The organism is Stenotrophomonas sp. STEN038 (assembly GCF_056759895.1).
Map to the genome: position 1 here is coordinate 1 of NZ_JBRRDW010000001.1, position 55,182 is coordinate 55,182.

Below are 55,182 nucleotides of genomic sequence, written 5' to 3' on the forward strand. Positions count from 1 at the left end.
CCTTCGGCAGATCAATGGCCGGCGTGACCACCGGCGTCTTCTTCTTGCGTGGCATACATGCTCCTTGGCAGCATCATGGTATGCCTCTCACACAAAATTTCTGACACCCTCCTTTGGCCTCGAGTCTGTGGAGCTTCACCTGCATCGCGTACGCAGGCGTGAGATAGCTGGTGGTTTCCCGGCTATCGAATCCCATGTTCGGACGTGTTGGACGCGCTCTCGGGAGAACCTAGTGGCACTCGTGCCGTCCTTCACGGCTATCCGCCTGTTCGACAACTCGGTGGAGCGAAGCACCAACTCCGAGACTCCGGCTCCCAGACTCATCATGGACATTCGACGTCCCAACTGGATTCTGCCCCTCCCTCAAACTCTGGCGTCCACCCCGGATTGGGCAAAACCCATTCTTGAATCCGCCATCGCCCACTACGGACTTCCGGCCAGAACACCGGAAACAACCAACTGACCTAACTGGACATCCCAACGCGGCACGTCGCGGCACCAGCCCTGACCGCCCCGGACATCACCACTCTCTACGGGTCCGCACCGGACGGTGCATCAGGCAAAAGCGCCTCTCGCTCTTCCTCCCCCCTTCCCTTCAACCGCCGCGCCCTCTCCGGAGGGTGTGCTGTCGCGGATGGACAGCAACGACCTGCGCTGCACGGGGCTGCACGCACCGACCCGGACTGCCCGGGCCGAACTGGGCCTTGCTGGACTGTGCGGCGCGGTGCCGACCTGACCGGACGCCCCGTGACGTAGCTGGACGCCTCGAACCGAGCTGTTGACCTGGACGGACGGGTCTTTGCTCTTCCCTACTGCTTTTCCTGATGCCCTCCCTGGTAAGTAGGCGCAAAGCCTGCGATGCACGCGGCCGCACGGTCCGGGGCGGCTCTTGCCTGCACCGTACAGGCCGGGTTGGATCGTCACGACGCGGCGCGGTCCCGAGCGGATCCGGACAGGCCGGCTCGGTCCGGGGCGGACTTGGTCCGGTCCGGTGAGGGCAGTGTCGTTCTGACTCGTCCGGTTTGGACGTAACGGCGCTGCGACGCGGCAGCACGGTCCGGTGCGGACATGCCTGTGCAGCTCCAGTCCGGTGCGGACCGGTCAGCGCGGTGCGGTGCTTCCTGGTCGTTTCGACGCGAGCCGTACTGGACTGCTCACTGCCGTACTTGGCTTGATCCTGATCTCTGCCGCTCTTGCCTATCTGCTCCCCCTGGTCAGAAGGGCATAACGGCACTCCGACACGGCGGCGGGGACCATGCCGGACTGCCTACAGTTACAGGGAATGGGTTGGTGCCTTATGGGGTCCATGCACAAACCGGGGTCTTTGTCCCGGATGGATATTTTTCATATCCGTCTCGGGTGGCTTGGGTTCTGCCCGCTGTAGCCCTGTCTTGGCATTGCCGCATTGGTGAGCGCCAACTTTGGGATAGATCCCCTACTGGTCAGATGGGTCATCCCCTTCTTCAGCCGTATAGGTGCCCTGTGTCCTTCAACCGCGAGAACGTCACTTGGATCAGCCGCGATGGGACCTGGTCCATTGGTTTCTACAGCTGCTACCAGCGTCCTGATGGCGATGACCCGGAATGGGATGTGGACTACAACCACAACCGCTTCGACTGGGTCAGCACGGGACACCCCGATGAGGACGCGGCGCGGGCTGCGTGGGACGGGGCCAATCCCGGTGGTGGTGAGGTTGTGGGCGCGGCTGGGCCGGAGACTGATCGGCTGGATGCGATAGCTGCCCAGTTCCTCGCGGTGGTTCCTACCTACAGGGGGTTTCGCTGACCTCAGGCGCTGGCACCGCTGTTTTTACTCTATGCACTTATGCGAGGAATTGAGATGGGACGTTTCGTGAAGGGTTCGTTGGTTGTCCACGCTCTGGCGGCGTTGGCGTTGAGTGGGGCTGTTGCCCTGGACGCTGTGGCGGGCGATGAGGTTGGTTGGGGGCCGGGTGATCCCGTGGCGAAGACCCGCCTGGTCGTGGAGCAGGTGGAAGATGGGCAGTCCTCGGATGTGACTTACGGAGGGGCTTCGCGCAAGCATCCCTGGGAGCTGGTTCTCCGGCGCAAATCGCCGGGGGGTGCTGCCGATCCCGTGGAGGGTGCGCGCGAGGTCCGGTCTGGGCGCGATCGCTCAATGCACCCGGACAGGAAACGGGGATAGTGTCGCTGGTCGTCGACCTGGCGGATGCCGGCTCTCTGGTAACTGGTTCACTACTCTGTGCCGGGGGACTGTTCTGAATGCAGTCAAAGAGCGTTTTCAGGTGCGTCACGAAGATGGCCCGACGCATGGCCCGCCTGCAGCCGAGCGCCTGCGCGCCCGCACTCCACTACTTCGCCGCGGTGTAAGATCCGGAGCGGATTGCCCGGCGAGACTGCCCGCATGCCCACGCCGTCGACGTTCGTTCGCGCCCTGCGATCCCATGGCATCAAGCCGTCTGGGGGCGCTATGAGGATATTTGGCTGGGACCGTTCAGCCGGAGTTGAAACTGCACCGCAGCGAGGCGCGCAGCGTGCGAAGTTGCAGCAGGAAGCGATCGCCAGCGGGCTCGGGAGGATCCCCATGCTCGACGTGGCACTGGGGTCGGCGCGTTCGACCATAGATTCCCGCTGGCTGGACTGCTCCAGTTTCGTGTCCCTGTGCAAACGGAACCGCGCCGGCGCGCTGGAGGCGGTGGTGCATGCTGAGGTGGCGCTGCGGGTACCGGTCGACTTTGAGCCCGGCGAGCCGTACAGCTGGCCACGCCCAGAGGGGGCCGCAGTGGTCGTGACCCTGAGGCTACTCGACCTGCGGCTGGCCGCAATCGAGGCCGGAGATATTGAGCTCATGCTCGAAGACCTGGCCGAAAGGCTGTCCATGGAGCTGCTCGACCACATGGAAGGCCTGTCGGACGCGTTGTTTGATGTATCCCGCGACGACGATTCCGGCAGCTATAGCCGCTATGAGGGGCTGCTGCGGGCGGAACTGCAGCGCGCCGATCATCAGCCTGCGGCTGTACGCCTGATGCGTGAGGTTGCCGACTCTCTGGACCGACAGTGTGGCGCCGGCGCGCGCCCTAACGGTCTGGAGGCGTTGGAGTTCGATGATCCGCTGGATGTACGGTTGGTGTTCGCGGATGACGCCTTTGTCGCCGCCCATGCGGCGGTGCTGAGCGCCCGCAAATCGGCGGCGAAGCCCACGCGAGTGAGGGCGCCGGCCGGTAATCTGCACTATCTGCTGATGTCCGAGGATCCCACCTGGCGTGTGCTGCCAGACGGGGCTATCGTTGCCCCGCGCGAGCAGGCGTACAAACTGCTCCGCGCCGCTCGTGCCGAGCCGGCCGAACACTGGGACGACGATGACCCGGTCGATTGGGAAACTTCCCAGCTGACCGCCAAAATTACTGAGTCCACCGATCCCCTATTCTGGCTGTTCCTGATCGACGACTGCACGCGGGTGTTCGCGGTGGAGCCGGTCTTGCGGACCAGGCCGGACTGCGAGGAGATGCTGGGTTTCCTAAACGCCGCGTGGCAGGGGAAAAATGGGCTGTTGCAGGGGCGGCCAGCTCGGCTCGCGTTGCCTGCCGCCTATCTGGCACCGGCGGCACGGGAGGCGCTCGGGGAGGTCGTACGACAAATGGGAGTTGAGCTGACCGCTCCGTCCAGCGGTTTTGCAGCGCCGTCGGCGGTGCCGCGCAACTGGTTGGTCAACGCCCGCTCTATGGCGCGATGCGGAGAATTCTCGGGTGACAGCCACTACCCGGAAGGGTTCGTGAAGTTGTGGGCAGACGCTCAACTGCTGGCCGAGCACGCGCACTCGCACTTCAACGCGGCCGCGGCAGACGGGAGCAGCAGCACGGACTACGAGTTCAGCGGTGGCACCTTCCCCAACATGAAGACACTTCGGGTCCAGGAATACCTAGATGCGGTCCGAGGAGGCGATGTGGTGGAGCGCCTAACCGCTTGGCGTGAGCGGATTGACCCCCAGTTCCGATATGACCTGCTGCTGGCGGCCCTCCGTCAGCGCCGCATCAGTGAGCAGGGGGAGCAGCTGGAGTCTGAACGGGGTACTCGCCTACCTCGGTAGCAGGGCCTCCCGTGCCCAGCTGCCCTATCTGGCTCGTCTAAATGCACTCATTGAGTGTATTTGCTTCGGGTTTATCTAAGATTCCGCCGGCTGCGGCGTGGACCTGGCCAACTTTCCCGGCGGCGGCAGGGTGGGATGCTGTGGCACACATCGAAGTGCCCTTCCCTTCCAGATAGTTGTCTCGCAGATCCATGACGTCACCTAAAACCTCCGGCCGCGCGCCGAAGCCAGCTTCTCGCCCACAACCGCGGGGCTTCGACATCCACCAACACCGCAAGTGGCACGACGACTGGGTCATCGATGAGCGCCAGCGCATCGCCCAGCACGTGTCGGGGGTCATCTACGACTTCCGCCCTGGGGCAAGTCCGGCAGTGAACCCGCCATACAGCGCGACCTGCGGCCGGGGCGAGTGGCATGGGGTTCTTCGTGGTGACACCACCAGCAAGATGAGCCGTAACCCGCACCGCGCCGAGCGTATCTGCCTTGAGGCCTGCGTTCGGTTTGGCGACCTCGCCTGGGATCTGTGTCAGGACTGCAGCACGCACACGGGCGGGTCTGACTACTACATGGTCACCAACCAGCTGTGGGAGGAGGCGCATCCGCAGATCGTCGGCATGCTCTGCATGAGCTGCCTTGAAGCGCGAATCGGCCGCAAGCTCGTGCTCGAGGACTTCGCCAACGTACCGGTCAACCTCATGAACGCGAAGGTTCTTGCAATCCGAAAGCAGCAGGTGAGCGAGATGCCCGCCGCTTGAGCCCCACCGTCGCCGTCCGGCATGGATTTTGCAGCCGTAGAAACGGCTACGTCCGCAGCCACGGCTGGAGCTTTGGCCCGAAGCCCATTCGTCCACAACCAGAAGAACCCAACCCCATGTACATCCTCGGAATCGCCACTGGCCTCCTGCTCGCCGCGCTCATTCATTTCGTAGTGGCCTCACGGCTCAAGAAGGACGTGGCACGCGACCTGCTGACGATCGACGTCATGGGCGTTGTCGTCCACCATTCGGCCGGCATCCATAAGCGGATCGATGAGAACCGCGAGCTGATCGAGCACCTGCAGATGCATGTCCCCGGCTACCTGGTCGAGTTCCCCTGGGTGGCCGACTGGCTCCGGTCGCAGGATGAGTTCCTCGTTGCCATGGCAAATGCGGCCAAGATGCCAATTCCTGCGAAGGGTCAGGGGTTGAGTAATGTCCGCCCCATCGCCCTGCCAAATCTCACCAGCGAAGTGGCGTGCAAGGCGTTGATGGACAAGCAGCGGTCGATCTGTGGTGCGTGTGCCGACCGCGTGATGTCCAAGTAAGACCATCTGGCCAATGTCGCTATCTTGCGCCCGGCCAAAGTTGCCAAATAGCCGAGAAATCAGCGACGCCTGGTGCTTGTCAAAGGGGCGCGGTCACCCCCCCGCTCCTGTCATAACTGCGACCGCAGAGCTGCGGGATCGGCTAACTTTTGCGGCTCGTCCAAAATGGCATTCTGAGGTCACATCTCCAGCCGAGCACTACCCATGACCGCCACCGCCGCCACCTCCCACAACACCGCGACCGAATCGCAGATCAATGCCATCGACGTCGTCTGGGTTCGCTTCCGCGGCGGCCGCATCGTTCCGGTCAATGCCGAGACGGGTGAGTTCCAGATGGTGGTCAAAGATCGCAGCGAGGAAGAAGACGAGCTCGACCAAGATGGCATTTGGTGCCGCAGCATGTCGCTCTCTTATGCCGTCTGCGGCGATGAGCAGTTCTTCCGCTATGGCATGTACGAGGCGTGCCGCAGCGTTGGCAATGGGCGCCACTACGTCGCCGGCATGATCCCGCGTTGGAATGAAGCGGACGTGTCCGAGGCGGAGGCGGCGCGCGCATGGCCCGTAATGGACTACAACGTCGGCCACTACGAGCGGCTGACGATGGACCAGATCAAGGCAATGGATCCGGCTGAGCTGGCCAAGGCCATGGACGTGAGCGAGGCCGTGCTGACCGATCTGGTTGGTGCCGCAGGTAGCAACTATCGCTTTGTCGGTCCGGCGTATCTGCAGGCACAGCAGCCCCTCCTCGACAGCAGCAACACCGCCGCCTGACCAATCGGCAGCACCTCAACCATGCATCCTGGGCCGGCAAACCTTGCGTCTCGCATGCACCGGCATCCTGAAACCACCTTCACCACCCGAGCCATAGCCAATGACCGACGCCGCCACCAAAGCCATCCTCGAAAACACCAGCACCACGTTCAAATTCACGCCGGTCACGGGGCGCTCCGCTACCTGGGTTCGCTTGGGCAACGGGCGCATCCTCTCGGTGGATACGGCCACTGGCAAATTCATTGCCCTGGTCGACACAAACGCCAATGAGGACGCTGGTGTCAATGAGGACGGCATGTGGGACATGGCGAAGGTCTTGTCCTATGCGCTGTCTGGTGATGAGGCAGAGTTCAACGATGCCATCGAAGAAGTAATGTTCACCACCGGGCACCGCAGCCTGGCCGGCGGCATCCACCGCGTGGAAGCCACCTTCCCGCACTGGGAGAGCCGCGACCAGTTCACCTGGTGCGAGCTGCTCACCTTGAATGACCTCAATGAGTTGGGGGAGGTAGAAGTATCTGAAGGCCTGGGCATCGCCATCAGCGAAGTTCCCAATGCGCTTGAATCAGCGCGGGGCGTGTACGGCGACGAATGCATCATTGAACTGTCCAATGGACGTGAGATCCGTGGCCCGGCCCACCCGGCAGAATGCAGCTACGTGCGCATCACCGTGCCGGGCATCGTGCCGCTGGAGCTGGCCTACTGGATCAGTGATGAGTGGCGTGATGCGCCGGCTGAGGTGATGGGTGCGCTGTTGGGGGCTGCTCGCGCGGGCGGCTGATCTAACGCCGGCGTCTGGCCCGGCGCGCACTTCCAAGGCCTGGGCCGACCGCCCGGGCCTTTTTTATGCCTGGACATATGCTCGGCAACCATAGTTTTCCGGCAACCATAGTCCTGCCTGGTCCCGCATAGTCCCGCATAGTCCCGTTCGGGAACTATGGGTGCAGCGACAACGCACGGATGTGGCCGAAAAATCTCTATGTTGTTCGCCATTCCTGAGTTGGCCGGTGTGTACACGGCGGCTAGAATCTCTGCACGTACTTGCGCAAGGATCGCCAGTGTTCAAGGTTCTGACCCGTAGTTTCCTTCTTGGATGCGTGCTCGCCGTGCCCGCCATCTGCACCGCCGCCGAACCGGTCGCCCCCGCCACCGCATATCCGGTGGATACCGCCAACTGGGTAGTGTCATCTGCCTGGGTCAAAGAGCTGCCAAAGGATGACCAAGTTATCGTCCTGGTCCTGCTGTCTTTGGCTATGCACAACCACGTCAACCAAGTGCTGATCCCTCACGCCAATAGCTCGAAGGACGCGCTGTGGGTCATGAAGACCTCTGGCAACGGCAGTCACATGCTGATGGGCCTAGCGACAAAGTCCGACGAGATGCGCCAGCTGCTCGCGGAAAAGGCTGATGCTCAACTGGATCTGATCAATAAGCGCGTGAGCCCGGAAGACTTCGACCGCATCAACGACGACGTGAACAAGCGGATCATGGAGTTCAGCGACTACGTGAAGCCTGATGACATTGCGCGCGTGCGCGCCGCGCATCGGGCCAGACTCAACGAAACGGAAACCTCGTTGATCGCCTACGCAAAGACGCGATCGATATAGCCGAGGCTCGGTTCCTCACTTGATCTCTGCAGCTTCCACTCCCTGCCCTGCCATGTCGCCGGGCATGGTATCCAGCCAAGACACTGGGGAACGACATGATCCGACAGCACCAAGTCAGCCTGCAGGTCTCGCCGCACCTGTTCCTGGACAGCAAGCGCGAGGTAGTCGTTTCAGCGGACGTCATCCCATTGGTCGACGCAAAGACGCGAGGCTGGCTGCCCATCTTGGTCTACGGTGTCTGCTGCTCGAGCACAAGGCTGAAGGCTATCCGGCTGGTGGCCAGCGATGAGCCTATCTCCATGATGGACGCTCTCCTTGAGATCTGGCGCGACGATCAATGGATGAGAGGTGTCCCTGATGAAGTGGCCATGTGCCCTGAGCTGCTCGACTCGCACGTGCTACGCGAGAGGCTCGAAGGGCTCGCGATAGCCTCCACCCTGGGCAACCGAAAGTCCTATGCGATAAACCGCCGCCTGATTGGAAAAGAGTTTCACAGCCTGGTGTGGTATCCAGAGCCGCCGTCAAAGACCATTGACGACCTGAACACCAAAGGTAGGCGCTGGCTTGGTTTTCACCCTCAATGCTATGACTGGGGTACCCCATCGGGCTTGAGGATAAGAACGGATTGGGAAAACACGCCGTATCGCGCGCCACCCGAGATTACGGGCTCCCACCCTGTGGACTGGATCTATGGGCCCTGGGTTGAAATTGGCTTTGCAAACGCGATCGGAGTGGGCCGCGGCGAAAAGCTGAAGAAGACCCATGCTGGCGGCGCGTACAGGATTCAACCGCGAGACACCCACGGCAGAGTCTATCCGGACTTCGAGTTGAGCCACCTGGTGGCCTCCTGGCCTGGCCGGCATGCGCGACTGGCGCGCGAGATCGGCGTGCCAGAATCACGACTCCGCGCCTACATCCGCGGCCGTGATGAGGTCCTGGACGGGCGTGAAAGATCCGAGCTGTTCCGCGCTCTCGAATTGGAGTTCGATTCCGGCGGTTACCTCAACACTTACGGCCCCTATCTCCTGATGCCACAAACGCCAAGCGCAGCAGACAAGGCATGGTCGCTTGCGTCGCACGGCGGTGACCTGGAATTCGGATCCGAGATCGTCAGTCCTCTGCCGGCACAGCAGCACAACGAATGGCACATCGTGCTGGGCCGCGCGCACGGCAGTGAGTTGTTCATCTTCCTCATACCCCGTGAAGGGAGGCTTGAGGATCCATTGCCGGCGCGCTGGCGAGACAAGATGATCAACCTTGCTGAGGATCCACACGCAACGTCCGTCAAGGACTTTCAATCGCTATCCCTGCTTCTTCCGGCGCTTATCGCCGGCACAGTTCTGGATGGTTACGACCGCGGCCTTATATTGCGAACCCTTGAGGAAGCCTGGGAGCCGACGTTCCAAGAAATGGCATCCCGATTGGAATGGTGATGCAACTTTCGCGCGTTCACTGGATGCCTATATTGGTCATACATCCCCGCCGAACGTGAAGCCTCATGGAAACCGCAACCACTGACCTGCAGAAGATGGCCAAGCTGGAAAGCATCAGCAAGAAGGTGCTTGCGGTGATGGAGAAGCTCGGCTGGACCAGTGGGCGCGGCTCGCTTGCCGCCAAGCACTTCAAGACGATCCAAGTCGGCCAGACGGCTGTGGCCTACCTGTACGGCGACGACGGCTACAACAACTCCCTGACGTTCAGCTTCACCAGTGAAGGCCGCAACGTTTGCTCCACCGATATGGCGCTGATCCCGGTCGGTGCCAGTGACGAGATGATCGAATCCTTGGTGAGCAAGGCGGTGGCTGGCGCCGAGAAGTCGATCGCCGGGAGCTTCGCCGTACGTGCCCTGCAGATGGGCGCCAGATAACATACATCGACTGGCCCTGGTCTTTGGGCCTATCCCGCATTCCAGCGCGCCTACCCCTATCCGGCGCCGAGTGCCCTCCTCTCCATGGAACGCTAAATGACGGACAAATTCCCTGGCACATCGTTCTATCTCACGGGCGTCTTGTTCTTCTGTGTGCTGGGGGCCGCCGTCTACGGGGTCAAACTCCACAAGGAAAAGGCGTCCCGTGATGCATTCAGCGTCGAACTCAACACCACGTTCGCGGAGCCGTTGAAGCGGCATGGCATCACCGAGATTTCTGCCGCTAAGGACGGCTTGCTGATCGTCGCCAACGGTAAGACGATCTGCCTGATTGATGTAAGTATCTGGGGCGGCGAACGCTATCGTATCGTTGAGCAGGCAGTTAGGGTGGGTTGCGATGAAAGCGCCATGGTTGCGCTGCTCGATCCAACGAAGATGTTCATGAGGCGCGGCAGCGGGACGACGTTGGCGTACGCGGCGCTAGACGATAGCTCCGTCCGCTCGAAGCTGGCAGCAGACGGCGCCTGGGTGACCTCCCGCTACGCCGGCGGGGTAATTGGTGCAGATTTCGCGAGGAAGTTCGCGGAAGTCATAATCGACGACATTGACGGCCTCATGCCAGCACTGGCCGAACGGCCCGAGCTGGCCATGTCGCCTTCTCAGCTGCAGGCCACCGTGACGGCCCTGTAAATTCGACCCCGTCGTCCTATGTGGACGACAAACATCAGCAGCGCCCAACCTTTCGCCATCAAACAACTGGAATTGCCATGACCCTGTTCGACAAAATCCTCATCGTCATAGCTGTCGGCTTCATCGCTTTCATGACCCCGAGGTGCATGGCGGTCGGTTCGGCTGAGCTGAGCGAGAAGAACGCTGTTCTTGAACGATTGCACCTGGTATGGCCGGAGTTCGAGAAAGAACGGCCGGCGGATCGCGAGCTCGTTCTATTCCTGGCCAAGAAGTGCAAGTTGGAAAACGAACCGCTTGAGCGCGCAGCAACCATCGCTTGCCTGCGCGGTGCGGTAACCTCTCCGCTGATCTCCTCGCCAACTGGTCGGGAAGGCCTTCCGGGGCCTGTCGCCTTGGATGTGATGATTCGGCAAGCAGGCAGCTGAGCCTTGGATTTCTTTCTGGTTGGAGCGGCCGGTAGAACTAGATGATCGGAGGCTCTTGGGTATATGCCCCAAGCTGCCTCCTCATTCGGGAGCTACCGTGTGATCGGTGGCTTAGCCCCTGTCGAGTACAAGAAGTGCAGCTGCACAGCAGCCATGCCACCCGGCTCACGGGTTCGTCCGTGCTTGATCTCGCTCACGGTCTGTAGGGTTTTCCCCATAGCATGAGCAATGTCCGTCAGAGACCATTCCCGCGCCTCGAGCGCTTTGATTCGATCAGCCCAAGTCGTGTCCATGAGCGCTGGCGTTCGGTATTCCGTGCGGTCAAGTGGCGGCATGGCACCTGTCGTATGTAGATGATGCAACTGCACAGCGGCCATGCCACACGGTTCATTGCTGCGGCCATGCTTGATTTCGCTCAGGGTTTGTGGGGATTTTCCGATAGAGCGCGCAATACCGCTCACAGACCATCCGCGCGCTTCGAGCGCATTGATTCGATCAGCCCAAGTCAGTTCCATCCCCAGAGACTACAGTATTCCGTTGGGAGGCGTCATGGCGCTGACCTGCACGGAGATGAATTGCAGTTGCGCGCGCGCCACCGGTCGCGTCGACTTGAGACGCGTCAACGCTCAATGCTGGCCAGCCCCAATGCCGGAGCGGGTGCCGCTTAATTCATCCAACTTTGGCCGCCGAGCGCACCGGCTAACGTGAAGCCTCATCCACCGGAAATCTCCACCATGCGCACACCGAACTACACCTACGAGCAGAAGATCCAGCAGCTGCAGGAAATGGGCATCGAATGCGGAGCGCGCGACCCGAAGCGCAACACCAACTTCGCCGGCGACTACATGGTGGCCGAGCCGTTGGACTACGGCGCCGCGCCCACGGCCGACGCCGGCAATCGTGGCTTCTGCATCGTCGGCGATGACCTGCCCGCCCTGGTCGATGAAGCATTCGAGATCTTCTGTGAAGACTTGGAGGTGGCCGCCTGATCCCGCATGGCCGTAACATGCGGTGGTGACCACATCTACAGAATTGAAGGGCTGATCTCGTGCTCGAGAAGATCCTCAACGTCATTGGCTACGCCAAGCGGCCGGTGCCCACCAAGAACGTTGGCCCCGACAATTTCGCCCTGCCCGTTCCCATTGCCCCGGAAGGTCACCTGACCGACGCCGGCAGTTTCGAGTGGTCCAAGGCCACGCCCAAGTTCACCAACTGGGGCTTTGGATACAGTGACGGTGACACGTACCACTTCGCACTGGGCAAGGATGGCTGGGCCCCGCTCTACGTGGTCTGCGCCACCTTCCTATTCGAGCCGCTGGACTTCATCAAGGAAGAGTTGAATCGGGGCTGGTTCCTGGATGAGCACAATCCCCGTCTGCAGTCCTGGCACACGGCCAATGGCGTTGCCTTGGCTTTCTTCGCTGACCAGATGGGCCGTGGGACTTCCGTTACTCGGGCCGATACTGATTTCACAGAGCTCCTGCCGAGCGAACTGGGCCACATGTTCGAGCAGCTGCACCTGTCGGCCTATCCGCGTACCAGCGGCGTGGAGCTGGCCTGCTCCGATGCAGCTGCGGCGTTCTACGACGGACCGGCCATGGCAAGCCTCCGCAAGGCGCGCGGCGAAGCGATGGGCGAGTTCATCAAGGGCGCGCTCCGTTGGTTCCAAGCACGTGGCGCCGAGGTCGATACCGTCAACAACCTGGTGAAGGTCGAGGGCTACCAACCGCTCTACCTGGTGGAAGAGCAATTCCTCTAGTGCAACGCACTGCAGCGCCCTCATGGGACAGTGCGACTGCATCGGCACGAACCACAATGAGCCGCTGGGCCACACCTGCAAGCAGGTGTTAGCTCTGCGGCTCTAACTTTTTTGGCGATGCCAGTTTGGTGAAATACCTGCATCAGCTGCAGGAAAGCACCATGACCAGCGTCACCAACATCCTTCTCGCGCTCAGCGACCGTAATTCCAGCGACACGCGCGCCCTGTCCGTCTACTACACGGATAGCGGGTACTACTACGCCGTGCGCAGTGAGGACGGAAAGAAGCACATTGGCGGCACTGCACGCGATCTGCAGATGGCATTCACCTGCCTTGTGCGGGAATACAACACCCTCATCACTGCGGACGATGGCCACAACTGGGATCTATCCACGCTCGAGACGCAGGAGGTTGATGGTGAGGTGTCGGCTCTGCTGGATGCCTCGGCCTGGTTCTCCGATGCTGTTGAGCTCGACTCTGGCCGCGTCTGGAACCCTGAATCCAAGGTTTGGTACAAGCACCGCGTGATCGAAACTCCGCTGTTCTTCGCCTCCCAGATTTCCCGCTGCGAAGGTAGCTATCCGGAGGGTGTGCGCGTCGCGTCGTCGATTCAGTTCTCGACTGCCAGGTACACGGCCATGAACGCCTGTAACGAGTGGCTTGATGACCAGCGCCGCGCCGGCTGGAGGCCGAGCTTGTCCTTTGGTCTGGCTGCCGAATTGCTCCCCTTCTCGGCGACGGCCCACGCCACTGGTGACGAACTGTCGCTAGTGCTGCTGTAACTCGGCTGCCCTACCCTCCCGCGCGGGCGGCCTGACAGGGTACCCGCGTGCGTGACGCATCACTTTATTCGCAATGGGTGCGACCACCGCGCCCGCCGCCACACCGTGAGAGTCCCCTGATGTTGATTACCGTTGCCGTCGATGACGCTCTGTACGAACGCGCGATGTCCGAGCTCCCGCCGGGCACTGCACCTGCAGTCTTGATCGACGAAGCCCTGCAGGCCCTCGTGCTCGCCAAGTCTGCCAAGCGCCTGGCAACCACCACGGCCGGCGCCGTGCCGCCGCCTGAGGACGCTGCCATGCCGCTGCAGCCGGTGAAAGGCTCCTGATGCACTCAATGAGTGCAATATCACGCCCCTGTGCGGTCGTTCATCGCAACTTCTCGGCCTGGCCGGAACCCCTAACCTGATCGATATACCTTCCGTCTGCCAGGCGCTGCGCGCCTTGGGCCACTGAATCCAGCAAGGACCACCATGACCGCAAATGCGATCGGGTACATCGACCCGCGATCCGTCCGCAATATGCGCGCCGGCACCAGCAAGAGGGAGTTCGTCTGGCCCGCGCCCGACGCTGGCCTGCGGCCGATCTACCTCAACCCGATCCTGTCTTGGTCGGATCCTGACACGCCACCGGTCGTCGAGCGCGGCGACTACCTGTGCGTATGGGCGGCCTTCCGCGTCGCGCTGACCGGAGAGGTGAAGTCGGGGCCGGCTGTCTACGCCAATGAGCTGCCTTTGCTGGCCATGCCTGCTGAGACGCCCACCAACGGCAACCGCGTCGCCTGGAGCAGGGTCGGCGAAATCTCGTCGACCTGGGCGCTGACCGGCTGGCACGTGGCAGTGTCGCGCGGGGACGGCACGGAATCCTTCGTCCACCTGCTGGCCGACGGCGATGAGCTGCTCGGCTGGACCGCGGTGCCGACCTGGTTAGCAAGCCAGCAGCTGGACGGCGTGACGCTGCTGGAAGAGATCTGCGATCGTGCCCGCGCAATCATCAGTGACGACAACGCCGTCGGCCATGGCCAGGCGCAGCAGATCCTATCCTTGGTCGAGGCGCCGGGCGTGGCCAGCACTGGGAGTGAAACGACCGTGGCGGAGGCCTTCGCCCGTGCGCGCGGCGCCATGGCGTTCATCTCGATCTACGAGCCCGATGACCATGCACGCCAGTCGGTGCAGTCCATGTTGGGCTGGGCCTCGGTGGCGCGCCGTCAGGCCGACAAGGCCTTGGAGATGGTCGATGCCGGCCTGGCCGCGCAGTCCTGGCAGCCGATCGACAAGGCGCGCAAGGATGGACGTCCGCTGTGGGTGTTCAACGGCGAGCAGGGCGTCATGAAGTGGATCGAGGGCGAGGAATACGCCCTGTGGGTCTGGGTCGACCCTTTGATGTCCGACGTGGACCCCTCACCTGATCAGCCCACCCACTTTCGGGAGCTGATGGCGCCGCCGGTGTAAACGGAATCAGGACTTCGGGCGCGAGAGCCCTCAGTCCCCTTGAACCCCGCCAGATTCAACCCATCGGATCTTCGTCAGCCAGCCCGGATCGACCGATGACCTTTCGTTCCGGCTTCACTACTTCCGGGTCGGAAAGGCCTCGAAACGGCTCCCCGAGATCCAGCGCGCCAAGGTTGTAGGTACGCTTGTCACGCAGTACGCCAAGCCCTTCCTCCCAGGACAAGAGCATCCGCTTGCCAATGTCGCGGAACCCAGGGTGCTCGGCGATGGACTCACGTACGGCAGGCCCGACTTCGGAGATGGCCTGTCCGATCTGATCAACGATCTGCGTTTGCTCACGTGCTGGCACCCCGAAGACCGAAACGATCGAGGTCTGCAGTGTCTTTCCGGGCGCCCAGGTCTTCCGCCCACCCAGGGAGATACCTGGCGGATTGTTGGCATAGGTCGGATAGGCCGCCGTGGTCAGCATGTCGTAGACGGGGGCAACCTTCACATCCTTGCGGCTGGTGTAGAGAAGCGCGACGTTCTTCGCATGGCAATCGGCGTTGCGAAGCGCATAGGTGAGCAGGACGGTGGTTGCCAGATGCCGGAGAGTTTCGTTCCTTTGCTCCGTCGGTGTGTGGTCGCGAACGGCCCTGGCGATCCTCTCCCACGTCGTCTCGTACTTGTTTTCCGGCGGCATACCGAGCAGCGCGCAGAAGTCCTCCATGCCCCACTTGGGCAGGCCTTCTTCATCGACGTCAAACCGATCAACCACAAGAGCCTGACCATCTTGGGAGATGGCCGTCGTCGCGGTCGGAATAACCTTGGCGGCAACCTGCATCGACAGGTGCTCGTTGAGGGAGACGAATGGCAGGTGTGGCGAGGATCCCTTGATGATGTGCTTTCGAGTGAACAGGGTTCCCTTTTTGTCGATGCTCAATCGGGGCACCTGGTCCTTGTCCAAGAACTTTGGAACCACCCCGGATACGCCGCTGGTGGCGTGCTCGCGCACCAGCTCGGCAAATGCTTCGGCTGAGTTATCGCCCTGCAGTAGATCGGCTACATCGACAGGTTTTGCCGGCTCGTTGAGATCGGCGCCTGGCGGGGCCACCTGGACGCGGCCGATCATGTTTCGACCGACCACCGACAGCAGATTCATTGGGCTGCCGCCGATGTGCGGGCCAAACAGCTCCTGCAACACACGCAGCAAGTAGCCCTCTGGCAGGTTCATCTGGAAGATCGGGTGCAGCGGCGCGTCCCAATCCCAAGGGTCACGGCGCACCGGCATGGTGAGCGACACCAGGTCGTCAGGGTTAGCGTCAGGGCGGTAGGTGAGCCTGCAGCTGAAGCTATTGAGGTCTTCGAGTGTGGCGACCTCCCGACCATGCACGTAGACGGACAGGATCATCGGCGCGGCGCCCGATGTTCGAGGCGCAGCTCGTCAAGGTTCCCTGCGGTCCCTTCCTCGGTGAAGGCCAACTCCATGCCCAAGGTGGACAGCACAGCCAGCAACTTGCGGGCGCCGAACTCGGACACCCTGCCAAGCTCGAACTTGGACAGCGTGTCGGACGATACGCCGGCAAGACTAGCTACATCGGTCTGGGTGAGTCGCAAGGATCGACGGCGGCTGGCGACGGCCTGGCCCAGTTCGGCGAGAGTCTGCATTAGATGTATTCCTCTAATAATTGGAGGCTAGGCCGGATATTAGCTGTATTCGTCTAATTTTCAAGTCGACGCAGGCCCCACCCGCCAATGAAGCCGTAGCCTTGCGTTGGGTTGGCCGCGCTTGAACTAGACGTATACGCCGTGTCGGAGAGGGTTCCAAGCGGCAGATGACCCCTTGATTTCTCATTAATGGCTTGTAGACTAATGGACGCCATCCATCCATATGATAAGCAGCCATGAATCAACCTCCCCGTATCAATGCGTTTCGCCCGGCAGACCCCGAAGCCTTCAAGTCACGCTGCCCCCAGTTCGCCGAGTACGTCGACTGGAACCAGGGCCGCCTGTGGACCCTGATCAACTCCGAACACGGGTACCGCCAGATGGCGTCGTTCTCCCTGCGCGGCCAGCCGGCGGTGGCCGGCATCAACAACGACCTGGCCAACATCCTGGCCGACATCGATAGCCGGGCATCTACCGATGAGCGCGCGGCCAAGGTTGCCGACCATGCCCGCCGAGCCGTGGGCTCGATGGTCTGCGAGGTGATGGAAGCCAATGGATTCCGGAAGACCGGTCAGCGCCGCGGTGTGCCGCCGGAGCCGCGGCGCGTGTTCGTGCGATCGGAGGTCTTCGAGCTGGCCCCGCCGGAGGAGACTTCCCCAGATGAATATTTCGACTGGGATGAATTCGTCGCGAAGACCAGTTTCGAGACCGTGCGCCGCCTTTCCCCTGAGCTCGACAATCGCCCTTTGCCGTCGATGTATAGCCCGGACCGCCGCTGGTACTACGTGTCCTCATTGGACGTCGACGTCCCCACCCGGGAAGAAGGTCTGCTGCGCCTCGCCCTGGACGGGGTCAAGTCCCGCTACAAGTCTGGGATGGAGCAGCCTCGGCCGAACCACTGGAAGCTGCAGGCGAACACGACCGACGTCCACCAGTTGTGCCACCTCCTTTCCAAGTTGGTGAGCGACCCGGCCGAGTTCGAGGACCCCGACGCGCTGTTGCAGGTCTCGGAGTGACTGACCAGGCCGGCGCGCAACGGTAGAAGTGCAACTTTGCGCTGCCGGCCGAACTGCGAGGGTTGTGGCTTATTAGCCACCGCCAGAGACCACATGGCCGCAATCAGCCGAATCAAACCCGGGCAGACGCTCTACAGCGTCACCAAGCAGAAGGCCGGGAATACCACCATGCGCCGCACCGCGGTGCATCCGGTCTACGTCCAGGACGTCGATCCGGACGGGAAATTCGTCATGGCCAGCTGGAATGGCAACCCAGCACGCAAGTTCCTCCCGAACGCGATCGCCAAGTGGCGCGTATCCAAGCCGGAGAGCTAACAGCCACTAGGCCGACGGCATGTTGCACGGGCGCAAGCCTAAGCCTATGAGTCACAGGGCCGGTTGGCAACTTTCCGGGCAAGGAGATGCTGGGACAATGATGGTTCAACGCCAATGCAGGCAACCGCCCCAAAGGGGACGAGGATGACCATCCACATGACCTCCACCACAACCCAACCGAGCGCCAACTTGGCGCCGGTACCGGGCGCCCCCAGCGAGTGCAAGGAATGCGGGAGCACCTCCCTTTCCTGGTTCACCCACGTCCGCATCAAGAACAACGTGGTACAGGGCCGGCTCAACACCCACGACACCGAGTGCGTATTCGTGCTCGGTTGCGACGAATGCTCGGAAACGCTCCACATCCAGGGCGCCGACGCCATCGCCCAGCTGCTGGCCGCCGGCCAGAGCGACCAGCCAGCTCACCCTCGAGCTGCCAATGAAGGATTTCAGGCAATCGCTCGCGAATTGGACCGGCTGAGCCTGGTCATCGAAAGCGCAGTCCGCCAGGACGATCCGAAGAACTCCCCGGCAGTGCTGGCGCTCATCAAGGCCAATCAGGCCGCCTTGGCGGAATCGCCCTACCCGGCTGGCCACGACCAGCTGCCCTCCTTCCAGTCCGGCGTGGCCACCTGGATGGGGCAGTGCTTCCCGCCCTCGCTCTACACCAACATGACCGAGCGCGGCGACCGCTTGCTGGAAGAGGTCATCGAACTGCTGCAGGCCCATGGATACGACCAGTCGCGGGTGCCAACGCTGGTTGGCTACGTGTACGGGCGCCCTGTCGGCGAACCGCTACAGGAAGTCGGTGGGGTCATGGTCACCCTGGCCGGCTACTGCTCCGTGGCGGGATTGGACATGCATGCAGCCGGAGATTCTGAGCTCGCACGGATCAACCTGCCTGAGGTGATGGCACGGATCCGCGCAAAACAGGTGGCGAAGAATGCCCTGCACTTCGACACGCCCATGCCGGGCAATGCCAGAGCTTCCGCGCAGACCTTGGACCAGTAATCGAAGGCCAGGGCGATATAGCTCGCCAACACGATCAACATCACAAGAAAGACAGGCATGACATGGCTTACCAAGTGACGCCCGAGGATATGGGCTCCATCAGCGACGTGGAGATGGCTTTCTCCGCCGATCGCCTCCTGCCGCCGTGGGAGGACATTCCGCGCGAGTTCCGCGAGGGCAACCAGTACACCCTTATGGCAGAGGCCATCATGTACGACCGGCCGTTGCCGGAGGGAACGATTGAATTGAAGGAAGGCTTCAACCCCGAAATGCTCAACCGCGCAGTGCAATCGCATCTGCAGTCGCACGGGGCAGCGCACGAACACAAGATCGCCGGCGTTGGCTACATGATGTCCATGGCCTGCACCCTTACCCTTGCTACTGATACACAGGTGCAGAAAAATGGCTGATAGCCCGTTGAACTCGTCTGCCGTGGAAATGTTGGCGAGCCAGTATGAGCGCCTAGGGCGCAAGTATTGGGCGGAGATGGTTCGCAGTGGCGTTATGCCGAGCGTGCATGATGAAGCCGCCATACTCGCCATCACTGAAGCCCTGCAGCTCAAACCTGCAGTCGAACCGGACACGTTCTTCGTCATGGACTGCCCGGGTTACCCGGGAGGTATCGAGGTGTATCCCAACACCTTCGAGTACGCGATGGAGTTCATCAGCAAGCTTGGAAACGACAAGACCAAGCTGGCCACCTGGAGGAACCAGTACCAGCGGATCGATTACTCACCGGAGCGGGTCAAGGCCTTTGTCGACGCTTTCGTGAAGGCCAAGGCGGAATCGGCAGGACAGCAACCAGCTTGAGCGTTGATGTCCAAGCAGGACCGGCGGCATGTGCCATCAAGATCAAGGAAGGAACCCGAGGGCGTGAAGAAGAAGACGAAGTTGAGCGAAGGCCAGTACATCATCCGTGGCTCTGTGAATACAGCCCTCCTGCTCACGCTTCTGTCGCTGCCCGTCGCCGCGAATATCCTGTCCCAACAACTGGGCTTCCCTATCATCCTGGTCATCCTGCTCCTCAACGTCACCATGGGGCACCCTGCTACCGATGAGGTTGTCCTTTCACAGCCCCGTTGGCAGTGGATGCTCCTGCGCTATCTGGTGATGGTCGCGTTCGCAGTCCTGGCATGGAAATTCGCTGAGCTCATGCTGAGCGCAAGTGCTCCCCTGATCACCTTTGGTAGATCCGGTGCGCCCTTGATCAGCACCGAGTCAAGAATCGGAGCTCAGGGCGCAGTCGTCGCTTTCTGGCTCTTGCCTGCAATTTTCATCTCCTCATATATGTCGAAGATGATCACGCTGATGGCGTTCGGGCGATCCCAGGAAATCCCCCAAGCCTGAGCCTGCCGGGCAGCGGCAGGCCTCACTACCTACAGCACTGGAGCTGCAGATGGCATTTCGCTTGAACTATTGGGACAAGGGCCGCTCCCAGCGCGTGTATCTGGGCGGGCGCGGCATCTCGGGCCGAGCCTGGCTATCCTTGCAGGGCGGCAAGATCGTGATCGAGGGTGACACAACCAATCCTGACGTGGTCGCCGGTGTGTTGGCGCAAGTGGGGGCGACAGGCCTCAATGGCGACACCGCCTGGCGGATGATCGTCAACGCTGCACAGGATCCTGCAGCTGTTCGCCAGCGAACCGTGCAGGCAGCGGATAGCCCTGTACCCGTCTCCGGTGTACTGCCGGTCGGATCTCTGCATGACTTCGACATCACGACCATCCCGATCCATGGGGATGTGACGTTCGAGGTGGACCACCGGGAGCCGGACGGACTGTTCGACCTGTTGAGCAAGGCACCGTTCGCCAACGTCGTACGCTGTGCCCTGCCCCTGGCCGACGTGCGCATCAACGGCAACATCCTCATCGAGCGCAAGACGGTGGCCGATTTCGAGGCCTCGGTCATCGATCCGGACAAACGCCTGTTCAACCAGGCCGAGCGCATGAGCTTCGAGCCGGAGACCCTGTGCTTCATCATCATCGAAGGTGATCTGTACCGGCAGAACGGCCGGATGACCATGCAGCAGATCACCGGCGCCTTCACCTACCTGTCGTCCATCAAGGGCCTGTCGGTGCTGCAGGTTCCGGATATGACAGCCACGGCCTACACGCTGGCCAAGATCGCGCAGCATTCGCGCCACGGCCTCGGCTACAACCTGGCCCTGCGGACGAACAAGGGTAAGGCCATGCTCTCGGCACGCAGTTATGTCCTGGAAGGACTGCCGGGCGTCAATGCGACGCTGGCCGAGCGGCTGCTTGAGCACTTCGGATCCGTGGCCGCTGTTATGGCCGCAGACGCCGCCGCGCTGTGCCAGGTGGACGGCATCGGCAAGACGATCGCAGGCCGGATCGTCGAGGTATCACAGGGACGCTGACCTCCGGATCACGTTCCGAAAACATCCCCTCCAAACGAGAATATCAGGTCAATGAGCCAAGGAATGAAGCTGAACCCCCGCGCCATCCATGAGATTGCTGCAAGGCTCTTCTGGACATGGGCCAGCGATCAAGGCATCGCCCACGTAACCGAGCGAGTCATCGCCACCGGCGGTCAGTGTTTGATGCACACCCCGTTCACCGATGAGATCCTCGTGGAATTCGGCTTTGCCGACATCAGCGGGAACGAACGCACGGTGGCGCTTGACGCCATTGCTGCAGAGGCACACAAACACGCCGAAGCCGGGCAGAACATGATCGGGATCATCTACCCGGACGATGCCCAGACTGGACGCTCACCAAGTGCCGAAGATGTGCAGACCGAGCACCTCCAGTCGATCCCCAAGAGCATGGTACGAACGGGGCCTAGTCTCGAAGAGATCGGCACGCTGTGCATTCGTCACCCCCTCCCCGCTGTGCTGTTCTCAAAGAAGCGGCCGCTTGGCGGGATCGTGAAGGTTGCCGATACCTCTGACGCCCTGGGCTTCCAAATGCCGATGTACCTGAAAATCAATCATTCACATGAAGTTGGCGACGCCTTGTATGCCTCGACGGGCGTGTTCTTCATCCCGGCGCCGGACGCTCAGAAGGGTGCTTGGTGGATGGCGGTGATTCAGAACGCGAGCTGCTTCACGGATACCTTGCAGTATCAGGTGGGCAATGATCTCGGAACGATCAACGCGATCTGGTGATGCTGCAACTTTGAGCGGGCGGTGATGCTGGTCCAATACCAGCATCACAACCGATACGCGCGAGCCGCAGAAATGACCTCTTCCACTCCGACGCCCGTCTCCGGCGCAATCCTGTCCACCGGCAATCGTGGGCAGCACGTCATCACCTGCAAGGAAGGCGCCGAGGGCAGCACGTGCGCCCAGTGGGGCGGTGAGCGCATCTACCCGGCGTCGGCCGTCAATGCGCTCCTGCAGGCGCTGGCAGCGGCAGGCGCACTGGTAGCAAGCCCTCCGGCCCCGATCACTGGCGCGGTCCTTGCGTCCAGCAAGCACGGTCAGAAGGTGGTGACCTGCCGTCCTGGCACCGAGGACGCCGACTGCAAGCTGTGGAACGCTGAGCGCATGTACTCGGCGACCGACGTCAATGCCCTGCAGCTGGCGCTGCAGGCGACCACGGGCAACGCACAGGCCTCGCAGGCTGAGCAGGAAGCCCTGCGCGCCGAGCAGGACTGAGGGGGCGAACTATGCGTGTATTCCTCGTTGATACGGGTACCCGTCGGCAAGAGGTCACGGGCGCGGCCGCTGCGATCAATGTCGCTGCCAGCGACGTCTACCTGAGCCAGGCGCAGAAGAGCGGCCACCTCAACCGGCTGGAAGCTTCCGGCCGCACCGCGTGGGCCTATGGCTTTACCTCGGTGCTGATCGAAGAACGGAAGCACGATGACTGCGGCATCCCGCCGCAGCACTACTCCGACGACGTCGATGTAAGCGTCGCCCACTGCGATGACCACGGAACCGGCGAAGGCCGCTTTCACGGAAGGATGTAGCGATGAGCCTCACCCAAGATCAGCTGGCCGTTGAGGCCGCTTGGCGCGCTGCTGCCACTGCATGCGTCAAGGACGGCGTCTACACCGCCCCCGAATCCCCTGAGGACTGGGAAGCCGCACTGCGCCCCGCCTTGACCGCCGCGCTCCAGGTGCTGGGCACCAAGCCGGTTACCTACGGCCGCCTTCGCGATGGTCGGCTGGTCGGTTTGGGCTACGACCACGATGCTGATGCCGACATGACTGTCCCGTTGGGCATCATCGGCTCATTGGCTGACCCGACCGGGCCGCCAGCTATGGATCGTCGCGACGAGCTGGAACTCATCATGGACGTTTGCCGCACCACGGTGATCGCTGGCAGTACGGTGCCGGTGCATCAGGTGCGGCGGCTGCAGGAGTTCTACGCAAAGGCTGGTGCGACAGAGCAGGCCGATGAGTTGCAGCGCATGTTCACTGCAGCGGCGGACCCGAGCAGCCATCTTTCCCTGCCGCGGCTGGTCCGCTCGGGCAGCAACAACGACGATGCCCCGGCGAACACCGTGGACCGGATGGTTTCGGCCCTGCGCAACGTCATCGAGAACGGTAGCTCGGGCTATCAGGGCGAGTGTGGTGGTTGGCATGTCAGCTGCTGCCACGTCCTTGCCGATGAGCCACCTGTGAAGCATGCAGCTGGCTGCTGCCTGGTGCAGGCGCAAGAGGCGTTGGCGGCGCATGAGCTGCAGCTCGCCCCATCAGCGACAGCGTCCACATAGGTCAGCCACGCAGCCAGATTGGTGGCAGTTGGTGAAGTCTCGCGGCTGCTGAGGTCCAACTTTTTGGAGGCGCTCGACCTGCTGAAATGGACTCATCTCCAACAGCAACAGGCACCGGCTCATGACCATCCATCAGAACCTCGCACAAGCCCTGCACACCATCATCAATGGCAGCAAGATCAACGGCCGCTGGCTCGACGCCTCGGGGACCGAGTGCAGCGAGGGCGATGAGGGTGCCGAGTGGCACGCGTACACCGAAGAAGAGCAGCACAGCTGGCTCGAATCCTGTGCGGCCATCGCCAGCAAGGCGCTGGAGGGGTACGAAGAAGCTGCTGCCAAGCAGGCTGCACTGCTGCAGCAGGCACGCGACGCGCTGGAACTGTCCATGCTGACCATCGACAACCGAGACAACCCGGAAACGGCTGAGCAGGTGACGGCTGCCTACGAAGCCATGGTGGATGGTGTGCCCACGTGGCGCCCGACCGTTCATGTGATCGTGGAGGGAGGCATTGTCACCGAGATCATTTCGGACGTTGAAGGCCTGCGCACCGGCATCGTGGACTACGACACCAACGGCTGTGATGAAGATGATCTGCAACAGATCCCGCAGAGCAACGGCACCACCGCCGATGCGACCGGCCACCTCAGCACGGCGGGCTACCACCCCGATCGCATCGCAGAACTCGAGAAGGCTCTGGAGAGCGCACCCAACTACAGGACCCCGGTTGTTCCCGTCCAGCCGGGGCGCTGAAACCACCCGCTCACCACTGCTCCCGGGCCGCAATGGCCCGGGTTTTGCAGGGAATTGATGCAACTTTTGAATGCGGCCCAGGGCCGTAGTCTGAACACATACCCCGAACGCACCCGGAACACCTCATGAACCCGAAGCAAGCCCGCGCCTCCATCCACGATCTGGTCCGTCAAGCGGAGGCTAAGTCGCCGTTTGGCGTTGCGGAGCTGACCCTTGAGCTGTTCAAGGCCTCAGCCGTCGCAACCAAGAGCCTGTGCAAGGCGATGGGCCTGTCCCCGGCCGATGGGATCATCCCGGGCGGCGGCGACGCTGAAGGCTGGACCTACATCGACCACCATGGCGAGATTGTCTTCCTGTGCGCCTTCCCGGACGGCAAGTTCGGCGCCCCCTTCCATGGCGTGCAGGTGTCCGAAGACAGCCGCGAGGCTGCTGAGGAGCTGATGTTCGCCCTGATGGGCAAGGACCACCCGGGCCAGACGTTCGCCCAGTTCCAGGCCACGCGCGAAACCATCGAGAGCATTGCTGAGTTTGAGTCTGCTGACCCGGCTGGCTATCTCGGCGGCGGTGGCATGGCCTACTATTACATGGACGTGAACACCAACTCCGAGTGCTACATCGAAGTGCTGCCGTCGGGCGATGAACGCGGTGCGTTCGCCTTCTGGATGGACTTCGAGGGCCGCTGGACGGACTTCTACTTCCTTACCCTCACCGGCGCCGAGCGCAAGGCCTACGAGCTGACCCGCGATCCGGAAGTGGTCGCGCTGGCTGCCTGATCCTGAGGCTTTCCAGCATTGGTTGGCTATTCCCCCCACAGGACGACGTAGCAATGACAACTCAGGTTTTCAGATCCGATAACGGTGACTGCACCGCCCATACCATGATTGTTGGCCAGTCCCGTCAAGGAATGAGCCTTCTGCTGCAGGTTGAAGCGCGCCGACTTGGCATCACTTGCGAGGAATTGGTTCAGCGGTTGGAGCCGACGGAAGAGCAGAAGGAGCAGCTGAGGATGCGTCAAGAAGAAGCTGACCAGGCCGATAAGAAACGTCTAGATGCGGTGCGCGAGGCCTATTGGCAAAACACCCCGGAAGGGCACCCAGATCTGGACCAGCTGCACGACTTGCTGGTTGCGGCTGGCGTCGCAGGTGAGCCTACGCGCGAGCAGATCCGGCGTGTCTTCATGCTGCTCCCGGCCGAAATCATCGGGGCTGCGTTGTCGTGGGGACTCGGCGACACAGACGAGCGCGAGAGCATCTACGAGTTCCTGGAGCGCAACAAGCAGCAGGTTTTGGAAGTGATTAAGACCGAATCGACATGATTCGGCCCAATCACGAATAACGACAAAAAGGCGAGCAGATGAACGACCTGGAAAAGGGCAAGAAATCCTACAGCCCTTCCGTCTCCGGATGGCTGGCGAGAATCTTCAACTTGAATGAAAACGCAGTGCGATGGTTCTTGAGCATCGTTTTGTTCATCATCTTCTGCATGACCTTCGTGGTCATCTGGAAGGAGCTGGGCCCTGGTTCGCACAGGGTGCCATCCCCGCCGGAAGGCATGCCCGCTCCCCTGGAGCAGCAGCCCGCTGAGGTGAAGGGGTAAATCTTGGCGACATCGATTGACCTCCCCATCCACGATGGCGATGTATCGGGATGCTGAGAAACGACAACTCCTATTCCAGCAGCGGAATGCCTGATCAGCCCCCGGATCAGGACCACTGCGAACCTGGCATCTTCCCACTGGTCGAATCTCTCACCCGAGCTGGCTTTCGGACCAGAGCAAGTTGCCAGGGCCATTACCACTGGCTTTTCGGGTGTACTGAACCCTACGTCGCCTTTACTGGGAGCTGCTCTCAAGCGCTGACGCTAAACAACCATCTCACTGACCTGGTTAGTCAAGGCGGCTTGTACTGGGAGTTGATCGCTACGTTCGGCCCCGACAATCAGCTCTGGTATCGCATCTCGCCACGCTTTCAACATGCAAGCCACCTATCCTGGCTACCAGCATTCGCTTTGAAGCGTTTGTGGAGGGGATACCTGGCGAGAGTGGAAATAGATCAGCAAGCTATTTCAGATTTCCTGCGCACCCCGGGCGTGTGCTCCCCTTAGCTGAAGTACCCACATACCCACCCACCTGTAACGCTTGTCCAATTTGGCGAGCACATTGCTTCTGATTTACTGAATACATCCAACCCGAGCTCGAAGCCACGTGGCACAGATAACCAATGAACAAATAACGGCAGCTTGCTTGGCGCACTACCCGGATTGGATCAGCTTCCACCAACACGAACGCGAGAGGTTCTACAAGCAGATGCGCCAGACGCTGCAGGCCTATGAGGGCTCCAAGGCTGCTGAGCCGGCTGCCGGCGTCAGCGAGGCAACCGGGTGGCCGCCGATGTCCTTGATCAACCTGACCTCGGGCGCATCCACGCCGGCCATCATCGTGCCTGCCCCGGACCCCATATTCGTCTCCCGCTGCAGTGAGGTCGTCAGGTGGCATAAAACCGGCATCCTGACCGGCGAAAACCTACGCGAGTACGCGCAGCAGGTCTGGCCCAACGAAGAGGCTAACCTCCAGATCGCTGAGTCCAAGGTACTGCGTCAAGCATGCGAGTTCGTCGTGACAATCGCAGCCAAGCAGAACGAAGCTTCAACGCCCTGGCAGGACAACAGCAATGACCGCCAGTAACGGCTCTCGCGATCCGTTCCGCCCGCGCAGCGAGCCGGACCAAACCATCTACGACGCGCTGACTGCAGAGCAGGCAAAGCGCAAGGGGCGAGAGTTCGAGGTCTGGAACAAGGCTGAGATCAATGCCATCTACCAGACAGCAAAGGTCGCATACGAGCGCGCTGGCCTGCCTTTACCGACCCTTGCCGACGTGGAATCGGCAGAGCAATACGCGCGTGGCTCCATCGACTACGGCGCCACCTGGGTCTATGCACTGACGCGTGACGTGACCAAACGAGCTACCCAACAACCCACAGGAACGCTATGAGCAAAGATAACAAAAGCTTCTGCACCTGCGGCAAAAGCAAAAAGAGCCTCAGTGACACCGAGATCGGTAAGGTCGTGATGTTCGTAGCGGGCACAGCCGTCCTGACTTTGATTTGGTTCGGCATCTTGTCTGTTCTTTCGCGCATGGCCACGGGGCACTTCTCGGCCATCAACAACGTCGATCTCTGGGGGACATCGGCCCTCACCAGCGCTTTTGTTGTCTTGATTCTGATGTACATCTTCGGCTATTTCGATCCATCGCCCGAGTAAGACGGCTGCTCATCAGGCCGAACAACCCAACCCTGCCCTCATAACATAGGCGTCCCATGTCAAGGCTGTTTATCCAACCCAGTGGCGACTGGTTTCACCTCGTGCCAGACCAGAAAGAAACAGAAGCCAAGATTGATGGCGAAGAGGTCAGGTCGGTCTTTATCGCCTCCCCGGTGGCCTTATGGAGGCATGATGCCGCCGGCGACCTTTGCGGCATGAGGTCAGTTGAAGGAAAGGCCAGCCTCTCTGTATGCGTGGCTGAGAAGGGGTCCTTCTATGCATCGCTCTTCCAGGTGCAGCAACTGGCCCAGCGAGCGCATGTGTTCTCGGAGGTGGCCGGGGGGCGCACCCACTTGTTCGGCGCGCCGCGGGCTGACCTGCGCTGAGCCACTCTATGCAGCTGCCCATGCAACTTTCATCAGTTCCCGATGATGGTGGAATGGGGGTCGGTAGCAGTACGCCCCATTCTCTGGCCAGGACAGACCATGCAGCCCATCGAATCGCTCAAGATCATCACTGTCAGCTTGCGCGAAGGTACGGCGCAATGACCATGCAGATCACTGAGGCGGCCATCAAGTCTGCAGCGGTTGCCCGCGCCGGCGGCCGCAACGAGTGGGAAGACCTCAGCGAGGATGAGCAGGAAACTTCCCTGAAAGACGCGCGGGTAATGCTTCATGCGGCGATGCCGCACATTGCCTACGATCGCCGGCCAGTGGGTGAGTTCCTGTCCAACGTGGATGGTGGTGGTGTGCGCTGGCTCAACGGCGCGCCGGCCCATGGCGAGAAGATCTACACCTCCCCACCGCACGTCCTACCGAGCCATTGCATCGAACTCCGGGACCTCCTGATCCAATGCATCGAGGCCGAGAAGAAGACCTGGACCGGCGACAAGCGCATCGCAGCGTGGACGGCTCTGGACTCCATGCTGCAGGGCTTCGACGCTATGAGCGCCAAACACCCGGTGATCGTGCCTGACGCAGCATCGATCCTTAGGCAGGCTGCAGCAGTGCTGGACATGTGGGAAGACGATCCCGATGAGACCGGTTATATGGGAGACTTCGGCGATGCAGTAGGCATCCTAGAATTGCTCGCCAAACACGCCACCAAGAGCCACATATAAAACGGCCGGGAACGCGCATAGTAGCTGCGTAACTTTTCCGGCCAGGCTGATTCGTCATAGTGGACTCACATCGGCAACGAGATGAGGCCATATGTTTAACGTCCGCAGTTTCAAGGAAGTTCGCGAGTTCCAGCGGCCAATCGCAGGCGTTGCGCCCAAGACTGTACGACTCGTTGTCCAGTCCCACCGCCTCTCCTTCCGCGTAAGGCGCTTCGATGGTGACTCGCCCCTGCCCAAGCGACAGTCCCGTTTCGCTTCGCGCGAGACCGCCTTGGGCTGGATGGAGCGGCGTGCAGGAGAGCTGCGCGACTGTGGCTTTCATCAGGTCGCCATAGACTGCCACGCAGCCGGCATGAACGTTGCACAACGCTTCTCGCTCCCGTCCCTCGGTGAACCTAACCATCGTCCACAAGAGGGTAGTTGCGAGCGGCGCCGCGGCGGAATGCCAGCAATACTGTCCCCTCGCCTATGAACGATCTACCTATCTCTTATATGCCGATGTCCAACGAAGACAGCGAGAGACGAGACCTAAAACCGGGCCGAGTGCAGGCCCGACTAAACTTCAGCCGTTCAACAGGCAATCAGCTGCTACGCCTGGCTGTTGATGAGCACAAGGGCTTGTTCCTCTGCCGTGAGTTCTCCATTGGCAGCTACCGGGATGGACTCACACAACACCAGCTTGGTCGCTGGCGCACGCTTTCCGACACTCGCCACTGGCTTACCAGTCGCTATGCCGAGTACCTCCAAGCTGGGTGGAACCTAATCTTCATGTACCAGGCCAGGGAAGCCAGTCTTGACCTGCTGGAGGGACCGTGGCTTGGCACAGTGACGCAGGTCGCGGGCAAGACTACAAAGCCCTTTCCTCGCATAGGCGTCGCAAGTGGTGAGATCACCATCTACGAAAATCTTGCGCAGGGAAACCACGTTGTCCGTACGGTGCGGCCGCATGACGATCGGACGGACCACACTTTCGAGAGCATGCGATTCGCCGATTGTCGTGAAAGTGCGGATTTCCTAGTCAGCCAGTTAGTTGATTGCTGGGAGGATCTTGAAGCAAGAGAACTTCTGACAGCTTTAACGGTTGGTACGATCTCCGGCACACCGATTCTAAAAGCCTTCCCTGAGGCTTGAAATCAAGGGAGAGAGCCCGCTGTACCGATCGCCACTCCATCCTCCCCCAGTAGAATCAATCTCACACCTTAAAAGTGAAGCATCCCAGATATGAGCGACCCAATGCACAACACAGCCAAAGACCATCAGGGGCAGCTCAGCTCAAAGTCCAACAGCAACCGGGCCAGCGCCATCTTTTGGTTGATCTACTCGGTGCTTACTGCGCCGTACGTCCTGTTCATTGCCAACCTGGCCAAGGGGAGTTCGACTAGCCCTTTGTGATCTCCTTCGTGGCCTTTATCGGAATTGCCTCGATGGGAGCAATCGTCGGCTTGAGTGCGAGCTCGGCAATGCGCTACTTCTGGAAGGGTGCGCCGGCCAGCTCGATCCTTACCCCGTTGTGTAGCAGCATCCTACTGATCTGCTACTACGCCACGTTTGGCGTGCGGCTGGCCACCCAAGGCTGATGGACAACTTTTAACTGGCCAGTCGTCTGCGGTACTGGCCCTGCAATCCAACGATTCGTGATCAATGACCAAGCACCAAATCTGTACCCACAAGCACTCACCTGCCAATGTAGGACAGCCGGCATGAGTGGTGACCCAATCAACGAGAAGTCCCTGAAGATCCTGCGCGAGACCCTGGGCGTGGCGGTCTCCGGAAAGCGCCGCGGCTATCGCAACCGCTATGTTGCGAAGGGTGGAACTCCAGAGCAGTCCATCTGCGCTGACTTGGTTGAGGTCGGGCTGATGCGCGTGGCTGCCTCCGACGATAGCGTCAGGCGCGATGAGGTGGCCTACCACGCCACCCAGACCGGACGCGAGGTGATCGCATCACAGTCGCCCAGGAACAGGCAGTCCATGCCCACCATGCCGGTGATGCCAAGGGCGTGAGTCTACCCTGGCGCAATTTTGCCGCAGGCGGCGGTCTGCTGGAATGGTGCCTACTCCAACAGAGCAGATACATGAAGACGCCGGATGAATACGAACAAAACTGCCGGAAGATCATTGAGAACTACGGCCACATGGTTCAGCTGGTTGGCGGCAATGGCTGGGCGTACACCATCGGCCTGACGTCCACTCTGGGCTACGAGCTCATCTGCGTGGGCCTACCTCCGCAGGTGGCGGAACCGGTATTGAACGACCTGGCGGCGATGCTCAAGGGTGCGGAAATCCCTGACGAACAGGCCATTGCCGAAATCTCCAACATGCCGGTAATCCTGCGCACGATCGATCTGGCTGAAACCCCGGATGTCGGCATCCTGATCGGCATCGCGCGTAGGCTGAACATCGTGCCGACCAAGCTGCGACAGATGTTGTGGCCCGACCCGGCCGGCAACTACCCGGGAAGCCCGGATTACAACATCCCGATTCCGCAGGATCTCCACGCGATCGCAGCGCAGGAAATCAAAGATCGCCGCGTGATGAGTCGAAGCTCCAAGCGGATCCACTGATCCATCCAATACGCGAAGATCAAAAAAGCCCGGCTCTGGCCGGGCTTTTTGCTTCCCTCTCTTTGCCATCGTTCCGCACGCACTCGCGGGCCAAGCCTGGGCGTCCAACCGGGATGGCGTTCCTGATCACCAAAGGCGGTGCCGGCGCAGTGCCCTGTAACGAAAAAGGGGCCCTGCTTCTGCAGGGCCCCTTCGTTTTCTCAATTACCGATCCGCTTCTCAATGCCGATCTTTACCGACCTATCGAGCATGTGCCCGTAGGCACTTTCGTCGCGGCGGAGCAGAAACTCGGCGGTGACATACCAGCCATTACGGATGTCATAGGAGCTCCCCAGCGAGGCCGACGTGAAGCGCCTGCTGAAGCTGCGAAGTGCAAAGGTGTTGTACTCGCCATCCACCTCGTCAACAAAACGCACACGGCCGTTGTTGGCGCCGAACACATCGCGGCCATGCTCCAGCCTCAGCTTGGGCGAGAACACGCCCAGGGCCGTGGTCACATCCCACTCCAGCGTGACGCCGGCGCCGACGGTGGCGAAGTCAGCACTGCTGCGGTCATACGCAAGGACCGAGGACGCCGGAGCACCTGCCTCCTCGAAGCCGGAGAGGTCGGTGCGTGCGAACTCGTAGCTCAGATACGGGGTGAAAACGAGCGATTCGTTCCGCAGGTTGTACCCCGTGGCGACTCGGCCAAAGACCTGGTCGCCGTTGCGCTTCCCTGCTGCGATGTTCTCACCGGTACCGACTGCGCGGCGAACGTCGAAGTCGAGATCCTGCATGCCCACCACGGCGTCGATGAACACGTTCTTGAAGGGCATGTAGGTTCCGTAGGCAGCGACGCTGTAGCCAACGCCCTCGCTACGAGATCCAGCCTCGCCAATGTCAGTAACATAGCGGCCGTAGCCGAGACCAACACCGGCAAAGGCCTTCTTGCCCAACATAGTGTCAACGCCGAACGTCAAACCAGTGGTCGTGAAGTCGATGTTGCTGTCGTAACGACTTGCCTGAGTCTTGCCGAAGTTCATGGCACCGCTGGCCCAGGTGCCAAACTTGCGGCTGGCGTTGGCATTGTCCCCGGAAGCGTCAGAGGCCTGAGCACGGTAGATCTCTTCAGCCTCCTCTCGGTCACGGTGCAGCTGATCATCGGTCGGATTGCCCATCCTCTCGTCTTTCTGCTGACGGGAAGACGCGCTGCTCAGGGTGATGCCATTCTCGAAAGCCGAGCGATGACGTCCGATGCGGAGCGATTCCGTGCGCTGCTGATAATTGCGCAGCTGGCCCTGTCCCAGACGGCGTGCAGCCTCTGCCTGCATGGAGATCAGCTCAACCACGCTGGAGTCCATGGCGGGATTGTCACGAGCGACAACCTGAAGGACCACGGAGCCGATGCCCGTCTTGCCGGCATCGTTGGTCAGCGTGAACTCAATCGTGACTTCACCCTTGAAGCCCGGGGTCGGACGGAAGTCGATTCCAAAGTTGCCATCACCGCCAACTACCGATGCATGGCCACCTGCGGCTGGAATGACCGCAAGGAGTTCAGCTTCAGTGAAAGGCCCGCCCTGGACACCGGTGGAGATGTCGATAACGGTGGAGCCTGACTCCTCGACAGCGCCGGTCTGCGGCGGAACCACAACTTCCGGGGTGGCTTCCTTCACCACCAGCTCTACGGCGACGGGAGCCGCAGCGGCGTACGTGTCGTTTGCGGCCGCGGTGACCTCAAGCGCACAGGTGCCGGCAGCTACACCGGTAACCACGTTCGACGCCACAGTACAGATGGCAGGAGTGGACGACGACACGATGACTGGCATGCCGGCATCGCTGGTTGCCTGCAGGGTGACGGTCTTGCCAGCCTCGATGTCGCCCGGCTGCACCACAGTGATGACCTGCGGCAGCTTCGCCGGCGGGGTCTTTGCATTCACCTGGAACGCAATGACCTGATCGGCCGCGGCGTTGTGGGTCGCGTCGCCTGCAGCGCTGGCCGTGACCGAGCAGCTGCCGGCGGCGACGCCGGTAGCTACGTTGCCGGCCACCGAGCAGATGCCCGGGGTTGAGGACACGAACACCACCGGCAGGCCAGCATCGCTGGTCGCCTGCAGACTGATGGTCTGACCAACCTCAATAGCGGCCGGCTGCACCACGGTGATGACCTGCGGCAGCTTGGCCGGCGGCGTCTTCGCATTGACCTGGAACGCGATGACCTGATCGGTCGCGGCGTTGTGGGTCGCATCGCCTGCAGCGCTTGCGATGACCGAGCAGCCGCCGGTGGCGACGCCGGTGGCCGCGTTGCCTACCACCGAGCAGATGCCCGGGGTGGTCGACAGGAGGGTCACAGGCAGGCCGGCATCACTGACGGCCGACAGGGTGACGGTGTCGCCCACTTCGATAGCGGCCGGCTGCACCACGGTGATGACCTGCGGCAGTTTCGCCGGCGGGGTCTTTGCATTCACCTGGAACGCAATGACCTGATCGGTCGCAGCGTCATGGGTCGCATCGCCTGCAGCGCTGACGGTGACGGCGCAGCCGCCAACGGCGACACCGGTAGCTACGTTGCCGGCCACCGAGCAGATGCCCGGGGTCGAGGACACCAGCACCACCGGCAGGCCAGCATCGCTGGTGGCCTGCAGGGTGACGGTCTCGCCCACTTCGATAGCGGCCGGCTGAACCACGGTGATTGCCTGCGGCAGTTTCGCCGGCGGCGTCTTCGCATTGACCTGGAACGCAATGACCTGATCGGCCGCGGCGTTGTGGGTCGCGTCGCCTGCAGCGCTGGCGGTGACCGAGCAGCCGCCTGCGGCGACGCCGGTGGCCACCTGCCCCGCCACCGAGCAAATGCCAGGGGTGGACGATACGAAAGTCACCGGCAGGCCAGCATCGCTGGTGGCCTGCAGGGTAACGGTCTGATCAACTTCGATTGCGGCCGGCTGCACCACGGTGATCACCTGCGGCAGTTTCGCCGGCGGCGTCTTCGCGTTCACCAGGAAGGTGACGATCTGGTCAGGCGCCGGGTCGTGGACTGCATCACCAGCAGCGCGGGCAATGACCGCGCAAGTGCCGACGGCGCCGCCGGTGACGACGTTTCCAGCCACCGAGCAGACACCCGGGTTGCCAGACTCGAAGGTCACCGGCAGGCCAGCATCGGTGGTCGCTTGCAGGGTTGCGGTCTGACCAACTTCGATGTCGACCGGCGGGGTGATGGTGATGGTCTGGGGCAGACGCAGCACCAGGAACGTCAACGTCACGTCAGTGGCAGCATCGTGGGTCGCATCGCCGATGGCGCTGGCGGTGACCGAACAGGTGCCGGCAGAGATGCCGGTGATCACGTTACCGGCGAGCGAACAGACCGACGGGCTGTTCGCCAGCAGGTTCACCGGAAGACCGGCATCGCTCGTTGCCGACAGGATCGCGGTCTGGCCGATCAGGATGTTAGCCGGCTGGCCAAAGGTGATGGTATGGGGCAGCTTCGCCGGCGGGGTCTTGGCGATCACCGCGAACGAGATGGCCTGATCGGCCGCCGGATCGTGGCTCGCATCGCCCGCAGTGCTGGCGGTAACCGTGCAGCTACCGGCGGCCAAGCCGGTCGCGAGGTTGCCGACCACCGAGCAGACACCCGGTGTGGACGAAACGAAGCTCACCGGCAAACCAGCGCTGCTGGTTGCCTGCAAGGTCGCAACCTCGTCAACCTCGATGTCGGCCGGCGGAGTGATGGTGATGGTCTGAGAAAGACGCTGAACCTGGAAGGACACCGTCACGTCCGCAGCAGCGGCGTGACCAGCATCGCCAGCAGCACTGGCGGTGACCGAACAGGTGCCGGCGGTGAGGCCGGTGGCCATGTGGCCAGTCACCGAACAGACTGCCGGGGTATTCGACGCCAATCCCACCGGCAGGCCGGCACTACTCGTTGCCGACAGCACTTCGGTCTGGCCGATGCGAATGTCGGCCGGCTGGAGCACGGTGATGACGTGGCCCAGTTGGTTGACCTGGAAGCTCAGGGTTACGTCGACGGCCGGGTCATGGTTCGTATCGCCTGCGGCGCTTGCGATGACCGAGCAGGTGCCGGCGGCGACACCGGTGGCTACGTTGCCGGACACCGAGCAGACGCCCGGCGTGGAGGACACCAGCACCACCGGCAAGCCAGCATCACTGGTCACTTGCAGAACCGCGGTCTGGCCAACGTCAATGTCCGACAGCAGGCCGGAAGTGATGATCTGGGGCAGACGCTGCACCAGGAAGGTCATCGTCACGTCGGCGGCCGGGGCGTGGTTGACATCGCCTGAGGCGCTCGCGGTAATCGTGCAGGTGCCTGCATTGTTGCCGGTGGCCACGGTGCCGGCCACGGAGCAAACAGCCGGGGTGTTAGACGACAGGGTCACAGTCAGGCCGGCATCGCTGATGGCCGAAAGAGAGGACGTCTGCCCCACCAGGATGTCGGACGGCTGAATCACGTTGATGACGTGGCCGCGCTGGTTGACCTGGAAGCTCACGGTGACGTCAGTGGCAGCTTCATGGTTTGCATCACCCGCGGCACTGACCGTGATCGAGCAGATCCCAGCGTTGATGCCTGTAGCGACACTGCCGGTGATTGAGCAAACGCTCGGAGTACCTGATGTGAAGGTCACCGGCAAACCAACGCTGCTCGTTCCTGACAGGGGCGCAATCTGAGCAACCTCAATATCAGCCGGCTGGCTGGCATTGATGAACTGTTCCAGCTTTTTGACCTGGAAGTTCATGACCGCGTCGGCAGCTGCTTCGTGGTTCACATCGCCCGCGGAGCTAGCGGTGATTGAGCATGTGCCGGCATTGAGACCGGTGGCCACATTACCGACGACTGAGCATATGGCAGGGGTGTTCGACAGCAGGGTTACCGGGAGTCCAGTGTCACTGGTCGCCTGAAGAGACGCGGTTTGGCTAACCGAGATGTCGGCAGGCTGTACGACCGTGATCAACTGCGAGAGCTTATGGACCTGGAACGTCAGCGTGACATCAGTAGCCGGCCGATAGGTCTCATCGCCCGCCGCCGAGGCCGTCACCGAGCAGGAGCCAATGCCAACTGCAGTGACCACTTCGCCCGCTAAGATGCAGATTGCAGACGTATCAGTGTTCAGCACAACCGGCAAACCGGAGTCGCTCACTGCGGAAATAGAGGTTGACTGCCCATAAGGCAGATCGGCCACAGGAGCAATAGTGATGACCTGATCAGCACGCGCAGCCGCCATCATGAACTGGGCTGTCGTATCAGATTCAGCGTAATCGGAGTCTCCCATTGCCACAGCTTTGATCATGCACATACCGACCACTCTTGCCGTGACAACATTCCCGTCGACAGAGCAGCGACGGGGAGTCATGGAATTAAGGGCTACTGGGCGGCCAGAATCAGTCGTCGCCAGAATGGTTGCGCTCTGCCCGACCTCGAGATCAGCCAGCGGGGAAATGGTGATTACCTGTCGGATCAACTGCACACCAACAGGGAATTGGACGACTTGCTCGGTTGCATCAAAGAATGACTCATTACCAGCCGCATTCGCAGTGACGATACAAGTGCCAACGGAAAGCGGGGTCACAATGTTCTCGGTCACTGTGCAGATACCCGTTGTAGTCGAGGCAAACGCAACAGGCAAACCGCTACTGTTTGAATACTGAATCGAGACGTCGGTGCCTATCCTCGCTGATTGCGGGGGAGTCAGCGAAATGAGCTGCGAAGACTTCACGCGCTCTACAACCTCAAGCGAAAAGGCCTGCGGCCAAGCCGGAAGGTAAGTGCTATTCCCATCCGCGTTCACAGTGCCGCGGCACGTGCCCACAGCGAGCCCGCTCACAACATTTCCTGTCACGGTACAGACGCCCGGGGTAGTAGAGGCGAATACCACAGGCATGCCACTGTTGCCGGTGTAGGTTATCGATAGACTAGAGCCTATCGGCACTGATCCAAAGTGCGAAAAGTTAACCCATTGCGGAATTCTCTCTTTCTCAATGTGGAGCGAAATAACCTGCTCAACAGCTGGTTTAAAGCTTGAATCGCCAGAAGCATTGACAGTTACCACGCAGGTGCCGGGCTGCAATGGGTAGATGCTTGTGCCAGATGTCCTGCAGTAATCAGGGGTGCCTGTGGCAATGATCACGGGAATGTGGGGGGCGTTAGTGGTGAACCCCATGACTGCCGGCTCACCGCTAAATAGAGGGCCGGGCGGCGGGGTAACCACAATGACCTGGTCGGACAGCCCGTCGAATACCTCGACTGAAAAAGCGACATCGCCTGCCGCGGCATAGTCCTCGTCGCCGGCAGCCATGCGAGGCAACGATCCTGTAACGATGCTCTGATGGTAGTTTTCGGTTTCGGCCTGCGCACATGGAGCACTGGCTGCCAAAAGCAACGAGAGCAACCCGGCGGTCACCCACTTTCGTTGCGGCCTTGGCACGGCGGCTGACGTCGTACAACCCATAGGAAATCACCTCAAAAGAATGGATCGGTAGTGCTTTTTCTTGATGGCGCGAAATCGCTACCGATCCGCTGAAATAGCGGGCACGGTTAGGTGAAATGGTAGTTACTCACCGACTGCAAGCCGTCCCGTAACCCGGCCCGCGACAAGGGGGGATAGACGCTTTTTCCCTGCTCTTAAATTAAATGAGCTGCCGTCGCGCAACTTTTGCGACCTCGACAATGCTGTTTGATTGAGAGGCCGGCATCTGTGCCCGAAGGGAAAGCAAGATGGCCTCTGAAACCAGCATCGAATGGACCGACTCGACGTGGAACCCGTGGATGGGCTGCACACGAGTTTCGCCTGCCTGCGACAACTGCTACGCAGCTGTCAGCGCGCCAGCGCGCATACACGCCATAGCCTGGGGCGCTGGTGAGGACCGGGTTCGCACGACCGTCAAGAACTGGAACCTGCCCCTGCGTTGGCAGCGGCAGAGCAGCGCATTCTTTGAGGCCAATGGCCGTCGCCGCCGTGTGTTCTGCGCGAGCCTGGCCGATGTCTTCGACAACCAGGTCGACGTGGAGTGGCTGGTCGACGTGCTCGCCGTCCTGCAGCAGACGCCCGATCTGGACTGGCTACTGCTGACCAAGCGCATCGGAATCGTGGTCAACCGACTGCGCGCGGCTGCCGACCTCGCCGCGGCCCGCCAGGCCACTTCTGAGCTGGCGTTGTGGATCCGTGCCTGGGTGGATGGCCAGCCGCCGGCCAACGTCTGGATCGGCGCGACCGTTTGCAACCAGGAGGAAGCCACTCGGGACATACCCAAGCTGCTGGCGGTACCGGCGGCCACACGCTTCCTATCCATCGAACCACTGCTGGGGCCCATCTCTCTGCGCGGCATTGCCGCCGGGGACCCCGCAAGCTTCGACGGCGTTGCCGCCTTGAGCTGGGTGATCGTTGGGGGCGAGAGTGGACCGAAGGCCCGTCCCATGCTGCCTGCGTGGCCGCAGCAGCTGCGCGATGAATGCAGCAAGGTGGGCGTCCCTTACCTGTTCAAGCAGTGGGGCGAATGGCACACGGCCGCTTACAACGCGAGCACCGGCCAAGCTGTGTTCCGCCAGTTCGATAGCCACCAACACTGGGTCAACAAGGCGTCCACCTGGGTAAATGGCGGAATCTGCCTCGACAAGAACGGCCGCGAACTTACCAACGGCGCCGCCTTCGCGATGGCCAGGGATACTCAAGCCTTCCCAGTGACGATCATGCACCGCGTCGGCAAGGCCGCCGCCGGCCGCGCCCTCGACGGTGTCCTTCACGATGGATACCCAATGCTCAATCGTTAGTGACCTTGCGCTACCACGTTAGAACCGCGTCCCCTCACCTCCCCCTCCAAGGACTTTCATGGGAAAGAAATCGACGATCTTCCGTAACCTCCTGCTGGCTGCAGCCGCCGCCGCGCTGGCCGCCTGCGGCCCAAATCAAGAGATGCTCGACAATTACGATTGGAGCAACGATCCGGATATCCTCTTGCAAGGCTGCTTCAATGGGAACATCGCCGGCTCGTGCGCGAAGTTCGAGGGAATCTACGGGATCGACCCACGTATTTCCTATGCCTGCGCACGCCTCGTGGACCGACTGCCAGGCTGCGAGGATCGTGTCCGTAGAGCTCGCTCCCCCAGTGGGCGGGGCTGACTCACACCACCTGCCACGTTAAAGAAGTCCAGACGGCGTGGAGTGGCTATCATTTGTCTCGCTGCCATTTGTCGAGAAAGGGCAACTTTGCATGAGCACATCGATAAGTAGGCTTGTGGACAGCCCAAGAACCAGCCACCACTGTGACCATTAACAACGCCCCCTCCGAGAGTGACTTCAATCAAGGCTCGGAGGCTGTCATCTCTGGCATGGCGCTGAAGCGTCCCTGTCGGGACTGCCCCTTCCGCGCCGATTCCCCTCGGTTCCTGACCGATAGCCGATATGGCCAAATCGCCAAGGCATTGGTAGACCTCGGGGAGACGTTCACCTGCCACAAGACACTGGAATCGGGCCACGAATCGGGCGACCTGGTCATCGGTGAGAGCTCGCGCCATTGCGCCGGCGCCATGATCTGGCTGCAGGCCCAGGGCCGCCCCAATGCAATCATGCAGGTCATGGAGCGCCTTGGCGGATGGTCTCCGGATCGACTCGACATGAAGGCCCCGGTCTACCGAACTCGTCGGGGTTTCGAGTGCGGGGAGGAATAATCGGCGTGCCATTGCCAAAGCCAACGTTCGGCCAGGCCTGCAACGGCTGCGGCTACTGCTGCACCGTCCAGCCGTGCCAGCTAGCCCGCGAGTTTCTCAACTGCCACACCGGTCCATGCGTAGCGCTGGAGACCCAACAGGAGCGCCACATATGCGGCCTCGTACGCAACCCGCTCGCCTATCTGTACAAGGTCATGAATCCGATGGCGGATGTTCCGCTGCTGGATCCACCGCCGCCGAGTGAATCCGCCGCTAGGTTGTCTGCCGACATCGCGTCAGCACTCGGGTTAGGCATGGGATGTGATGCTGATGATGACCTGCCATCGCTGATGGCATGGAACGCACTTATCACCGAGGATTCGTCTTCTACTCCAGCACAAACTTGCTGAAGGCGATCGTCTTGCCACAATGACAACTTCTCTCTGAGATTCACGATGCACAATCAAGCGGAACCGCCACCGGCACCACTGCCCTTCCATGACCTGCTGGATGCGCACACGCTTGGCCTGCCCATCTGCGGGGATGAAAGCGACCCCGTTATCGTGGGAGACAAGGCCTTAGTGGCGGGCGACATCGGTAAGGCTGTCGAGTGCTACCAGTCCGTTCATGACATGTCGGATGACACCTCCTGCAAGCTTGGCTTCGCCCTGATGCTGCTGGATCAAATCCCTGCTGCCAAGCAGCACCTCAGCAAGAACTATTGCAGGGCAACCAGCAATGGCACGGCGGCATTGGCATTTTTGGAGAGCACGCGTCAGCAGCACGAGACCCTGAAGCGGGCCGTCTCAATGGAGCCCTCTGGCGCGTACGCCAGGATCGTTTATCTCCGGTCGAGAGCCATTTGGGAGGACCGGGAGTTTGCTATCCAACTGGCCGAATCGGCCATCGCTGAGTTTCAACGTCATGACTTGTTGGCCATTCGCGACCGATTGCTCCACTCCTTGGATAGAACACCCGAGGTCCATATCGAGCAGCTTCTTGCCCATGGGGTGCGCTACCCGGATTGCGCGGCAGCAGTCTTGGAGATCTCTCTTTCCACGGGCAATGTCCGGGCAGGGCTCCACGCAGTGGACCTGCTGCTCGGTCACAATGAAGGTAGAAGCAACGCAGATCTCGAAGCGGAGATCTTGCGAACACAGCTCTACCTTGTCGACGCGGGCAAGACGTTCAAGCCGGATTCGATCAAGGCTGCACGTGACCACTTGAACGCGGCCCTGGCTCTCGGCTTCGGACCGCAGACGCACCACAATCTCGCCACCGTATTTGACCTGCAGCTGCGACTGTATGAACGTGATGAGGCTGGCGCTCAGGAACTTGCGGAGAAGCTTGGCGCCCTGCTTTTGCTTGATGAGAACAGCACGGGAATGGACGATGACATGAGCCCAGTGCGGCTTTCGCCGTACTGGGAAATGGTGATCTCATCCAACATTCTCGATGTTGAACACGTTTCCTCCATAGCTGCCGATAACGGAGCCTGGGAGCAGTCCATTGCTGTTGGGCGGCTACTGAAGTCTGAGGCCGATCCGGATCCTGAGGATCAGGACGCCCTTGTCGATGCCGTACTGGCGCGACCAGTTGCCACCTGGATGTATGGACCTGCGGTCAAGGCGATGATCGGACGGGAAAGGGTGGTCATCCCCACCCTCGCCCGATGGCTGGTGCTCGATTCCAAGGCTTACGGCGAGTTCGCCGCATTTCCGGACGAAGTCCAGTCAATCCCCACGTCTGACCTTGTGGAACTGGCAGCGCACCTGCTGAGCGAGAGCGCGGCAGCAAGCAACGACGGCGGGCGCATCGGCGACATATCTCCCCACTGGCTCATCAAGTCGCTCGTGGATATGGGCCGGCCGGACTTGGCCGTAGCCATCACTGAGGTCTCCCATGAAGGGCTGAAGTCAAATGCCAGCGCCTTCTCGCTGGCTTACGCCCTGCACCTGGGCAACCGACTGGTGGACGCTGCTGCGATTTACAGAAACGGTCTTGTCGATGACGACTTTTGGGGGCACACAGCGTGCCGCAATCTCGCCATTTGCTATCAAGGCCTGAAAGCTATGCCAGAGCTCACCAAGCTGGCAGAGCGAGTCAAAGAGAAGACGGGTGCGCCTGATGCCGGCGACGAATGGAAGAACCTACACCGGGAGATTGCTGGATGGTTGGCGCAACTGACCACCCCGCCCACGACCACGACCACGGCGCGGGATGACGCAGTGCAAGCCCTGTTCCGCGAGTACAGCAGCATCAAGGCGAACACGCAGCCCGACGTACACCAGCTCACGTTGGGCCAGGCTGTGGCCCTGATGGCGCTCCTTCGAGCCGGCGAGATCGATCACGCCACCTGGAAGATCGGCCCTATCAAGGGTGGAGAGGTTTCCTTTGATCCGACGGGGCGTTTCCTGCCGCTGCTCGGGTCGCTCGTTGAGGGAGGACTGCTTGGAGTTGGAAGCGTCAGAACGGACGGAATTCATTTCGATGGGCAGAAAGCCGCCTTCGACTGGGACGCAGTGACCTTCAAACTGCCGCCGTCCACTATGGACCTTCATCGATCGATCCGGGACCTGTCTCAACAGGAGTGGCCGATCCACTGGCGGCAGGAGCTGGAAACCCTGGCTACATCGCTAGCCACGGAAGAATGCATGGCCTACATGGAGCACCTAGCTGACGAACGGAATCTGGACCTGCCGGCGGATGCTGATCTACGGGCCACCTTCGTCAGCCAGCTGCAGTTCGCGCCGGTGAGTCAGTGCTGGTATTTCGCGTTCCTGGCGGCGCGTGCCACCAATGACTACCGGACAAAGTACCGGGCTGGCCAGAAACAGATCGCCAGCTACATGCTCAAGCGGTTACGCACCACTGGCGAATCAGCACAGGCAGGTAATTGGGAGAACCGCAACTTCGGCCGCATAAAGGCGCTACCGCGGACTCTCTTTGCTGGCGCTCTGCACGATGTTTTCACTGGATGGGGTGAGTCGGCCTTCGATCAAGAAATACGCGCCTTGATCGCCTAATGGCTGCCGGCGACGTGCGCAGCCCCAAGAATCGCTTGTCCAGATAAAGCGATGCCGGCGTAAGCCGGCATTCGCGTGGGGCGGCCCTTATGGTGCCAGCCCCACTGCAAGATACGATGACGATTATTCGTCTTCGTCGTCTTCGTCTTCGTCTTCTAGCTCGTCAACGGTGACCTCTTCAAGAGTCGATTTTGCATCTTCCACCGTCTCGTTGATTTCCTCGAGAGCCTTCTGAGCCTGGGCCGCGTCTATTTTGCCGGCTTCAAGATCGTCAACCGTCTGGATAGCATCCTGCTTGGCTTTCTCAAGCGGCTTGATCACCTGGTCTTGCAGGCGCTCAATCTCCTCGTGATACGTCGGATTTTCGGCGGTCTTGTCGTGACGCACAGCCAAGTCGAGCCTGCGAACTCCCTCTTCGATCAAATCACCAGCTTCTTCATCAACACTGGTCAGGTCTTCGTGGATCTCATCCACCGGCCTGATTTCTTCAACACCACTCTGCTGAGTCATATCCCACCTCACTTACCCGATCCCGCCGGCCCCGGATGGAGCCACGCACGGTATCTCGGCTAAACCACATGCTGGCGGACCGGTCGATTTCAACCCCAAGGCCGTTGGCATTTGTGAACGAATTTTCAGAACAGCACTGGCACCATCACACCCCCGCCAACGAAGGTGCGCGGCTCGAAGGCAATGATCATGGCCACAGACGCGGTCGGCTCTGGTGAGAGTGCAGCCACCGCGTCAGCCGTGGCCATGTCGGCCAAGAGTTGCCTAGGACATACCTCGCCGACCTTTAGATCGTAGCTCTTCTTGACGAACGGATCTGCGAGTTCGCAAACGGCCTCCAAGGCGGCCTTCATGGTCTCTACGGAGCGCGTGTCGAGTGGCATCAGGGTTTGGTTGATCAGCTTGTAGGACTTCACCTGAAGGCCGTTATCGGCGGTGAGCGAAATCTTGAACACAGCCGCGCGTTTGCGAGCCGGTGAGTGATAAAAGAATTTGTGCAGGTATTGGTTACTCATGTCCGTGTTGCTTCTGTTTCTCAGCCTCTTTGAGAACATCTCGTCCGCGCTGTAAAAGTTGCTGTTCTGCAATTTTGTACCTCGAGCCATGGCTGCGATCATCACCGTTAAGAAACTCAGCTCCTCTACCCAATCTCTATGCCTCAATCTGTCTCTCGTCCTCTTTTTTTGCCAATCGACGCCAGGAAGGCCAGTGCGTTCTTCCGTGAAGGCTTGCTGCCTGCCTCGAGCATTGAGCGCGCAGCCCTGATGGGCGCAATGACCCAGCTAGCCAACCCGATGTCCCACGTGGCTTTGGAGCGTCTGGTGGCTTCAGCAGAACAGCAGTTCGCCCAAGAGTCGGCCGCCGGCGAGCATTATCTGGCCAAGATGCGCGCCGCCGACCCTAGCTTGCAGCCCCGGGAGGTCTTCGCGGGACTCGCAAAGTCCGGGGTGACCTACGCCCCGGCCGACATGGTGGCCGGGGCCGAGTGGCAGTCGGCCGCCGGCGGATACGACTTTGCATTCCAGGCTGCCTGCCGGGCCCAGATGCAGGACTGGGAGATATTCTTCGAGGCACCCGGCGCCGCGCTGTTGGGCTCGGACGACGATGAGCCAGTCAAACCCCGGACTGCAGTGCGCTTCAGTGGCCTGCGGGATCAGGGCGTGGCCGCCCGAGTCATCGCCGCTGGCAGGGATGAGCATGTTGTAGTCAATGCCTACGCCGGCACCGGCAAGACGCATCTAATCCATACGCTGGCATCCAGCCTGGGGCGCGAGGTGACCTACATCGCGCCGTCCGTGGCCCATCTCTACGGCTTCATGACCCACTCTGCCGGCGATGGCTCCCAGGTCAAGCGCACCACTTTGTGGGAGCTGTCCCACATGATGTGCCGCACGCATGCCCGGGCATTGGGGATGGGGCATGCACCGCGTAGTGGTTCATCGCTCCTTACCCTGGACCAGCAGGCCTCCTTGGCCGGCATTACCCCGATCGACAACGCCGCCGTCGTGCTGACCCTGCAGCGCGCACGAGCGATAGTCTCGGGCTGGTGCCATACCGATGCACCTCAGATCACCGAAAAGCATGTCCGGCGCTATGTCCCGCTCTGCGCGCCTGCCGCCCTGGCCCGCTACATCGACGCAGCGCAGCGCTTGTGGGCGGCCATGATCAACACGGCGCCGAAGGGCGGGCACGCCTTCGACATCAACATCAACCACTTGGCCAAGTGGCTGGTGCTCAGCGGCGCCCGGATTCCCGCCTACCACGGCCTACTGCTGGTCGATGAGGCCCACGATCTCCGCGCGGCGTGGCGCCACCTATTCAACACCTACGAGGGTGGCTGCGTACTGCTCGGCGATCCCAACCAGCACCTCATGGGCAACCCTCACCAGTTGACCGGCGTGAAGCAGGTTTCCATGTCCCACTCAATCCGCATGGGACTGGGAGCCGAGTCCCTGGTGCAAAGCACCCTGGAGATGGATCCGACCGGCTTGATCCATGACAGCTTCACTGGCTCGAGGGAGCACATCACCAAGCAGCGGCGGTACGCCGGCCGCGCAGAGGTGCCGTCGACGGGCCTGCACGTCTATGGCTCTGAGTGGAGCTTGCTGGAAGATGCCCTGCAGCTGCAGCAGGCCGGCGCAGCATTCCGCCTCCTCCCAGCGTCACTGTCCCAGCTGGAGCGCCTGACCAAGGAAGCGATCGCGATGCGGCGGGGTGACTCCTACCGAGGCGTCAGGCACAACTCGCAGAAGACTTGGCCTGCGCTGATGGAAAGCTTGGAGCGACAAGGCCTGGAGTCGTTGATCGCACGGTTCGAGCGGGGCTTGAGCACGCACGACCTTTCCCTGCTGCAGGAGGCCCAAGCGCAGGATGGGACGCAGGCAGTGACTCTAGGACTGATTGAACACGCCAAGAACCTGGAGGCCGGCCAGGTGGTGCTGAGGGATTGCTGCTTCGACGTCCAACTGGGGCAGCGCAGCTACATGCCATCGCGCGCCGCCTATCTCGCGATCACCCGTGCCCGCCACGAAGTCTGGATGCCCGGCGATGCCCTCGATCGGCTGGCGGTCCTGCAGCAGAGGCACGCCTAACGCCAACTTTTCCGCCCCCTTCCAACCGGGAGACTCTTCCGGGAGGGGGCGCTTCGATGCCTCTTATGTGGCCGGCCGCACTGCGGCGACGGCCTGATTTCTGCGCGGCTCCAGCCGCTCTCAAGGGCACTTGAACAATGGAAAGAACTCCCGAACAGCAAGCCAAGCGCGTGGATCGACTGGTCCGGAAGCATAGCGGCGGCCGCTTCCGGAACCTGCGGCATATGGTGACTACAACGGACTATTCGCCAAGCTTGCGCGCCAGCGACCCGCAACTGACCGAGATCGCAAATGCCTACGATAAGGCGCAGGCCGCACGGGGTTGCCCGCGCCGCGCGTGCCGCTGATCAATCGCTGCGCGCAACTTTCGGGCGGTAAGTCGATGCGTACCGTGGCCTCCAATGCGGGCACCCCGACCGCACTTGCGGATCATCGAATGAAAAACGGCTACTGAGGGACCGAAGTAATGTCTGCCGGGGATAACATCCTGCCATACCCAATAATGCGCGCATTTCCGCGCAGTACAGGAAATAGCGACCGATAAGTGCAGATTTACGCGCACATTTGGAATTCACCACTATGCGCGTATAGTTGCACTTATCTTCCGTAAATGGCGTTTGTGGCCGGAAATACGCGCATATGGACAGTACCCCAATCAAGAGCCCTGACGAAATCATTGCCGACCTCGGCGACCGGATCAAACAGCGCCGCCTCGCCAGCGGCCTGACGCAAAAGACCCTGGCGGACAAGGCTGGGGTTTCGAGGCGGGCACTGGTTCAGCTCGAGGCTGGCACCGGCTCCACCCTGCAAACTTTGGCGCGCGTGCTCAAGGCGATGGAGCTGGACAACAACCTGTCCATGCTCGTCCCCGTCCCGCGCGTCAGTCCCATGTCCATGCTGCGGGACAACCGCAGCCGAAAGAGAGGTGTTCGCTGATGGCGCAGTTCAAGCATGTGGACGTCATTGAGGTCCACATCTGGGGCCAGCGTGTCGGCGCTGTCGCTGCAGATCCGAGCGTGGCCGCGTACGTGTTCGAGTACGACCCCAAGTGGCTGTCCAAGGGGAGCGACCTGGCTCCCTTCAACATGCCGATCAGCAGCGCCAGCCCGTCCTTCGTCTTCCCAACGTTGCCCAAGGAAACGTTCATGGGGCTGCCGGGCATGTTGTCCGACGCCCTGCCCGATCGCTTCGGCAACCAGCTGATCGATGCTTGGATGGCCCAGCACGGTTACACCCCGGAGCAGATCACCACCTTGGACCGGCTGGCCTACATGGGCAAGCGCGGCATGGGGGCATTGGAGTTCCGCCCGTCCCGCGCCGGCAACACCAGCTCCTCTGCGCCCCTGCAGATGGCATCCCTGGTGGAGGTGGCGCGCCGCGCCGTACAGGGCACCCTTGGCGACGACGAAACTTCCGCCAACGCCCTGAACAGCATCATCTCAGTGGGCACCTCCGCCGGCGGTGCGCGGGCCAAGGCGGTGCTCGGCTGGAACCAGGCGACCGGCGACCTCGTGTCAGGCCAGTTCGATCTGCCGGACGGCTTCGAGCACTGGCTGCTGAAGTTCGATGGCATGGGCCTAGATCGCGCCCTCGGGCCAAGCCAGCAGTACGGACGGATCGAATACGCCTACTCGGAGATGGCCGGCGCGGCGGGTGTCGTGATGAGCCCGTGCTGGCTACTGCAGGAGAATGGCCGCGCGCACTTCATGACCAAGCGATTCGACCGCGTGGGCAATCAAAAGGTCCACGTGCAGTCGTTGTGCGCCATGCGACACATGGACTACAACGCCCGCCAGACCCACGCCTACGAATCGCTGTTCCTGACCGCGGCGGAGCTGAAGCTTGGGGATGAGGCGATGACGCAGCTGTTCCGGCGCATGGCCTTCAATGTCGCCGCACGCAACCATGACGACCACACTAAGAACTTTGCCTTCCTGCTCGCCCAGGGCGGACAGTGGGAGCTGGCGCCGGCCTACGACGTGACCTTCGCCTATGACCCCTCCAACATCTGGCTCTCGCACCACCTGATGTCGGTCAACGGCAAGAACGATGACATCGACCGGGAGGATCTGATGACCGTAGCAGCGCGGTTCTCCATTCCTGGAGCAAAGGCGGCCATTGAGGGCGTGAATGCTGCGATCGCCAGCTGGCCCAAGTACGCGGCCACGGCGGGCGTACACGATGATGAAATCCGGCGCATCGCCGAGCTGCACGTGAAGCTGTGATGGAACAGGCCGATCTGACCCCCGAGCAGGCCGAGCTGGTGAAGCGCCAGCGCGCCGCAGAGTCAGCGGCAAAAGAGCGGGCCGAGCGCGTACTGAAGGACCATCCGTCGAACTTCAGCCGGACTGAGGAATTGCTGCGCCAGGCGCGAACGGCAGATCAGCAGGCCAAGCGCATCCGGCTGGTGCTGGCTGCAGCGTCCGCCTGGGGCGATGAAATTGCCCCCATCGCCGCCTGCCGGCGCGGGTGCAACGCCTGCTGCCACATCCCAGTGGTCATCACCTCTGCGGAAGCGAGGTTGATGGCTCAGGCATCTGGCCGGCGAGTGAAGGTAAAGCCCGGCAGCATGACTGTTGCAAAATTCATCAAAGGGGCCGACCACTCGGCCCTGTCCGAGGGTAGCGAGCATCGCGGCGTGCCCTGCCCATTCCTGGTGGACGGCGACTGCAGCATTTATGAGAGCCGGCCATCGGCATGCCGAACGCACTTCTCGCTGGCCGAGGACGATCTGCTTTGCAGGGTCGTACCTGGGCATCCTGTAGACGTACCGTTTGCAAACGCCACCATGGTAGGAGCTATGGCAATCGGCTTCACCGACGCAGGAGAGGTCCTGGGCGACATCAGAGACTTCTTCCCACCAGTGCAAGAACCCGCACCGAAGGAGTGAGCATGACCAAAGATGCAGGAAGACCGGCGGAGCACACTGTAGAGGCAGTCCAAGCACTTCATGGACGCAACCTTGCCATGCTGTCGCCTGTTGAATCGGAAGTGCCGAACAATTTCATCCCGCAATGGCGCAAGTTTGGCGTGTAGGTGCGTATCGACACAGATGCCGATCCAGAAGATATGCAGGTTGCGGGTTCCCTCGGGCCAACAGCACCGTGAAGGTGACATTCCTTTAGTAAGAGTCGGCATGAACCGCAGCACGGAAACGCGTGGTAGGTGCCGCATGGCCGACGATGAAGGCAAGAAATTAGAGACCCGCACACGGGTGTGTTTTGACATTAATTGAGGGAGAAATACTTGAGCGAGATTGAAGAGACATTGAAGGCTGCCGCGAAACGGCTTCGCCTTGGGGAAAAAGGGGAAATCAACGCTGACAGGCTCGAAGCTATTGCCCGGGCATTGAATGCGCCACACGGGTACATCGTCATGATTGGCGGGGCTGCTTACCGACACGATCTATGTCGTTCGTCAGCCCTGGGCGCTCGCAATGCAGCGATTGCTTCAGGGCTCTCGCCCGACCAATTCACTGTTGAGCCCATCTTTGTCCTGAGAAAATAGGCAGCTTGCTGTTGTGCTCTAGAGCAGCAACTTTCTGCGGAAGGTTGAAGTGCTGGAATGACAATGCGCTTGATCAACGTATCACCGGCGACACCACCGGTACCGGATGATTGAAGTTATTCGCGTGGCTAGGCCGCCGTACCTGTCAACAATACACATCACTCGCGGCCGGCTCTTGGCGCGCTGAGTTCGTTCATCAAGACATAAGGATGCTGTAGGAGGAATACGCATGGGAGTACACAGCACCACTTACATCGCAACGACCGTGGCCCGGCGGCTGTACAAGGAAAATGTCGGCTCAGATCTGGAAGTTACCGACAAGCAGCTGGAAGACTTCTACGATCGCGTCTTGGATGACCACCTGTACAACTGCCTGTTGGTAAGCGACGACTCGGAAAACCTGAAGCCGGCCCTCGGCAGGACCGCGATTTCCGAGTTAGCGCTGACTGAATACCTGACCCGCTACATCGCCGAGAATCCCGGAGAGCGGCACAACAGTGTCACTGGTGAGAACGCCAAATTGAGGGGGATGCTGGCCCAGAGCTACTTGGGCCTACCAACTGGGGTGGACTTCACCAGAGACACTGCAGCAGAGATCGAGCGGAAGCTCGAACATTTCCGCAGCTGGGCATGTCCGCGTGATGATGGGTAAGCAAGTGCGCGAGAAAAACACTACAAGAGTCGTAGCTCATATTCAGGGGAGAGAGGCGCGCCGGCGAAGCTGGAGGATGCGCCTGTCAGGTCAGTCCATACAGAATGTCAGGCGCATCCCTACATGCCAGCGGATTCCCCACACCTAAAATGGTCACAGTGGTTTCCACCGACCTAGATAGCTCATCAATTGCCACTCGATCAATGCAAGCGGATGCAAGGTCACAGTGGCCGTGATACACCGCCGCAATGTGCAGCTCCAAATCAGCATCCTCCTTGACCAACACTTGAGACCAATCAATGCAGCCAGACCCCAAACCTATGAAGCTCGCCTCCTACAAGACAATGATGACCTTGTGGCGTGCTGAAAGGCGCCGTGCCCTCCTTCAAGCTGGCATCCAGGTCGTCTTTGTTACAACCGTATTGACTGTATTGGGACTGCTACTTCCAGATGGCACCCTCACGATGTCCCTTGGCCAATGGATTGTTGGCGCTTTCGTTTTTTCGATCATCATGGCCATTCCGGTCTATCTCAGGATTCTTGGCCCCAAGCCAAAGCCTGCGGATGTAGAGGCCAACCGCGCATTACGACGCGCCGCCGGGATGGATGACTCAGTGGAGGATGTGGATGCGCATTAAGTCTCTAGTGTTCATGGTTGTTGGCTTCGCCATTTTAATCGCCGTTTTCGTTGAAAACTTCCTCTGGCTATCGGATGCGCAGACGCCCGAAGCAACACTGTCTGCTGATGCATGCGCGGCCATTGTCGCTGCTAACTCACAAGCGGAAATCCTTACCAGCATTAACAGTCAAGTCATCGTTTACGGGCCTGTTGAAGCATCGGCCGCGAAATCGTTATGCAACCCTGCTGGGAATGTCGTTTCACCGCTCCCCACCTCTACGGGCGCAATGCGGCACGCTACTGTCGCTCGGATCCCTCAGGGATTGTGCAAGGAGCTGGCTGGCGTTATGTCCATGAACATTGGCGCGCTGGTTCGAGTCAACGGTCAACGACTCCTGCAGGGACACCCGCACCAGACATCAGCCGTAAACTTCTGTCGGGATGGTCAAAACGATGTCGAGGTGACGTGGGCTGTAGATCGTCCCGACGGACTCCCAGCATGGACTGCAATCTCCAGCAGTAGCAGTTGAAAGTAACGAATCAGCTAGGTTCACATCTTTCAGCAGCCCCGGGAGTGGGCCACTCATGGAGGTTATTAGTTTCCTCCGTATAGGCTCTTAGTTGATCGATGTAGTCGCCTTCCAACTTGGCCTTCCGCAACGTGTAGTAAGCAATTTCATAGCCAATAAGACACAACTCAAGAGCTGCCAGGAGATGCGATCCCTGCGTGATAAACGTGTAAATGCACAGCGCGGCGATCAATGCCGATCGGAACCGCATCGCGCGCTTGGCGTTGATGATTTTGGATCGTGTAGGGCGGCCCATATGGTGAACAACCCATTCCTTCGGCAACTCCCGTAGTTGATCTTTGCTCAGCTCATTAAACCTCACGTCGGCAAACTTCATGCCTTCTCCCTGTCCAGGTTATTGATGTGTCCATTCTGGCGCCGCTGCCCAGCTTACTTGGCGGTGCTGTCCAAGTGCTTGGTTGTACGGAACCTAGCAACTTTCCGGCACGATTTGAGATGGTTAACTGGTGACAACACCAATCGCCAATGCCGCCATGACCAACGTCTCCGAAGATCTCCGCACTGCCCGCCGCGTAGCCGTCTTAGGCATGTTCGACTTCACCTGCAAACAGGTGGCCATGGCCCTGACGGTAGCCGAGCAGCGTCACTCCGGCCGTTGTGTGGCCATCATCAGCGGCCGAACGCCTTCCTTTGCGATGGTTCATTCCCTCGGCGAGCTGCAGCGCGTTGGCACGCTGGCCAACGGCAACCCTGATTTCACCAACCTGTTCGCGGCCGATAATGAGGGCCTGGAACTGCAGACCCTCGTGAATACCACGGATGATTTCCGCGAATGGCTGGACGATCCGAAGTTCCGCATCCTCACCGACGCTGAGCTGGCTCTGCTGGATAGCATCCACCGCAGTGGTCCGGTGCGCGATGCCCCGCTCTCTTCCGCACCCGCTCCTGACATCAAGGTCGTGCGTGCCCTGTGGTCCAAGCGAGGCCAGGCCTGCTGTGCGGTGCTGGCAGACCAGCTTGCCACCCTTCGCGAGGCTCTCATCCAGGCCGAGGCTGAAAGCGGCCAACGCACGGTGGCACCGGTTGGCCCCTACTGGCTGTCCGGTGAGTCCAAACTCCTCGTCGTCGGCAATCACATGGCCAACGGCGAACTGGAGATGGACCATCCATGCGATACGGATTTCGACCGTGTCGGCGATGAAACCATTGTGGCCTTGTCCGAGGAACTGGAAGGCTGGAATCGCCAGGACATCAGGTCGATGACCGCAGCGGAGCTGAAAGTTGCCAAGAAATCCGACATGGACTGAGGGGGCCATTCCATGCGGGCACAGGTCGCAGATCCAACCGGTGCCCGCCAATTATCAAATGCCACGGCACGCCTTTTGCTTGTCGGGGTAAACCTTTGGAAAGCCACTATGACCAAGCGAAAGTCCCGGAGAATCATCACTGAGCGCGCCGTAAGGCGAGCATTCGCACACGTGTTCCGCGATCAGGCCTCGCTGGAGAAGGCGATCACGGATTTCATGGGGGGGTACCCAGTTCCTCCGCTCTGGAGCATGGCCGGCGTTCGTGCCTCATTCGGTCGCAGGGCTGCACGCGTGTGGGCCAAGCATCTCAGGCACTTGGGCGCGGCCCACTACCCATCCAACGGCAGGAACCTCGTCCCGGTTGTGCAGCATCTGGCCGATTTTGGAGTGGACGCGCTTCCCTCTCCGCTCCCAGCCCTGACCGAGGGTCTGCCAGCTGGCAGGCTGATCCTGATGGACGAATCCTGGATGTTCACCAGCAGCCCCGAGTTCAGCGAACTCATGCGTCGATCCAGAGCCAGCACCCAAAAGATTGGTGATGACCTGATCAAAGCAGTGCTGGAGGCGGCTAAGGATTCCGCCGACCCGGAGGCTCAACCAGCGGTCTAAGCGCTGGAAGTCGGCGGCGGTTACAAACCGAGGCCCATCTGTCTCGGCTCTGCGTCCATCCATTATCGTTCATAGGCAGATAAGGCCGATGGGAGCACTCCCGGCTGGTCGACCACATAGAAGGGATTCAATGTCAAAGACGCGCCGCATGATCGCCGGCCTGGTCCTGGTTCTCGCACTCACCACAGGGTCGGCGGCAGCTGACCCTGCCCGCCTTGGCAGCACGGCCTCGCCCGTTGTGATGGTGAAGGGGCGGTCCACGCAGGACGTCATGAATGCCATCATCGGAATGACCCTGCCGGTAGGCATGACCCCGGTGCGCCAGGATGCCAACAGCCTGGTGTTCGAGTATGAGCTCGGCATGTGGCAGTCCGTTGCCGTGCAAATGGCCCAAGGCAATAGCGGCTGGCAGCAACCCAAGGGCCGGCAGACGTTCACAATGGCGCAGGTGGGGCCGGATGTGATGGTCAATGCCAAGACCGAGATCGTGGCAAAGAACATGTTCAATGCCAGCAACACCGTGGCGCTCACCAGCAACACCGCCTACAACGATCAGTACCTTCTGCTGCAGTTGATCGCAGCGCTCGCCGAGGGCCGCTTTCTCCAGGGCGACCACAACATGCTTGGGATCGAGCGCTACAAGAAACCGACTCGAAAGACGAAGACCGTCGGCATCATCATCGATAGCCTGGTGTCGGGTGCTCCAGCAGAACGCGCAGGCCTGCGGCCAGGCGACATGATCACCGCAATCGGTGGCATGCCCACAGCCGAGCAGTCGGACATGGCCCTGACCTTTATGGGTTGGCTGCAGGACGGAACGGCCAGGCTCACCGTCAAGGGGAAGGGGGAGGTTCTGGTGATCAAGAACCCCCGCCCTGGCCAGCCAGCGCAGGGCGCACCGCCGCCGGAGGTGTTCGCCTCTCCGCAGCCCATCGTTCCGCCGCCTGCCCCCACGAAAGAACGTTGACCTCCTATCGCCACTGCCCTTATGACCAGCTCTCCTGCTCTATCCCCGACTGACGTCCAGCTGCTACGCGCTGTAGCTGCCGCCGCATGGAGCCAAGCTCCTACTGGAGCCGGCCAGGTCGCGCTCCACTGGAACGGGAACCGGTACCGAGCCCGCTTCAATGGCCCGGACATGATCGTGCTGCAACCCGACGGAGGTGTCCTGGTGACAATCCATGGCACATCCAGAGCCAGCCTAGCCGCGCTAGGGAGCCAGGAGCAGCATGAGCGCGTGGCGCTTCGCAGGGCGGTGGATCAGGCCATCCTGGACCTCGAGAGTCACCGCCCCTTGGCGAAGGAGTACGCCGATGCGCACGCCGCCACCCTGGCGGACCTGACGGGACGCCTGAACCTGCATTCATCACGCCTGCGACATCTCCACATCGCTCAGCTGTGGGTCGGGGGCTTCGGACTGGCGTCTGTCCTGCTCGGCCTCTGGATTGGCCGGCCGGGCGGCGGCGTTCTATCAGGTGCGGCCTGGCAGGTCGTAGGGTTCAGCCTGATTCTGGCCGCAGTCGCTGGCATCCCTAAGCTGGCCAAACGCGCAGCATGGCAAGCACAGCAGTGCATCGAGGATCTGAAGTCCAAAGTATTCCCCGACACCAGTCCTACGACGATCTCGGAAGACCAGCGTGAATCGATAGCTGCCATCGTTGCCGAAGAGCCAGCCCTTCAGCTCTACCTGGAGCGTTGGTGCAATGATGCTGGTGGAATAACCGCCGTCGATCTGGCCGTCTTAGAGAGGGCCGTCATTGCAATGCGCGCACTCAAGCAATACGACCTGACGCACCGACAGATCCAGGGGCTCATGAGCCACCTAAGCGGATCATCCGCGCAAGCTTGACACGCTTCCCCCGCCCGTCGTGACCCCAACGAAGAAGGTCACAACCGGGGTTGAAAAACCCTCGGTTGGGATGCAGTAAGGGAGAATTCGGGCGAATTCGTTGGATACGAGGTGCGCGAGTCGGCGAAGCTCCCATAAAAAATCTCGGCTTCGGCACTGGCAACCAAAACGCCGCGTGCATTGCCCCCCTCACTTCCTGCCATGTGCGGGCCCATGCGTACTCATTCGACTCCTGTCCTATCTTGATGATCCTTGCAGGACGTTCTATCAAAA

Annotated in this window: 64 protein-coding genes; 58 read left to right on the forward strand and 6 right to left on the reverse strand. The window is 61.0% G+C overall.

Annotation, left to right across the window (positions count from 1 at the left end):
- Positions 1 to 1,482: 1,482 nt before the first annotated feature.
- The 16 genes from ACVOLS_RS00005 (at position 1,483) to ACVOLS_RS00080 (ending at position 14,720) form a co-directional block, all read left to right on the forward strand.
- Positions 1,483 to 1,785 carry a hypothetical protein gene (locus ACVOLS_RS00005; protein ID WP_481543880.1) on the forward strand — a complete coding sequence of 101 codons (303 nt, stop codon included), beginning with the start codon at positions 1,483 to 1,485 and terminating at the stop codon, positions 1,783 to 1,785.
- 777 nt (positions 1,786 to 2,562) lie between these two features.
- The gene (locus ACVOLS_RS00010) at positions 2,563 to 4,065 is read left to right on the forward strand and encodes a hypothetical protein (protein WP_481543881.1); all 1,503 of its coding nucleotides are present in this window, start codon (positions 2,563 to 2,565) and stop codon (positions 4,063 to 4,065) included.
- Between the two features lie 191 nt (positions 4,066 to 4,256).
- On the forward strand, positions 4,257 to 4,820 hold the full coding sequence (locus tag ACVOLS_RS00015) for a hypothetical protein (protein ID WP_481543882.1): 564 nt from the start codon (positions 4,257 to 4,259) through the stop codon (positions 4,818 to 4,820).
- Entirely contained in the window at positions 4,817 to 5,368 is a 552-nt protein-coding gene (locus tag ACVOLS_RS00020) for a hypothetical protein (RefSeq protein ID WP_481543883.1), read from the forward strand. Before ACVOLS_RS00015 ends, ACVOLS_RS00020 begins: the two co-directional genes overlap by 4 nt.
- 204 nt (positions 5,369 to 5,572) lie before the next feature.
- Positions 5,573 to 6,139: a hypothetical protein gene (locus ACVOLS_RS00025; protein WP_481543884.1), complete on the forward strand. Its 567-nt coding sequence runs from the start codon at positions 5,573 to 5,575 to the stop codon at positions 6,137 to 6,139.
- Between the two features lie 100 nt (positions 6,140 to 6,239).
- The gene (locus ACVOLS_RS00030) at positions 6,240 to 6,920 is read left to right on the forward strand and encodes a hypothetical protein (RefSeq protein ID WP_481543885.1); all 681 of its coding nucleotides are present in this window, start codon (positions 6,240 to 6,242) and stop codon (positions 6,918 to 6,920) included.
- Positions 6,921 to 7,197: 277 nt separating this feature from the next.
- A complete protein-coding gene (locus ACVOLS_RS00035; RefSeq protein WP_481543886.1) occupies positions 7,198 to 7,746 on the forward strand; it encodes a hypothetical protein in 549 nt (182 codons plus the stop codon).
- 95 nt (positions 7,747 to 7,841) lie between these two features.
- Positions 7,842 to 9,179: a hypothetical protein gene (locus ACVOLS_RS00040; RefSeq protein WP_481543887.1), complete on the forward strand. Its 1,338-nt coding sequence runs from the start codon at positions 7,842 to 7,844 to the stop codon at positions 9,177 to 9,179.
- A 65-nt stretch (positions 9,180 to 9,244) separates the two neighbouring features.
- Entirely contained in the window at positions 9,245 to 9,613 is a 369-nt protein-coding gene (locus ACVOLS_RS00045) for a hypothetical protein (protein ID WP_481543888.1), read from the forward strand.
- A 96-nt stretch (positions 9,614 to 9,709) separates the two neighbouring features.
- Positions 9,710 to 10,303 (forward strand): hypothetical protein, encoded by a 594-nt coding sequence (locus tag ACVOLS_RS00050; RefSeq protein ID WP_481543889.1) that lies wholly within the window; start codon positions 9,710 to 9,712, stop codon positions 10,301 to 10,303.
- A gap of 77 nt (positions 10,304 to 10,380) precedes the next feature.
- The gene (locus ACVOLS_RS00055; RefSeq protein ID WP_481543890.1) at positions 10,381 to 10,728 is read left to right on the forward strand and encodes a hypothetical protein; all 348 of its coding nucleotides are present in this window, start codon (positions 10,381 to 10,383) and stop codon (positions 10,726 to 10,728) included.
- 734 nt (positions 10,729 to 11,462) lie between these two features.
- Entirely contained in the window at positions 11,463 to 11,717 is a 255-nt protein-coding gene (locus ACVOLS_RS00060; protein WP_481543891.1) for a hypothetical protein, read from the forward strand.
- A 59-nt stretch (positions 11,718 to 11,776) separates the two neighbouring features.
- Positions 11,777 to 12,487, forward strand: coding sequence for a hypothetical protein (locus ACVOLS_RS00065; protein WP_481543892.1), 711 nt, complete (start codon positions 11,777 to 11,779; stop codon positions 12,485 to 12,487).
- Between the two features lie 161 nt (positions 12,488 to 12,648).
- On the forward strand, positions 12,649 to 13,269 hold the full coding sequence (locus ACVOLS_RS00070; protein WP_481543893.1) for a hypothetical protein: 621 nt from the start codon (positions 12,649 to 12,651) through the stop codon (positions 13,267 to 13,269).
- 119 nt (positions 13,270 to 13,388) lie between these two features.
- On the forward strand, positions 13,389 to 13,598 hold the full coding sequence (locus ACVOLS_RS00075; protein ID WP_481543894.1) for a hypothetical protein: 210 nt from the start codon (positions 13,389 to 13,391) through the stop codon (positions 13,596 to 13,598).
- A 144-nt stretch (positions 13,599 to 13,742) separates the two neighbouring features.
- Positions 13,743 to 14,720 (forward strand): hypothetical protein, encoded by a 978-nt coding sequence (locus ACVOLS_RS00080; protein WP_481543895.1) that lies wholly within the window; start codon positions 13,743 to 13,745, stop codon positions 14,718 to 14,720.
- Between the two features lie 55 nt (positions 14,721 to 14,775).
- On the opposite strand, the gene ACVOLS_RS00085 is transcribed toward ACVOLS_RS00080, so the two are convergent.
- Positions 14,776 to 16,110 (reverse strand): type II toxin-antitoxin system HipA family toxin, encoded by a 1,335-nt coding sequence (locus ACVOLS_RS00085; protein ID WP_481543896.1) that lies wholly within the window; start codon positions 16,108 to 16,110, stop codon positions 14,776 to 14,778.
- On the reverse strand, positions 16,107 to 16,367 hold the full coding sequence (locus ACVOLS_RS00090; protein ID WP_481543897.1) for a helix-turn-helix domain-containing protein: 261 nt from the start codon (positions 16,365 to 16,367) through the stop codon (positions 16,107 to 16,109). Before ACVOLS_RS00090 ends, ACVOLS_RS00085 begins: the two co-directional genes overlap by 4 nt.
- Before the next feature lie 236 nt (positions 16,368 to 16,603).
- Between ACVOLS_RS00090 and ACVOLS_RS00095 the strand changes: the two genes are divergently transcribed.
- From ACVOLS_RS00095 to ACVOLS_RS00210, 24 genes are all read left to right on the forward strand, one after another.
- Positions 16,604 to 17,383, forward strand: a complete 780-nt coding sequence (locus ACVOLS_RS00095; protein ID WP_481543898.1) for a hypothetical protein — start codon at positions 16,604 to 16,606, stop codon at positions 17,381 to 17,383.
- 93 nt (positions 17,384 to 17,476) lie between these two features.
- Positions 17,477 to 17,698, forward strand: a complete 222-nt coding sequence (locus ACVOLS_RS00100; RefSeq protein ID WP_481543899.1) for a hypothetical protein — start codon at positions 17,477 to 17,479, stop codon at positions 17,696 to 17,698.
- A 156-nt stretch (positions 17,699 to 17,854) separates the two neighbouring features.
- Positions 17,855 to 18,706: a hypothetical protein gene (locus tag ACVOLS_RS00105; RefSeq protein ID WP_481543900.1), complete on the forward strand. Its 852-nt coding sequence runs from the start codon at positions 17,855 to 17,857 to the stop codon at positions 18,704 to 18,706.
- 62 nt (positions 18,707 to 18,768) lie between these two features.
- Positions 18,769 to 19,116, forward strand: coding sequence for a hypothetical protein (locus tag ACVOLS_RS00110; RefSeq protein ID WP_481543901.1), 348 nt, complete (start codon positions 18,769 to 18,771; stop codon positions 19,114 to 19,116).
- Complete coding sequence (locus ACVOLS_RS00115; protein ID WP_481543902.1) at positions 19,109 to 19,516, forward strand: hypothetical protein; 408 nt, start codon at positions 19,109 to 19,111, stop codon at positions 19,514 to 19,516. The genes ACVOLS_RS00110 and ACVOLS_RS00115 overlap by 8 nt, the downstream gene beginning before the upstream one ends.
- 63 nt (positions 19,517 to 19,579) lie before the next feature.
- Positions 19,580 to 20,053 carry a hypothetical protein gene (locus ACVOLS_RS00120; protein ID WP_481543903.1) on the forward strand — a complete coding sequence of 158 codons (474 nt, stop codon included), beginning with the start codon at positions 19,580 to 19,582 and terminating at the stop codon, positions 20,051 to 20,053.
- A 49-nt stretch (positions 20,054 to 20,102) separates the two neighbouring features.
- Entirely contained in the window at positions 20,103 to 21,083 is a 981-nt protein-coding gene (locus ACVOLS_RS00125) for an ERCC4 domain-containing protein (protein ID WP_481543904.1), read from the forward strand.
- A 63-nt stretch (positions 21,084 to 21,146) separates the two neighbouring features.
- Complete coding sequence (locus ACVOLS_RS00130) at positions 21,147 to 21,833, forward strand: hypothetical protein (protein WP_481543905.1); 687 nt, start codon at positions 21,147 to 21,149, stop codon at positions 21,831 to 21,833.
- A 72-nt stretch (positions 21,834 to 21,905) separates the two neighbouring features.
- Complete coding sequence (locus tag ACVOLS_RS00135) at positions 21,906 to 22,325, forward strand: hypothetical protein (protein ID WP_481543906.1); 420 nt, start codon at positions 21,906 to 21,908, stop codon at positions 22,323 to 22,325.
- 11 nt (positions 22,326 to 22,336) lie between these two features.
- Complete coding sequence (locus ACVOLS_RS00140) at positions 22,337 to 22,639, forward strand: hypothetical protein (protein WP_481543907.1); 303 nt, start codon at positions 22,337 to 22,339, stop codon at positions 22,637 to 22,639.
- A 2-nt stretch (positions 22,640 to 22,641) separates the two neighbouring features.
- On the forward strand, positions 22,642 to 23,388 hold the full coding sequence (locus tag ACVOLS_RS00145) for a hypothetical protein (protein WP_481543908.1): 747 nt from the start codon (positions 22,642 to 22,644) through the stop codon (positions 23,386 to 23,388).
- A gap of 121 nt (positions 23,389 to 23,509) precedes the next feature.
- Positions 23,510 to 24,139, forward strand: a complete 630-nt coding sequence (locus ACVOLS_RS00150) for a hypothetical protein (RefSeq protein ID WP_481543909.1) — start codon at positions 23,510 to 23,512, stop codon at positions 24,137 to 24,139.
- Positions 24,140 to 24,264: 125 nt separating this feature from the next.
- Complete coding sequence (locus ACVOLS_RS00155) at positions 24,265 to 24,912, forward strand: hypothetical protein (RefSeq protein ID WP_481543910.1); 648 nt, start codon at positions 24,265 to 24,267, stop codon at positions 24,910 to 24,912.
- Between the two features lie 53 nt (positions 24,913 to 24,965).
- The gene (locus ACVOLS_RS00160) at positions 24,966 to 25,454 is read left to right on the forward strand and encodes a hypothetical protein (protein ID WP_481543911.1); all 489 of its coding nucleotides are present in this window, start codon (positions 24,966 to 24,968) and stop codon (positions 25,452 to 25,454) included.
- Positions 25,455 to 25,492: 38 nt separating this feature from the next.
- On the forward strand, positions 25,493 to 25,735 hold the full coding sequence (locus ACVOLS_RS00165) for a hypothetical protein (RefSeq protein WP_481543912.1): 243 nt from the start codon (positions 25,493 to 25,495) through the stop codon (positions 25,733 to 25,735).
- A gap of 606 nt (positions 25,736 to 26,341) precedes the next feature.
- Positions 26,342 to 26,821 carry a hypothetical protein gene (locus ACVOLS_RS00170; protein ID WP_481543913.1) on the forward strand — a complete coding sequence of 160 codons (480 nt, stop codon included), beginning with the start codon at positions 26,342 to 26,344 and terminating at the stop codon, positions 26,819 to 26,821.
- Positions 26,808 to 27,128, forward strand: a complete 321-nt coding sequence (locus ACVOLS_RS00175) for a hypothetical protein (protein ID WP_481543914.1) — start codon at positions 26,808 to 26,810, stop codon at positions 27,126 to 27,128. The genes ACVOLS_RS00170 and ACVOLS_RS00175 overlap by 14 nt, the downstream gene beginning before the upstream one ends.
- Positions 27,125 to 27,397 (forward strand): hypothetical protein, encoded by a 273-nt coding sequence (locus ACVOLS_RS00180; RefSeq protein WP_481543915.1) that lies wholly within the window; start codon positions 27,125 to 27,127, stop codon positions 27,395 to 27,397. Before ACVOLS_RS00175 ends, ACVOLS_RS00180 begins: the two co-directional genes overlap by 4 nt.
- Positions 27,398 to 27,453: 56 nt before the next feature.
- Positions 27,454 to 27,783 (forward strand): hypothetical protein, encoded by a 330-nt coding sequence (locus tag ACVOLS_RS00185; protein WP_481543916.1) that lies wholly within the window; start codon positions 27,454 to 27,456, stop codon positions 27,781 to 27,783.
- Positions 27,784 to 27,941: 158 nt separating this feature from the next.
- Positions 27,942 to 28,517 (forward strand): hypothetical protein, encoded by a 576-nt coding sequence (locus ACVOLS_RS00190; RefSeq protein ID WP_481543917.1) that lies wholly within the window; start codon positions 27,942 to 27,944, stop codon positions 28,515 to 28,517.
- A gap of 498 nt (positions 28,518 to 29,015) precedes the next feature.
- Positions 29,016 to 29,648: a hypothetical protein gene (locus tag ACVOLS_RS00195; RefSeq protein ID WP_481543918.1), complete on the forward strand. Its 633-nt coding sequence runs from the start codon at positions 29,016 to 29,018 to the stop codon at positions 29,646 to 29,648.
- A 293-nt stretch (positions 29,649 to 29,941) separates the two neighbouring features.
- On the forward strand, positions 29,942 to 30,094 hold the full coding sequence (locus ACVOLS_RS00200) for a hypothetical protein (protein ID WP_481543919.1): 153 nt from the start codon (positions 29,942 to 29,944) through the stop codon (positions 30,092 to 30,094).
- Between the two features lie 123 nt (positions 30,095 to 30,217).
- Positions 30,218 to 30,520, forward strand: coding sequence for a hypothetical protein (locus ACVOLS_RS00205; RefSeq protein ID WP_481543920.1), 303 nt, complete (start codon positions 30,218 to 30,220; stop codon positions 30,518 to 30,520).
- Complete coding sequence (locus ACVOLS_RS00210; protein WP_481543921.1) at positions 30,517 to 31,080, forward strand: DUF4262 domain-containing protein; 564 nt, start codon at positions 30,517 to 30,519, stop codon at positions 31,078 to 31,080. Before ACVOLS_RS00205 ends, ACVOLS_RS00210 begins: the two co-directional genes overlap by 4 nt.
- A gap of 200 nt (positions 31,081 to 31,280) precedes the next feature.
- Here ACVOLS_RS00210 and ACVOLS_RS00215 read toward each other — a convergent pair whose 3' ends face one another.
- On the reverse strand, positions 31,281 to 37,361 hold the full coding sequence (locus tag ACVOLS_RS00215; protein WP_481543922.1) for an autotransporter domain-containing protein: 6,081 nt from the start codon (positions 37,359 to 37,361) through the stop codon (positions 31,281 to 31,283).
- Positions 37,362 to 37,780: 419 nt separating this feature from the next.
- Between ACVOLS_RS00215 and ACVOLS_RS00220 the strand changes: the two genes are divergently transcribed.
- From ACVOLS_RS00220 to ACVOLS_RS00240, 5 genes are all read left to right on the forward strand, one after another.
- Positions 37,781 to 38,833 (forward strand): phage Gp37/Gp68 family protein, encoded by a 1,053-nt coding sequence (locus ACVOLS_RS00220; protein ID WP_481543923.1) that lies wholly within the window; start codon positions 37,781 to 37,783, stop codon positions 38,831 to 38,833.
- A 58-nt stretch (positions 38,834 to 38,891) separates the two neighbouring features.
- The gene (locus ACVOLS_RS00225; protein WP_481543924.1) at positions 38,892 to 39,182 is read left to right on the forward strand and encodes a hypothetical protein; all 291 of its coding nucleotides are present in this window, start codon (positions 38,892 to 38,894) and stop codon (positions 39,180 to 39,182) included.
- A 143-nt stretch (positions 39,183 to 39,325) separates the two neighbouring features.
- Complete coding sequence (locus ACVOLS_RS00230) at positions 39,326 to 39,730, forward strand: hypothetical protein (RefSeq protein ID WP_481543925.1); 405 nt, start codon at positions 39,326 to 39,328, stop codon at positions 39,728 to 39,730.
- 5 nt (positions 39,731 to 39,735) lie between these two features.
- Positions 39,736 to 40,119, forward strand: coding sequence for a hypothetical protein (locus ACVOLS_RS00235; protein ID WP_481543926.1), 384 nt, complete (start codon positions 39,736 to 39,738; stop codon positions 40,117 to 40,119).
- A 45-nt stretch (positions 40,120 to 40,164) separates the two neighbouring features.
- On the forward strand, positions 40,165 to 42,735 hold the full coding sequence (locus tag ACVOLS_RS00240; RefSeq protein WP_481543927.1) for a hypothetical protein: 2,571 nt from the start codon (positions 40,165 to 40,167) through the stop codon (positions 42,733 to 42,735).
- A gap of 123 nt (positions 42,736 to 42,858) precedes the next feature.
- On the opposite strand, the gene ACVOLS_RS00245 is transcribed toward ACVOLS_RS00240, so the two are convergent.
- Both ACVOLS_RS00245 and ACVOLS_RS00250 read right to left on the reverse strand, forming a co-directional pair.
- Positions 42,859 to 43,245: a hypothetical protein gene (locus ACVOLS_RS00245; protein ID WP_481543928.1), complete on the reverse strand. Its 387-nt coding sequence runs from the start codon at positions 43,243 to 43,245 to the stop codon at positions 42,859 to 42,861.
- 125 nt (positions 43,246 to 43,370) lie between these two features.
- Positions 43,371 to 43,760, reverse strand: coding sequence for a hypothetical protein (locus ACVOLS_RS00250; RefSeq protein ID WP_481543929.1), 390 nt, complete (start codon positions 43,758 to 43,760; stop codon positions 43,371 to 43,373).
- A 258-nt stretch (positions 43,761 to 44,018) separates the two neighbouring features.
- Between ACVOLS_RS00250 and ACVOLS_RS00255 the strand changes: the two genes are divergently transcribed.
- From ACVOLS_RS00255 to ACVOLS_RS00295, 9 genes are all read left to right on the forward strand, one after another.
- Entirely contained in the window at positions 44,019 to 45,836 is a 1,818-nt protein-coding gene (locus ACVOLS_RS00255; protein WP_481543930.1) for a hypothetical protein, read from the forward strand.
- 639 nt (positions 45,837 to 46,475) lie between these two features.
- Entirely contained in the window at positions 46,476 to 46,772 is a 297-nt protein-coding gene (locus tag ACVOLS_RS00260; protein WP_481543931.1) for a helix-turn-helix domain-containing protein, read from the forward strand.
- A complete protein-coding gene (locus ACVOLS_RS00265; protein ID WP_481543932.1) occupies positions 46,772 to 48,061 on the forward strand; it encodes a type II toxin-antitoxin system HipA family toxin in 1,290 nt (429 codons plus the stop codon). The genes ACVOLS_RS00260 and ACVOLS_RS00265 overlap by 1 nt, the downstream gene beginning before the upstream one ends.
- Positions 48,061 to 48,726 carry a YkgJ family cysteine cluster protein gene (locus tag ACVOLS_RS00270; protein WP_481543933.1) on the forward strand — a complete coding sequence of 222 codons (666 nt, stop codon included), beginning with the start codon at positions 48,061 to 48,063 and terminating at the stop codon, positions 48,724 to 48,726. The genes ACVOLS_RS00265 and ACVOLS_RS00270 overlap by 1 nt, the downstream gene beginning before the upstream one ends.
- A 2-nt stretch (positions 48,727 to 48,728) precedes the next feature.
- Positions 48,729 to 48,872, forward strand: coding sequence for a hypothetical protein (locus ACVOLS_RS00275; protein ID WP_481543934.1), 144 nt, complete (start codon positions 48,729 to 48,731; stop codon positions 48,870 to 48,872).
- A 210-nt stretch (positions 48,873 to 49,082) separates the two neighbouring features.
- A complete protein-coding gene (locus ACVOLS_RS00280) occupies positions 49,083 to 49,343 on the forward strand; it encodes a hypothetical protein (protein WP_481543935.1) in 261 nt (86 codons plus the stop codon).
- Between the two features lie 229 nt (positions 49,344 to 49,572).
- A complete protein-coding gene (locus ACVOLS_RS00285; RefSeq protein ID WP_481543936.1) occupies positions 49,573 to 49,995 on the forward strand; it encodes a hypothetical protein in 423 nt (140 codons plus the stop codon).
- 320 nt (positions 49,996 to 50,315) lie between these two features.
- Positions 50,316 to 50,633, forward strand: coding sequence for a hypothetical protein (locus ACVOLS_RS00290; protein WP_481543937.1), 318 nt, complete (start codon positions 50,316 to 50,318; stop codon positions 50,631 to 50,633).
- Positions 50,623 to 51,144 (forward strand): hypothetical protein, encoded by a 522-nt coding sequence (locus ACVOLS_RS00295; protein ID WP_481543938.1) that lies wholly within the window; start codon positions 50,623 to 50,625, stop codon positions 51,142 to 51,144. Before ACVOLS_RS00290 ends, ACVOLS_RS00295 begins: the two co-directional genes overlap by 11 nt.
- A gap of 10 nt (positions 51,145 to 51,154) precedes the next feature.
- Here the strand turns inward: ACVOLS_RS00295 and ACVOLS_RS00300 are convergent, their stop codons facing one another.
- The gene (locus ACVOLS_RS00300; protein WP_481543939.1) at positions 51,155 to 51,520 is read right to left on the reverse strand and encodes a hypothetical protein; all 366 of its coding nucleotides are present in this window, start codon (positions 51,518 to 51,520) and stop codon (positions 51,155 to 51,157) included.
- 130 nt (positions 51,521 to 51,650) lie between these two features.
- Here ACVOLS_RS00300 and ACVOLS_RS00305 point away from each other — a divergent pair, with 130 nt between their 5' ends.
- From ACVOLS_RS00305 to ACVOLS_RS00320, 4 genes are all read left to right on the forward strand, one after another.
- Complete coding sequence (locus ACVOLS_RS00305; protein ID WP_481543940.1) at positions 51,651 to 52,451, forward strand: hypothetical protein; 801 nt, start codon at positions 51,651 to 51,653, stop codon at positions 52,449 to 52,451.
- A 108-nt stretch (positions 52,452 to 52,559) separates the two neighbouring features.
- Positions 52,560 to 53,060: a hypothetical protein gene (locus tag ACVOLS_RS00310; protein WP_481543941.1), complete on the forward strand. Its 501-nt coding sequence runs from the start codon at positions 52,560 to 52,562 to the stop codon at positions 53,058 to 53,060.
- 130 nt (positions 53,061 to 53,190) lie between these two features.
- Positions 53,191 to 54,027: a PDZ domain-containing protein gene (locus ACVOLS_RS00315; RefSeq protein WP_481543942.1), complete on the forward strand. Its 837-nt coding sequence runs from the start codon at positions 53,191 to 53,193 to the stop codon at positions 54,025 to 54,027.
- Positions 54,028 to 54,198: 171 nt separating this feature from the next.
- Entirely contained in the window at positions 54,199 to 54,909 is a 711-nt protein-coding gene (locus tag ACVOLS_RS00320) for a hypothetical protein (protein WP_481543943.1), read from the forward strand.
- The last annotated feature ends 273 nt before the right edge of the window (positions 54,910 to 55,182 follow it).

What these genes read in the sequence shown, in the direction of transcription:
- ACVOLS_RS00010 (WP_481543881.1), top strand. Translation starts at nt 2,563, where the DNA reads ATGCTCGACGTGGCACTGGGGTCGGCGCGTTCGACCATAGATTCCCGC.
- ACVOLS_RS00015 (WP_481543882.1), top strand. Translation starts at nt 4,257, where the DNA reads ATGACGTCACCTAAAACCTCCGGCCGCGCGCCGAAGCCAGCTTCTCGC.
- ACVOLS_RS00025 (WP_481543884.1), top strand. Translation starts at nt 5,573, where the DNA reads ATGACCGCCACCGCCGCCACCTCCCACAACACCGCGACCGAATCGCAG.
- ACVOLS_RS00030 (WP_481543885.1), top strand. Translation starts at nt 6,240, where the DNA reads ATGACCGACGCCGCCACCAAAGCCATCCTCGAAAACACCAGCACCACG.
- ACVOLS_RS00040 (WP_481543887.1), top strand. Translation starts at nt 7,842, where the DNA reads ATGATCCGACAGCACCAAGTCAGCCTGCAGGTCTCGCCGCACCTGTTC.
- ACVOLS_RS00045 (WP_481543888.1), top strand. Translation starts at nt 9,245, where the DNA reads ATGGAAACCGCAACCACTGACCTGCAGAAGATGGCCAAGCTGGAAAGC.
- ACVOLS_RS00050 (WP_481543889.1), top strand. Translation starts at nt 9,710, where the DNA reads ATGACGGACAAATTCCCTGGCACATCGTTCTATCTCACGGGCGTCTTG.
- ACVOLS_RS00055 (WP_481543890.1), top strand. Translation starts at nt 10,381, where the DNA reads ATGACCCTGTTCGACAAAATCCTCATCGTCATAGCTGTCGGCTTCATC.
- ACVOLS_RS00060 (WP_481543891.1), top strand. Translation starts at nt 11,463, where the DNA reads ATGCGCACACCGAACTACACCTACGAGCAGAAGATCCAGCAGCTGCAG.
- ACVOLS_RS00070 (WP_481543893.1), top strand. Translation starts at nt 12,649, where the DNA reads ATGACCAGCGTCACCAACATCCTTCTCGCGCTCAGCGACCGTAATTCC.
- ACVOLS_RS00075 (WP_481543894.1), top strand. Translation starts at nt 13,389, where the DNA reads ATGTTGATTACCGTTGCCGTCGATGACGCTCTGTACGAACGCGCGATG.
- ACVOLS_RS00080 (WP_481543895.1), top strand. Translation starts at nt 13,743, where the DNA reads ATGACCGCAAATGCGATCGGGTACATCGACCCGCGATCCGTCCGCAAT.
- ACVOLS_RS00085 (WP_481543896.1), bottom strand. Translation starts at nt 16,110, where the DNA reads ATGATCCTGTCCGTCTACGTGCATGGTCGGGAGGTCGCCACACTCGAA.
- ACVOLS_RS00090 (WP_481543897.1), bottom strand. Translation starts at nt 16,367, where the DNA reads ATGCAGACTCTCGCCGAACTGGGCCAGGCCGTCGCCAGCCGCCGTCGA.
- ACVOLS_RS00095 (WP_481543898.1), top strand. Translation starts at nt 16,604, where the DNA reads ATGAATCAACCTCCCCGTATCAATGCGTTTCGCCCGGCAGACCCCGAA.
- ACVOLS_RS00100 (WP_481543899.1), top strand. Translation starts at nt 17,477, where the DNA reads ATGGCCGCAATCAGCCGAATCAAACCCGGGCAGACGCTCTACAGCGTC.
- ACVOLS_RS00105 (WP_481543900.1), top strand. Translation starts at nt 17,855, where the DNA reads ATGACCTCCACCACAACCCAACCGAGCGCCAACTTGGCGCCGGTACCG.
- ACVOLS_RS00110 (WP_481543901.1), top strand. Translation starts at nt 18,769, where the DNA reads ATGGCTTACCAAGTGACGCCCGAGGATATGGGCTCCATCAGCGACGTG.
- ACVOLS_RS00115 (WP_481543902.1), top strand. Translation starts at nt 19,109, where the DNA reads ATGGCTGATAGCCCGTTGAACTCGTCTGCCGTGGAAATGTTGGCGAGC.
- ACVOLS_RS00125 (WP_481543904.1), top strand. Translation starts at nt 20,103, where the DNA reads ATGGCATTTCGCTTGAACTATTGGGACAAGGGCCGCTCCCAGCGCGTG.
- ACVOLS_RS00130 (WP_481543905.1), top strand. Translation starts at nt 21,147, where the DNA reads ATGAAGCTGAACCCCCGCGCCATCCATGAGATTGCTGCAAGGCTCTTC.
- ACVOLS_RS00135 (WP_481543906.1), top strand. Translation starts at nt 21,906, where the DNA reads ATGACCTCTTCCACTCCGACGCCCGTCTCCGGCGCAATCCTGTCCACC.
- ACVOLS_RS00140 (WP_481543907.1), top strand. Translation starts at nt 22,337, where the DNA reads ATGCGTGTATTCCTCGTTGATACGGGTACCCGTCGGCAAGAGGTCACG.
- ACVOLS_RS00145 (WP_481543908.1), top strand. Translation starts at nt 22,642, where the DNA reads ATGAGCCTCACCCAAGATCAGCTGGCCGTTGAGGCCGCTTGGCGCGCT.
- ACVOLS_RS00150 (WP_481543909.1), top strand. Translation starts at nt 23,510, where the DNA reads ATGACCATCCATCAGAACCTCGCACAAGCCCTGCACACCATCATCAAT.
- ACVOLS_RS00155 (WP_481543910.1), top strand. Translation starts at nt 24,265, where the DNA reads ATGAACCCGAAGCAAGCCCGCGCCTCCATCCACGATCTGGTCCGTCAA.
- ACVOLS_RS00160 (WP_481543911.1), top strand. Translation starts at nt 24,966, where the DNA reads ATGACAACTCAGGTTTTCAGATCCGATAACGGTGACTGCACCGCCCAT.
- ACVOLS_RS00165 (WP_481543912.1), top strand. Translation starts at nt 25,493, where the DNA reads ATGAACGACCTGGAAAAGGGCAAGAAATCCTACAGCCCTTCCGTCTCC.
- ACVOLS_RS00175 (WP_481543914.1), top strand. Translation starts at nt 26,808, where the DNA reads ATGACCGCCAGTAACGGCTCTCGCGATCCGTTCCGCCCGCGCAGCGAG.
- ACVOLS_RS00180 (WP_481543915.1), top strand. Translation starts at nt 27,125, where the DNA reads ATGAGCAAAGATAACAAAAGCTTCTGCACCTGCGGCAAAAGCAAAAAG.
- ACVOLS_RS00185 (WP_481543916.1), top strand. Translation starts at nt 27,454, where the DNA reads ATGTCAAGGCTGTTTATCCAACCCAGTGGCGACTGGTTTCACCTCGTG.
- ACVOLS_RS00190 (WP_481543917.1), top strand. Translation starts at nt 27,942, where the DNA reads ATGACCATGCAGATCACTGAGGCGGCCATCAAGTCTGCAGCGGTTGCC.
- ACVOLS_RS00195 (WP_481543918.1), top strand. Translation starts at nt 29,016, where the DNA reads ATGTCCAACGAAGACAGCGAGAGACGAGACCTAAAACCGGGCCGAGTG.
- ACVOLS_RS00200 (WP_481543919.1), top strand. Translation starts at nt 29,942, where the DNA reads ATGGGAGCAATCGTCGGCTTGAGTGCGAGCTCGGCAATGCGCTACTTC.
- ACVOLS_RS00205 (WP_481543920.1), top strand. Translation starts at nt 30,218, where the DNA reads ATGAGTGGTGACCCAATCAACGAGAAGTCCCTGAAGATCCTGCGCGAG.
- ACVOLS_RS00215 (WP_481543922.1), bottom strand. Translation starts at nt 37,361, where the DNA reads ATGGCTGCCGGCGACGAGGACTATGCCGCGGCAGGCGATGTCGCTTTT.
- ACVOLS_RS00220 (WP_481543923.1), top strand. Translation starts at nt 37,781, where the DNA reads ATGGCCTCTGAAACCAGCATCGAATGGACCGACTCGACGTGGAACCCG.
- ACVOLS_RS00225 (WP_481543924.1), top strand. Translation starts at nt 38,892, where the DNA reads ATGGGAAAGAAATCGACGATCTTCCGTAACCTCCTGCTGGCTGCAGCC.
- ACVOLS_RS00240 (WP_481543927.1), top strand. Translation starts at nt 40,165, where the DNA reads ATGCACAATCAAGCGGAACCGCCACCGGCACCACTGCCCTTCCATGAC.
- ACVOLS_RS00245 (WP_481543928.1), bottom strand. Translation starts at nt 43,245, where the DNA reads ATGACTCAGCAGAGTGGTGTTGAAGAAATCAGGCCGGTGGATGAGATC.
- ACVOLS_RS00250 (WP_481543929.1), bottom strand. Translation starts at nt 43,760, where the DNA reads ATGAGTAACCAATACCTGCACAAATTCTTTTATCACTCACCGGCTCGC.
- ACVOLS_RS00255 (WP_481543930.1), top strand. Translation starts at nt 44,019, where the DNA reads ATGACCCAGCTAGCCAACCCGATGTCCCACGTGGCTTTGGAGCGTCTG.
- ACVOLS_RS00260 (WP_481543931.1), top strand. Translation starts at nt 46,476, where the DNA reads ATGGACAGTACCCCAATCAAGAGCCCTGACGAAATCATTGCCGACCTC.
- ACVOLS_RS00265 (WP_481543932.1), top strand. Translation starts at nt 46,772, where the DNA reads ATGGCGCAGTTCAAGCATGTGGACGTCATTGAGGTCCACATCTGGGGC.
- ACVOLS_RS00270 (WP_481543933.1), top strand. Translation starts at nt 48,061, where the DNA reads ATGGAACAGGCCGATCTGACCCCCGAGCAGGCCGAGCTGGTGAAGCGC.
- ACVOLS_RS00275 (WP_481543934.1), top strand. Translation starts at nt 48,729, where the DNA reads ATGACCAAAGATGCAGGAAGACCGGCGGAGCACACTGTAGAGGCAGTC.
- ACVOLS_RS00285 (WP_481543936.1), top strand. Translation starts at nt 49,573, where the DNA reads ATGGGAGTACACAGCACCACTTACATCGCAACGACCGTGGCCCGGCGG.
- ACVOLS_RS00290 (WP_481543937.1), top strand. Translation starts at nt 50,316, where the DNA reads ATGAAGCTCGCCTCCTACAAGACAATGATGACCTTGTGGCGTGCTGAA.
- ACVOLS_RS00295 (WP_481543938.1), top strand. Translation starts at nt 50,623, where the DNA reads ATGCGCATTAAGTCTCTAGTGTTCATGGTTGTTGGCTTCGCCATTTTA.
- ACVOLS_RS00300 (WP_481543939.1), bottom strand. Translation starts at nt 51,520, where the DNA reads ATGAAGTTTGCCGACGTGAGGTTTAATGAGCTGAGCAAAGATCAACTA.
- ACVOLS_RS00310 (WP_481543941.1), top strand. Translation starts at nt 52,560, where the DNA reads ATGACCAAGCGAAAGTCCCGGAGAATCATCACTGAGCGCGCCGTAAGG.
- ACVOLS_RS00315 (WP_481543942.1), top strand. Translation starts at nt 53,191, where the DNA reads ATGTCAAAGACGCGCCGCATGATCGCCGGCCTGGTCCTGGTTCTCGCA.
- ACVOLS_RS00320 (WP_481543943.1), top strand. Translation starts at nt 54,199, where the DNA reads ATGATCGTGCTGCAACCCGACGGAGGTGTCCTGGTGACAATCCATGGC.